Annotated in this window: 49 protein-coding genes and 1 tRNA gene (1 of these 50 running past the window's edge); 24 read left to right on the top strand and 26 right to left on the bottom strand. The window is 65.1% G+C overall.

Annotation, left to right across the window (positions count from 1 at the left end; translation table 11 throughout):
* The 3 genes from VGU65_RS01505 to pilB all read right to left on the bottom strand — a co-directional run.
* Positions 1–830: the 5' portion of a prepilin peptidase gene (locus VGU65_RS01505; protein WP_327472392.1), read on the bottom strand. The gene continues 28 nt to the left of window position 1, outside the view; only the first 830 of its 858 coding nucleotides appear in the window; the start codon lies at positions 828–830; its stop codon lies beyond the left edge, outside the window.
* A 166-nt stretch (positions 831–996) separates the two neighbouring features.
* Positions 997–2265 (bottom strand): type II secretion system F family protein, encoded by a 1269-nt coding sequence (locus tag VGU65_RS01500; protein WP_327472391.1) that lies wholly within the window; start codon positions 2263–2265, stop codon positions 997–999.
* A 178-nt stretch (positions 2266–2443) separates the two neighbouring features.
* Positions 2444–4168: a type IV-A pilus assembly ATPase PilB gene (gene pilB / locus VGU65_RS01495; RefSeq protein ID WP_327472390.1), complete on the bottom strand. Its 1725-nt coding sequence runs from the start codon at positions 4166–4168 to the stop codon at positions 2444–2446.
* Between the two features lie 276 nt (positions 4169–4444).
* On the opposite strand from pilB, the gene VGU65_RS01490 reads away from it, so the two are divergent.
* Genes VGU65_RS01490 through galE form a run of 4 tightly spaced genes read left to right on the top strand, consistent with a single transcriptional unit; the run spans position 4445 to position 8236 of the window.
* Positions 4445–5299, top strand: a complete 855-nt coding sequence (locus tag VGU65_RS01490) for a glycosyltransferase family 2 protein (protein ID WP_327472389.1) — start codon at positions 4445–4447, stop codon at positions 5297–5299.
* 3 nt (positions 5300–5302) lie between these two features.
* Complete coding sequence (locus VGU65_RS01485; RefSeq protein ID WP_327472388.1) at positions 5303–6040, top strand: methyltransferase domain-containing protein; 738 nt, start codon at positions 5303–5305, stop codon at positions 6038–6040.
* Positions 6030–7259 (top strand): glycosyltransferase, encoded by a 1230-nt coding sequence (locus VGU65_RS01480; protein ID WP_327472387.1) that lies wholly within the window; start codon positions 6030–6032, stop codon positions 7257–7259. The genes VGU65_RS01485 and VGU65_RS01480 overlap by 11 nt, the downstream gene beginning before the upstream one ends.
* Complete coding sequence (gene galE, locus VGU65_RS01475; RefSeq protein WP_327472386.1) at positions 7259–8236, top strand: UDP-glucose 4-epimerase GalE; 978 nt, start codon at positions 7259–7261, stop codon at positions 8234–8236. The genes VGU65_RS01480 and galE overlap by 1 nt, the downstream gene beginning before the upstream one ends.
* On the opposite strand, the gene VGU65_RS01470 is transcribed toward galE, so the two are convergent.
* From VGU65_RS01470 to VGU65_RS01425, 10 genes are all read right to left on the bottom strand, one after another.
* Positions 8230–9357: a glycosyltransferase family 4 protein gene (locus VGU65_RS01470; protein WP_327472385.1), complete on the bottom strand. Its 1128-nt coding sequence runs from the start codon at positions 9355–9357 to the stop codon at positions 8230–8232. The two genes, galE and VGU65_RS01470, sit on opposite strands and share 7 nt — an antisense overlap.
* 2 nt (positions 9358–9359) lie before the next feature.
* Entirely contained in the window at positions 9360–10454 is a 1095-nt protein-coding gene (gene glf, locus VGU65_RS01465) for a UDP-galactopyranose mutase (protein ID WP_327472384.1), read from the bottom strand.
* A 19-nt stretch (positions 10455–10473) separates the two neighbouring features.
* Positions 10474–11502: a glycosyltransferase family 2 protein gene (locus VGU65_RS01460; RefSeq protein ID WP_327472383.1), complete on the bottom strand. Its 1029-nt coding sequence runs from the start codon at positions 11500–11502 to the stop codon at positions 10474–10476.
* A complete protein-coding gene (locus VGU65_RS01455; protein WP_327472382.1) occupies positions 11499–12653 on the bottom strand; it encodes a glycosyltransferase in 1155 nt (384 codons plus the stop codon). The genes VGU65_RS01460 and VGU65_RS01455 overlap by 4 nt, the downstream gene beginning before the upstream one ends.
* 36 nt (positions 12654–12689) lie before the next feature.
* Positions 12690–13379: a class I SAM-dependent methyltransferase gene (locus tag VGU65_RS01450; RefSeq protein WP_327472381.1), complete on the bottom strand. Its 690-nt coding sequence runs from the start codon at positions 13377–13379 to the stop codon at positions 12690–12692.
* 69 nt (positions 13380–13448) lie between these two features.
* Complete coding sequence (locus VGU65_RS01445; RefSeq protein WP_327472380.1) at positions 13449–15182, bottom strand: ABC transporter ATP-binding protein; 1734 nt, start codon at positions 15180–15182, stop codon at positions 13449–13451.
* Between the two features lie 9 nt (positions 15183–15191).
* The gene (locus VGU65_RS01440; RefSeq protein ID WP_327472379.1) at positions 15192–17234 is read right to left on the bottom strand and encodes a hypothetical protein; all 2043 of its coding nucleotides are present in this window, start codon (positions 17232–17234) and stop codon (positions 15192–15194) included.
* Positions 17231–19327 (bottom strand): tetratricopeptide repeat protein, encoded by a 2097-nt coding sequence (locus tag VGU65_RS01435; RefSeq protein WP_327472378.1) that lies wholly within the window; start codon positions 19325–19327, stop codon positions 17231–17233. Before VGU65_RS01435 ends, VGU65_RS01440 begins: the two co-directional genes overlap by 4 nt.
* A 36-nt stretch (positions 19328–19363) precedes the next feature.
* Positions 19364–19816, bottom strand: a complete 453-nt coding sequence (locus VGU65_RS01430) for a pilin (RefSeq protein ID WP_327472377.1) — start codon at positions 19814–19816, stop codon at positions 19364–19366.
* A gap of 326 nt (positions 19817–20142) precedes the next feature.
* Positions 20143–20586, bottom strand: a complete 444-nt coding sequence (locus VGU65_RS01425) for a pilin (protein ID WP_327472376.1) — start codon at positions 20584–20586, stop codon at positions 20143–20145.
* A 178-nt stretch (positions 20587–20764) separates the two neighbouring features.
* Here VGU65_RS01425 and VGU65_RS01420 point away from each other — a divergent pair, with 178 nt between their 5' ends.
* Positions 20765–22876, top strand: a complete 2112-nt coding sequence (locus VGU65_RS01420) for a S9 family peptidase (protein WP_327472375.1) — start codon at positions 20765–20767, stop codon at positions 22874–22876.
* 68 nt (positions 22877–22944) lie between these two features.
* On the opposite strand, the gene VGU65_RS01415 is transcribed toward VGU65_RS01420, so the two are convergent.
* The 6 genes from VGU65_RS01415 to miaB all read right to left on the bottom strand — a co-directional run bounded on the left by VGU65_RS01415 (position 22945) and on the right by miaB (position 29415).
* Positions 22945–23958: a magnesium and cobalt transport protein CorA gene (locus VGU65_RS01415; protein ID WP_327472374.1), complete on the bottom strand. Its 1014-nt coding sequence runs from the start codon at positions 23956–23958 to the stop codon at positions 22945–22947.
* Between the two features lie 88 nt (positions 23959–24046).
* Complete coding sequence (locus tag VGU65_RS01410) at positions 24047–25264, bottom strand: lipoprotein N-acyltransferase Lnb domain-containing protein (RefSeq protein ID WP_327472373.1); 1218 nt, start codon at positions 25262–25264, stop codon at positions 24047–24049.
* 120 nt (positions 25265–25384) lie between these two features.
* Positions 25385–26239: a CorC family transporter gene (locus VGU65_RS01405; RefSeq protein ID WP_327472372.1), complete on the bottom strand. Its 855-nt coding sequence runs from the start codon at positions 26237–26239 to the stop codon at positions 25385–25387.
* A gap of 130 nt (positions 26240–26369) precedes the next feature.
* Positions 26370–26816, bottom strand: coding sequence for an rRNA maturation RNase YbeY (gene ybeY / locus VGU65_RS01400; protein ID WP_414655780.1), 447 nt, complete (start codon positions 26814–26816; stop codon positions 26370–26372).
* Positions 26817–26887: 71 nt separating this feature from the next.
* Positions 26888–27901: a PhoH family protein gene (locus tag VGU65_RS01395; protein WP_327472370.1), complete on the bottom strand. Its 1014-nt coding sequence runs from the start codon at positions 27899–27901 to the stop codon at positions 26888–26890.
* A gap of 152 nt (positions 27902–28053) precedes the next feature.
* Positions 28054–29415: a tRNA (N6-isopentenyl adenosine(37)-C2)-methylthiotransferase MiaB gene (gene miaB, locus VGU65_RS01390; RefSeq protein WP_327472369.1), complete on the bottom strand. Its 1362-nt coding sequence runs from the start codon at positions 29413–29415 to the stop codon at positions 28054–28056.
* Positions 29416–29655: 240 nt separating this feature from the next.
* Here miaB and VGU65_RS01385 point away from each other — a divergent pair, with 240 nt between their 5' ends.
* Positions 29656–30699, top strand: a complete 1044-nt coding sequence (locus VGU65_RS01385) for a lytic transglycosylase domain-containing protein (protein ID WP_327472368.1) — start codon at positions 29656–29658, stop codon at positions 30697–30699.
* A gap of 53 nt (positions 30700–30752) precedes the next feature.
* Here VGU65_RS01385 and VGU65_RS01380 read toward each other — a convergent pair whose 3' ends face one another.
* The gene (locus tag VGU65_RS01380) at positions 30753–31940 is read right to left on the bottom strand and encodes a S1C family serine protease (RefSeq protein WP_327472367.1); all 1188 of its coding nucleotides are present in this window, start codon (positions 31938–31940) and stop codon (positions 30753–30755) included.
* 168 nt (positions 31941–32108) lie between these two features.
* Here VGU65_RS01380 and petA point away from each other — a divergent pair, with 168 nt between their 5' ends.
* From petA to VGU65_RS01355, 5 genes are all read left to right on the top strand, one after another.
* Entirely contained in the window at positions 32109–32705 is a 597-nt protein-coding gene (petA, locus tag VGU65_RS01375; RefSeq protein ID WP_327472366.1) for a ubiquinol-cytochrome c reductase iron-sulfur subunit, read from the top strand.
* On the top strand, positions 32705–34006 hold the full coding sequence (locus VGU65_RS01370; RefSeq protein WP_327472365.1) for a cytochrome b: 1302 nt from the start codon (positions 32705–32707) through the stop codon (positions 34004–34006). The genes petA and VGU65_RS01370 overlap by 1 nt, the downstream gene beginning before the upstream one ends.
* Positions 33999–34751 carry a cytochrome c1 gene (locus VGU65_RS01365; protein WP_414655779.1) on the top strand — a complete coding sequence of 251 codons (753 nt, stop codon included), beginning with the start codon at positions 33999–34001 and terminating at the stop codon, positions 34749–34751. The genes VGU65_RS01370 and VGU65_RS01365 overlap by 8 nt, the downstream gene beginning before the upstream one ends.
* Before the next feature lie 74 nt (positions 34752–34825).
* Positions 34826–35449, top strand: a complete 624-nt coding sequence (locus VGU65_RS01360) for a glutathione S-transferase N-terminal domain-containing protein (RefSeq protein WP_327472364.1) — start codon at positions 34826–34828, stop codon at positions 35447–35449.
* Positions 35450–35483: 34 nt separating this feature from the next.
* Positions 35484–35906 (top strand): ClpXP protease specificity-enhancing factor, encoded by a 423-nt coding sequence (locus tag VGU65_RS01355; protein WP_327472424.1) that lies wholly within the window; start codon positions 35484–35486, stop codon positions 35904–35906.
* A gap of 105 nt (positions 35907–36011) precedes the next feature.
* Here VGU65_RS01355 and VGU65_RS01350 read toward each other — a convergent pair whose 3' ends face one another.
* The 4 genes from VGU65_RS01350 to VGU65_RS01335 all read right to left on the bottom strand — a co-directional run bounded on the left by VGU65_RS01350 (position 36012) and on the right by VGU65_RS01335 (position 40203).
* The gene (locus VGU65_RS01350; RefSeq protein ID WP_327472363.1) at positions 36012–36431 is read right to left on the bottom strand and encodes a DUF3301 domain-containing protein; all 420 of its coding nucleotides are present in this window, start codon (positions 36429–36431) and stop codon (positions 36012–36014) included.
* 104 nt (positions 36432–36535) lie between these two features.
* Positions 36536–37396 carry a carboxylating nicotinate-nucleotide diphosphorylase gene (gene nadC / locus VGU65_RS01345; protein ID WP_327472362.1) on the bottom strand — a complete coding sequence of 287 codons (861 nt, stop codon included), beginning with the start codon at positions 37394–37396 and terminating at the stop codon, positions 36536–36538.
* Between the two features lie 110 nt (positions 37397–37506).
* Positions 37507–39765, bottom strand: coding sequence for a DUF1631 domain-containing protein (locus VGU65_RS01340; protein ID WP_327472361.1), 2259 nt, complete (start codon positions 39763–39765; stop codon positions 37507–37509).
* A 165-nt stretch (positions 39766–39930) separates the two neighbouring features.
* Complete coding sequence (locus tag VGU65_RS01335) at positions 39931–40203, bottom strand: Trm112 family protein (RefSeq protein ID WP_327472360.1); 273 nt, start codon at positions 40201–40203, stop codon at positions 39931–39933.
* A gap of 58 nt (positions 40204–40261) precedes the next feature.
* Between VGU65_RS01335 and purE the strand changes: the two genes are divergently transcribed.
* Positions 40262–40765, top strand: coding sequence for a 5-(carboxyamino)imidazole ribonucleotide mutase (purE, locus tag VGU65_RS01330; RefSeq protein WP_327472359.1), 504 nt, complete (start codon positions 40262–40264; stop codon positions 40763–40765).
* Positions 40762–41916 carry a 5-(carboxyamino)imidazole ribonucleotide synthase gene (locus VGU65_RS01325; protein ID WP_327472358.1) on the top strand — a complete coding sequence of 385 codons (1155 nt, stop codon included), beginning with the start codon at positions 40762–40764 and terminating at the stop codon, positions 41914–41916. The genes purE and VGU65_RS01325 overlap by 4 nt, the downstream gene beginning before the upstream one ends.
* Positions 41917–41992: 76 nt before the next feature.
* Here the strand turns inward: VGU65_RS01325 and VGU65_RS01320 are convergent, their stop codons facing one another.
* Positions 41993–42571 carry a superoxide dismutase gene (locus VGU65_RS01320; protein ID WP_327472357.1) on the bottom strand — a complete coding sequence of 193 codons (579 nt, stop codon included), beginning with the start codon at positions 42569–42571 and terminating at the stop codon, positions 41993–41995.
* Positions 42572–42682: 111 nt separating this feature from the next.
* Here VGU65_RS01320 and grxD point away from each other — a divergent pair, with 111 nt between their 5' ends.
* The 10 genes from grxD to VGU65_RS01270 all read left to right on the top strand — a co-directional run bounded on the left by grxD (position 42683) and on the right by VGU65_RS01270 (position 54413).
* Positions 42683–43009 carry a Grx4 family monothiol glutaredoxin gene (gene grxD, locus VGU65_RS01315; protein WP_327472356.1) on the top strand — a complete coding sequence of 109 codons (327 nt, stop codon included), beginning with the start codon at positions 42683–42685 and terminating at the stop codon, positions 43007–43009.
* Positions 43006–43773, top strand: a complete 768-nt coding sequence (locus VGU65_RS01310; protein ID WP_327472355.1) for an SDR family NAD(P)-dependent oxidoreductase — start codon at positions 43006–43008, stop codon at positions 43771–43773. The genes grxD and VGU65_RS01310 overlap by 4 nt, the downstream gene beginning before the upstream one ends.
* 161 nt (positions 43774–43934) lie before the next feature.
* The gene (locus VGU65_RS01305) at positions 43935–44531 is read left to right on the top strand and encodes a YhgN family NAAT transporter (protein ID WP_327472423.1); all 597 of its coding nucleotides are present in this window, start codon (positions 43935–43937) and stop codon (positions 44529–44531) included.
* Positions 44532–44662: 131 nt separating this feature from the next.
* Positions 44663–46378 carry a bifunctional ornithine lipid synthase OlsF gene (gene olsF / locus VGU65_RS01300; protein WP_327472354.1) on the top strand — a complete coding sequence of 572 codons (1716 nt, stop codon included), beginning with the start codon at positions 44663–44665 and terminating at the stop codon, positions 46376–46378.
* A gap of 46 nt (positions 46379–46424) precedes the next feature.
* Entirely contained in the window at positions 46425–46601 is a 177-nt protein-coding gene (locus VGU65_RS01295; RefSeq protein WP_327472353.1) for a hypothetical protein, read from the top strand.
* Positions 46602–46751: 150 nt separating this feature from the next.
* Positions 46752–48176 carry a nucleotide 5'-monophosphate nucleosidase PpnN gene (gene ppnN / locus VGU65_RS01290; protein ID WP_327472352.1) on the top strand — a complete coding sequence of 475 codons (1425 nt, stop codon included), beginning with the start codon at positions 46752–46754 and terminating at the stop codon, positions 48174–48176.
* A 39-nt stretch (positions 48177–48215) separates the two neighbouring features.
* Positions 48216–48292 (top strand) — tRNA-Asn (locus tag VGU65_RS01285).
* 247 nt (positions 48293–48539) lie between these two features.
* The gene (locus VGU65_RS01280) at positions 48540–51212 is read left to right on the top strand and encodes a TonB-dependent receptor (protein WP_327472351.1); all 2673 of its coding nucleotides are present in this window, start codon (positions 48540–48542) and stop codon (positions 51210–51212) included.
* Positions 51213–51294: 82 nt separating this feature from the next.
* Positions 51295–51987: a winged helix-turn-helix domain-containing protein gene (locus VGU65_RS01275; RefSeq protein WP_327472350.1), complete on the top strand. Its 693-nt coding sequence runs from the start codon at positions 51295–51297 to the stop codon at positions 51985–51987.
* On the top strand, positions 51984–54413 hold the full coding sequence (locus VGU65_RS01270; RefSeq protein ID WP_327472349.1) for an ATP-binding protein: 2430 nt from the start codon (positions 51984–51986) through the stop codon (positions 54411–54413). Before VGU65_RS01275 ends, VGU65_RS01270 begins: the two co-directional genes overlap by 4 nt.
* Before the next feature lie 386 nt (positions 54414–54799).
* On the opposite strand, the gene VGU65_RS01265 is transcribed toward VGU65_RS01270, so the two are convergent.
* A complete protein-coding gene (locus VGU65_RS01265; RefSeq protein WP_327472348.1) occupies positions 54800–55351 on the bottom strand; it encodes a GspH/FimT family pseudopilin in 552 nt (183 codons plus the stop codon).
* Positions 55352–55502: 151 nt separating this feature from the next.
* Here VGU65_RS01265 and uvrB point away from each other — a divergent pair, with 151 nt between their 5' ends.
* A complete protein-coding gene (gene uvrB, locus VGU65_RS01260; RefSeq protein ID WP_327472347.1) occupies positions 55503–57533 on the top strand; it encodes an excinuclease ABC subunit UvrB in 2031 nt (676 codons plus the stop codon).
* Positions 57534–57671: the final 138 nt, after the last annotated feature.

The following is a 57671-nucleotide window of genomic DNA, read 5'->3' as shown; positions in this document are numbered from 1 at the left end:
CCGCGAAGCAGCGGCTCGCCGGCGACGAACCAGATCCACCCCGCCATCGCGATGAACGGGCCGAAAGGCATCGGCATCTCGCGCTCGTGCTTGCGCAGCAGGATCAAGGTACCGCCGAGCAGCGCTCCCACCAGCGAGGAGAGCAGGATCACCGGCAGCAACGCACCCGGTCCCATCCAGGCACCCAGTGCGGCGAGCAACTTGAAGTCGCCGTAGCCCATGCCTTCCTTGCCGGTGAGCAGCTTGAACAGCCAGTACACGCTCCACAGGCTGAGATAGCCCAGGACAGCGCCCAGGATCGCCGACGCCGGCAGCACGAACATCGGCAACAACGAGAGCAGCAGCCCGAGCCACAGCAGGGGCAGGGTAAGCTGATCCGGCAGCAGCTGCGTGCGCAGGTCGATGCCCGCCATGGCGATCAGCATCCAGGTGAAAACCAGGCCTGCCAGGGCGGTCCAGCCTGGCCCGAACTTCCACACCACCAACAGGCTGAGCACGCCCGAAAGCAATTCCACCAGCGGATACTGCGCCGAGATCGGTGCGCGGCAGTAGCGGCAGCGCCCGCGCAGCAGCAGCCAGCCGAACAGCGGAATGTTGTCGGCCACCGACAGCGGGTGCTTGCAATGCGGGCAGTGCGATGGCTCGCGCACGATGCCCGGTGGGAGCGGCTGATCGGGCGTTGCCAGCTCGAGTTCCTCTTGCGCCTCGCGTCGCCATTGCGCTTCCAGCCGCGCGGGCAGGCGCAGGATCACCACGTTGAGGAAACTGCCCACCAGCAGGCCCAGTACGCCGGCGAAGGCAAGCCACAGCCAGAGTGGAAGTTCGAGCATGTGCGTCGGATCCAAGCAGTTGTTGCAGCGACGGGGCGGCGGCAAACGGGCCGCGGGACGCGGCGCCAAGCCGGCCGGTCTCCCGCTCTCCGGAACGGAGAGCCTAGCCACCCCGAACACGAAAAAGGCCCCCCTCCCTGCGGAGAGGGGCCTGCATTGCCGAAGATTACACCGTGCCGGCCAGCTTGAAGATCGGCAGGTACAGCGATATCACCATGCCGCCCACCAGCACGCCCAGGATCACCATGATCAGTGGCTCGAGCAGGGTGGAGAGCGTGTCGACCGCGGTGTTGACCTCTTCCTCGTAGAACTCGGCGACCTTGAACAGCATGTTGTCCAGCGCGCCGGACTCCTCGCCGATGGCGGTCATCTGCACCACCATGTTGGGAAACAGGCCGGTCTGCCGCATCGACAGCTGCAACTGGTGGCCGACCGCGATGTCGTCACGCATCTGCCGCACCGCATCGCCGTAGACCACGCTGCCGGTGGCGCCGGCGACCGCGTCCAGCGCCTCCACCAGCGGCACGCCGGCGCGGAAGGTGACGCCTAGCGTGCGCGCGAAACGGGCGATCGCCGACTGGCGCAGGATGTTGCCCATGACCGGCAGCTTGAGCATCAGCCGGTCCAGGAAGTGGGCGAACTTCACCGAGCGCTTCTTGGCCATCACGACGGCCACGATGCTGCCGATGATCAGGCCGATCACCAGCCACCAGTAGCTCTGCATGAACTTCGAAGCGGAGATCACGATCTGCGTCGGCGCGGGCAGCTCGGCGCCCGCGTCCTTGAAGGTCTGCTGGAACACCGGCACCACGAACAGCAGCAGGATCATGCTCACCAGCAGCGCCACCGCCAGCACCATCACGGGGTAGAACAGCGCTTTCTTGATCTTGCTCTTGATGCCTTCCATCCGCTCCTTGTAGGTGGCCACGGTGTCCAGCACCGTGTCCAGCACGCCCGCCGATTCGCCGGCGCGCACCAGGTTGCGGTAAAGCTCGTCGAACTGCACCGGATACTTGCCCAGCGCCTCGTGCAGCGAGGCGCCGCCCTCGATGCCCTGCTTGACGTCCGTGATCATGTTCTTGAAGCGGATGTTCTTCTGGCCGCCGGCGATGATCTCGAAGGACTGCACCATGGGCACGCCCGAGGCCATCATGGTGGCGATCTGGCGGCTGAAGATGGCCACGTCGCGCGGTTTGACCGTGCTGCCGGTGGCACCGAACAGCGGCTTGCCGCGCTCGCGCACGGTCTGCGGATTCATGCCCTGGCGACGCAGCTCGGCCTTGACCAGCGAGGCGTTCTTCGCCGGCATCTCGCCCTTCATGCGCTTGCCGCGCTTGTCCAGCGCGACCCAGTCGTAGACGGTCAGCTTGCTGACTTCGGCGCGCTGGGCGCCCAGGTCGCGCGCGTTCTTGGCGAGTGCGTTAGCCGTAGCCATGCCCGATTCCCCCGGTGGTTCGTTCCGCGGCCGCCGCCTGCGCGGCGGACCGTTTGTGCAGCTTATGCCAAATCTGGCCAGTTATTTCGTGGCCCCCCGCGCAACTTCGCGCTTTCCGGCGTTGTTCCGAAGCGAGCGCCACGCGCGAATGATCTCTCGTGTACGCCGCTATCCGTGCTCAATCCTTGGTGACGCGATCGATCTCGGCCAGGCTGGTCACCCCGTTCTTGGCCTTCTTCAGCGCCGAGGCACGCAGGTCGTTGATGCCGGCCTGACGCGCCACTTCGGCGATCTGCAGCGCGTTGCCGCCCTGCAGGATGATCTTCTGGATGTCTTCCAGCATCGGCATCACCTGGTAGATGCCCACGCGGCCCTTGTAGCCCTCGTTGCAATGCTCGCAGCCGACCGGCTCGTACAGCGTCAGCCCCTCGTCGATCTCCTGCTGGCTGAAGCCGGCGGCCAGCAGCGCGTGCGGCGGAAGGTTCTGCGGCTTCTTGCAGTCGTGCAGGCGGCGGGCCAGGCGCTGGGCGATCACCAGGGTCACCGAGGAGGTGATGTTGTACGGCGCGATGCCCATGTTCATCAGGCGCGCGACGGTCTGCGGCGCGTCGTTGGTGTGCAGCGTGGAAAGCACCATGTGGCCGGTCTGCGCGGCCTTGATCGCGATCTCGGCCGTTTCCAGGTCGCGGATTTCGCCGACCATGATCACGTCCGGATCCTGGCGCAGGAACGAGCGCAGCGCCGCGGCGAAGGTCATGCCGCGCTTGACGTTCTGCTGCACCTGGTTGATGCCTTCGACGCGGATTTCGACCGGGTCCTCGACCGTGGAGATGTTGCGCTCGGGGGTGTTGAGAATGTTGAGCGCGGTATACAGCGACACGGTCTTGCCCGAGCCGGTCGGGCCGGTCACCAGCACCATGCCGTAGGGCTTGTGGATGGCGTCCAGGTAGAGCTTCTTCTGGTCTTCCTCGTAGCCGAGCTTGTCGATGCCGAGCTTGGCCGAGGAGCTGTCCAGGATACGCAGCACGATCTTTTCGCCGAACAGCGTGGGCAGCGTGCTCACGCGGAAGTCCATCGAGCGGCTCTTGGAGAGGTTGAGCTTGATGCGTCCGTCCTGTGGCACGCGGCGCTCGGCGATGTCCAGGCCGGCCATCACCTTCAGGCGCGAGGAGATGCGGCTGGCCATCTTCATCGGCGGGTTGGCCACCGGGCGCAGCATGCCGTCCATGCGCAGGCGCACGCGGTAGTTGGTTTCGAAGGGCTCGAAATGGATGTCCGAGGCGCCGCGGCGGATCGCATCGACCAGCACCTTGTTGACGAACTTCACCACGGGGGCGTCGTCGCCCCCGGTAGCGTCGATGCCGGTGGTGGCCTCGCCGTCCTCGTCGCCGGCTTCCAGCGAGAGTTCGTCGAACTCGTCGTGGCCCATGTCGGGCATGGTCGCGTTGGCGCTCGCAAGCGCTCCGTCGATGGCGCGCGCAAGTTGCCCGCGCTCGACCAGGATCGGTTCCACCATGCAATTGGAGTGGAACTTGATCTCGTCCAGCGCATGCGACTGCATCGGATCGGCGATGCCCACGAACAGGCGCTTGCCGCGCTTGAACAGCGGCAGCGCCTGGTGCTTGGTCATCAGCGCCTCGCTGATGAGGTTGAGCGGCATCGACGCGGGGGCGATGGCGCTCACATCCATCATCGGCATGCCGAACTCGGCCGAGGCGATCTGGGTGAGCTTGGCGCTTTCGACCAAGCCGTGGTCCAGCAGCCAGACGGCCAGCGAGACTTTCTGCTGGGCCGAATCGGTGACCGCCTTGCGGACGTCGGCCTCCGGCAGCATGCCCTCGGACACCAGGCGACGCGCCATGCCGGTAAGACCCGCGAGCGACGGTTGCAATTGGGATGACATGATAGATTTTGGCCTTAAGCCCCCTTATTGACAGGGAATTTACCCTAGAAAGGCAGCGCGGTCATCTGCTGTCGGGAGCCCGCGGCGGCCGACCTGGGAAGCCGCCAAGGCCATCACGAAAGAGCGATCCGCATAGGTTCCCGCAAGGGCGGATGACCTTGCAGTGGCGGGGTACCGGACACCGCTGCAGCCCGTGTCTTTGCCCGCAAGCATGAACCTCGACCGCCTTCGCCGTGATCGCCCGCGTTATGATCGCCCGATACCTGGGGGAACCTCTTGGCGCACCTGAGCATCATCCTGCCCGCGAAGAACGAAGCGGCCGCCCTGGCCGGCCTGCTGCCGCTGCTGCGCGCCGCGCAACCGGAGGCGGAAATCCTCGTCGTCGACGACGGCTCGACCGACGCCACCCGCGCCATCTGCGCCGAGCACGGCGTCAGCTGCCTGTCCTCGCCCTACTCGATGGGCAACGGCGCGGCGATCAAGCGCGGCTCGCGCGCCGCCAGGGGCGAGTGGCTGGTGTTCATGGACGGCGACGGGCAGCACGACCCGGCCGACATCGCGCGCCTGCTCGCCAAGCTGGAGGAGGGCTACGACATGGCCATCGGCGCCCGTGACTGGGGCAGCCAGGCCGGCGTGGGCCGCGGCCTGGCCAACACCTTCTACAACTGGCTCGCCACGCGCATGACCGGCCACCCGGTGCTCGACCTCACCTCCGGCTTCCGCGCCGTGCGCGCGGAGAAGTTCCGCGAGTTCCTGCACCTGCTGCCCAACGGCTTCTCCTACCCCACCACCAGCACGATGGCTTTCTTCCGCAGCGCCTACCCGGTCGCCTACGTACCGATCAAGGCAGCCCAGCGCGTGGGCAAAAGCCACATCCGCCCGCTGCGCGACGGGCTGAGGTTCCTGCTGATCATCTTCAAGATCGCGACGCTGTATTCGCCGCTCAAACTGTTTGCGCCGGCGAGTGTGGTGTTTTTTTTGCTTGGGTGCCTGAACTACCTGTGGACCTACCATCACTATGGCCGCCTGACCAACGGCAGCACGCTCTTGTGGAGCGCCGCGGTGATTGTGTTCCTGATCGGACTGGTATCCGAGCAGATCACCGCCCTGACCTATCGCCGCACGGAGTAGTGCATGCGCGCAAGGCAATTGCGTCGGCTTGCATCCCACATCCGCAAATGGCCATTGCATCCCCAATGGCTGCTCGCCATCAGCGATGAGCAAAGTGATCTGGACGAAGCGCTCAGGCCCTTGCGGGGAACGATCGCGGACGTCGGTTGCGCCGATCGCCATATCGCCCGCCGCCTTCACCCCGAAGCCCTCTACGTGGGTTTGGATTACCCATCCACGGCGGTGGGCATGTACCGCACGCGCCCGGACGTTTTCGGCGACGCAAGGCACCTGCCGATAGGTAGTGCGTCAGCAGATGCCGTCATTCTGAAGGATGTCCTGGAACATGTCGCGCAGCCCGAACTGGCGCTGGCGGAAGCCGCGCGCGTCTTGCGCGCAGGCGGAACCTTGGTCTTATGGATGCCGTTCCTTTATCCGATACACGACGCGCCGCACGACTTCCAGCGCTATACCGGCCACGCCATGGCAACCTATCTTGGCAGACAGGGGTTTGCGATAAGGTCGTGCAAACCCGTACTCAAACCCATCGAGACGGCGGCGCTCATGGTGGCGTTGGCGCTGGGTGATGCTGTGGAAAGCATCTTCCAGCGCCGACCTTGGTTGGTGCCCCTGACTCCGGTGCTCGCCGTGCTGGTCTTGTTTGCCAATCTCGCGGGCAAGGCGCTTTCATGGCTGCCATCGAGCAGCTTCATGCCGGCTTTTTACCGGGTGTCGGCCGAACGGGTAGAGCATGGTTCCTGAAATGCAGCAGGAAAGATCGGAGCGTCCCGGCCTCCTTGTATTGGCATCAACCTACCCGCGCTGGAAGGGAGACCCAGAGCCCGCTTTCGTACATGAACTCTGTCGTCGCCTGGCGAAGCGGTTCGAAGTTTACGCGGTAGTCCCCGATGCGCCAGGGGCGGATCCGAGCGGAATGTTCGAAGATGTGCATGTGATCCGTTACCGCTATGCCCCCCGGCGTCTCCAGACGCTAGTGAACAACGGTGGCATCGCGGCGAATCTGAAGCGCAACCGTTGGAAGTGGTTGTTGTTGCCTTTCTTCGTGCTGGCGCAGTTCCTCGAGGCTCGACGGCTACTCCGCCGAAGGCGGGTTGACATGGTGCACGCACACTGGCTGCTTCCACAGGGCATGGTCGCCCGCTGGCTGGGGCGGCCCTATCTCGTGACCTCGCACGGTGGTGACCTATTCGGCCTTCGCGGTCGTCTTTTGGCGGTATCGAAGCGCAAGGTGGCCGCCTCGTCGGCAGGCATGACCGTGGTCAGCCGCGCGATGCAGGATGAGGCATCGGCCCAACGCATATGCGCTCCATCAATGGCTGTCGTACCCATGGGAGTTGACCTGCTGGGACGCTTCGTTCCCACGGACGAACCGCGTTCGTCCGACGAACTGTTGTTCGTGGGCAGACTGGTGGCAAAAAAGGGGCTGCGCTTCCTGCTGCAGGCGATGCCGGGCATCATTGCGCGGCGCGCTAGCGTGCGGCTGCGTATCGCGGGCTTCGGGCCGGAGGAACAAGCGCTGCGCGAACAGGCGCAGGCGCTGGGATTGGCCAATCACGTGTCGTTCGAAGGCGCAGTCCCACAGGACAGGCTGCCCGCAATGTATCGTCGGGCCGCGCTGTTCGTCGCGCCGTTCGTGCGTGACAGTTCCGGCGATCAGGAAGGATTGCCCGTGGCTCTGATGGAGGCAGTGGGTTGCGGCTGTCCGGTAATCGCAGGCGACGTACCGGGACTGGCCGATCTGCTTGGCGAAATGGCGGCGCAGGTTTGCGTGGATCCGAAAGACACGGCGGCGCTGGCCGACGCCGTGTTGCAATCGCTCGAACATCCGGAACAGGCGCGAGCCCGTGCGGATCGCATCCGCACGAACGCGATGGCGTGGATCGACTGGGAAACCGTGGCCGAGCGCTATGGCGACCTGCTCATGAGCTGTATTTCGGCATCGGAAAAAGAGGGTCGCTGATGTCCCGCATCCTGGTCTGCGGTGGGGCCGGCTACATCGGCTCGCATATGGTCAAGTTGCTGCTCGAGCAAGGCAGCGAAGTGACCGTATTCGACAACCTGTCCACGGGTCACCGCGCCGCTGTCGGCGCGGCAGAGCTGGTAGTAGGAGATATCCGAGATCGTGCGGCGCTGTCCGGCCTGTTTCAACGACGATCGTTCGACGCAGTCATGCATTTCTGCGCCTCGTCGATCGTGGCCGAGTCCGTAAGCGATCCCTACGCGTACTACGACAACAACGTCAGCGGCGCGTTGAGCTTGCTGGATGCGGTGCGGACTGCCGGCGTGGGGCGCTTTATTTTTTCGTCGACAGCGGCCGTGTACGGGGTGCCCGAACAGGACCTCATCGAGGAACATCATCCCACCCGACCCATCAATCCTTATGGTGCCAGCAAGCTGATGGTCGAGCGGATGCTGGCAGACGCGGCCAGCGCCTACGGGCTGTGTTCCGTCGCATTGCGCTACTTCAACGCGGCAGGCGCCGATCCCGAAGGCGAGCTTGGCGAGTCGCACCGGCCCGAGACGCATCTGATACCAAACGTCCTGCAAAGCGCGTTGGGGCAAGCTACGCAACTGCAGGTATTTGGCACGGACTACGACACGGTCGACGGCAGCTGCGTGCGCGATTACATCCACGTCGCGGACTTGGCCGAAGCACACCTGAAGGCGCTTGCCTTTCTCGATAAGCATCCGGGCGCACACCACTTCAATCTGGGCAGCGGATCAGGCCACAGCGTGCTGCAGGTGATCGAAGCGGCGCGGCAGGTTACGGGCCGGCCGATTCCCGCAGCCATTCGGCCACGCCGCCCCGGCGACCCGCCCGTATTGGTGGCCAGCAATCGGCGTGCGCTGGCGTCGCTAGGCTGGCAGCCACGCCGATCGGAATTGCGGGAGATCGTTGCCAGCGCGTGGCGCTGGCATTGTGATCCGCGCTACTGATCTGCGGTGGCAGCAGACACCAGTGAGCGAAGCTGAGGCTCGATGTCGGCTAGTAGCTCACGCCAGTCCATGATCGGGATCTGAGCTACGACGGGGGATGCCAACTGGCCTTCGATCCGCCTCGCAAGTTCGGTGGCATCGCCTGGCCGGTAGAGACAGGCGGGCATGTTCGCCAGCAATTCGCCCATGGCACCCACATTGGCGGCAGCTACGGGCAGGCGGCAGGCCAGCATCTCGTAGGCCTTTTGCGGGAAGCAGTAGCGACCAAAGGCTGTGTCCAGCACGCAGATGGCACCCACGTCCAAGGCACCGAACAATTGGGCCACCTTGTCATGGGCAAGCGCGCCCAGGTAATGAACTCGGGGACCGGTGGGGGGAGGCAGTGCCTTCTCGTGCGGACCAGCCAACACCAGGTGGACGTCCGGGTGCGCATCTTGCAGCTGCGTCCATGCCGCGTACAGGGCCGCCACGCCTTTGTCCCGATACAGTCCACCCGCCGTGCCGACCAGCTTGGCGTCCAGCGGCAGCCCAAGCGCCTGGCGGCATGAGCGCTGATCTCGCGGATGGAATACGGTCTTGTCGACCGAGCTCGGCATCGCCAGCACCCTGCCACGGGGGCGGTACACTTCTTCCACGAAGCGCCTTAATGGATCGCTTGTGGTCAGTACCAGCGCCGCACTCCGCACTGCGCGGCGAAGCATGCCCACCATTCCCGGGATACGCGCCTGCCCGAAACCCTCGAAGTTGTCGTACAGGTCAGCCACGAAGGGCGCATGCAGGCGCCCTGCCAGCCAGGCGCCCAACGCCACCTGCGGGATGTCGGACGCACCAATCACCAAGTCAGGAGCAAACGCCCGTAACCTTCGCAGCGTTCGCGCGGGATGGCCGAACAGGCCGAACCCAAGGTGTCCCAACGAACGCGACTCCCAGTGCAGCGCCCCCGGTGCAGCTTCATGTTCCCAACGCCCGGAAGCAGCGCCCTGCCGGTAATCCAGACAAATAGCCTCGACGGTATGCCCGAGCTGGGCCAGCTGGCGAGGGATCTCGTACAGGCGCGCATAGCGGTCAAGGATCACGTCCTTGCCCATGTAGCGACGCTTGCACACGAACGCGATGCGCATCCTCAATCCAGCAGGCGCTTGGCGGCGGCCAGCGCCGCGCCTACGACCTGGTCCATGTTGTAGTAACGGTACTGCGCAAGCCGCCCGACGAAGGTGACGTTGCGCTCGGCCTTGGCCAGTTCTTCGTAGCGCTTGAAGAGTGCTTCGTTTTCGGCGCGCGGAATGGGGTAGTAGGGTTCGCCTTCGGCCTGCGGATATTCGCGCACGATGGAGGTTCCCGAGTGCGTCTGCCCGGTCAGATGCTTGAACTCGGTGATGCGGGTATAGGCGTGGTCGTTGGGGTAGTTGACCGTGCCGGTTTCCTGGTACTGGGTCACGCCGGCCAGATGCTCGTGTTCGAAGCGAAGCGAACGGTAGGGCAGGGGGCCGAAGCAGTACCGGAAGTAGGCGTCGATCGGCCCGGTATAGACCACGTGCGCGGCCTGCATGTTGTCACGGAGGTCTTCGAAGTCCACGCCCAGCGCCACCGTGATGTTCGGATGGTCAAGCATGGCCTCGAACATCTTTGTGTAGCCGAACTTGGGCATTGCCTGGAAGGTATCGGTGAAATACCGATCATCGGTATTGGTACGCACCGGAATCCGCGCGGCGACCCCGGCCTTCAACTGTGAAGGATCGAGGCCCCACTGCTTGCGCGTGTAGTTCAGGAAAAACTTTTCGTACAGGTCGCGGCCCACGCTGTTGAGCACCACGTCTTCGCTGGTGAGCACAGGATCCCTGGGCTCGCGCATCCGCTCGAGAAAGGCTTCCGCACCCGCGTCGTCGAGGTCCAAGCCATAGAGTTGGTTGAGCGTGTCCCTGTTGATCGGGAAAGGGTAGGTCCGACCCTCTACCACGCCGCGCACCCGATGTTCGTAGGGGCGCCACTCTGTGAAGCGGGAAAGGTACTCGAAGATCCGCTCGCCGTTGGTATGGAAGATGTGTGGCCCGTAGCGGTGTACCAGCACGCCATCGGCGTCCAGTTCGTCATATGCGTTGCCTGCGACGTGCGGGCGCTTGTCGATGACATGGGCGCGACGATCGGCGTCAGCTAACTCGCGAGCTACCACGCTGCCAGCGAAACCGGCGCCGACGACGAGAATGGTTTGCTGGCTCATGAGCGACGAGCGGAGACGATCATGCGCTTAGGCCGAGGCGACGCAGCACGGCAAATGGCTTAGAGCTGTAGTCGAGTTTCATGGCGGCCAGGGCAGAGAGGTCAATTAGCGTGCGTGCGCCCCCGCGCAAGGCGGAGGCGCGGTAGGCGTTTAGCATGCCCATCCCAAGCGGAGCCGCGCGAATGCAGGCACGAATCCACTGTGAAGCAATGACGCGTCGCGCTTCTGGAGACTCGTACAGAGCGGCCAGTTTGGTCAACCAGGCTTCAATGCCACGAAGATCTTCGACGTGGAGAATCGAGTGTGGTGCGCGGATCAGGTTATGAAGCCGTTGTTCGTCTTCCGTCGCATGTATGCCCATGGCTCGCAGCGTCTCCATGCGGATCACACGCGTCACCGCCTCCATGGGGGTGCGCTGTGCTTGAGTTGCCTGATGCGGATGCCGCCTGTAGCGGAACAGCACTTCGGGCACATTCGCGAGCCGGAAATCAACCATCGCGCGCGCGAATAGATCGTAGTCCTCCGCGAGCCGGTAAGCTTCACGATAGCGGTAACGATCGAACACTTCGCGCCTAGCCATGACCGCTGGATGGCAAATCGAGTTCTGGAAAAGCATTGACGCACGCAGGCCGATTTCTGTGTGGGGCCAGCGTACGGCCCGAGGGATGCCTTTGCCGAACTCCACGAACCAACTGCCGCAAAGGTCGATACCGGTTTCGCGAAGGAAGCTTAATTGTCGGGAAAAACGTGTCGGCATGCAGATGTCGTCAGCGTCCATGCGCGCGACGAAACTGCCTCGTGCGGTGTCGAGAGCGCGGTTCAAGCTCGCGACGATGCCGAGATTCCGCTCGTTGCGTAGCAGTATCAGCGCCGAGTGATGTTTCTGCGCCTGTTCGATGATGGTGGCGCTTTGATCAGTCGATCCATCGTCTACTATGAGAATTTCGAACGGTTCGTCGAGCTGTTGCCGGACGATGCTGTCGAGTGCTGATCGTAGCCAACGGGCGCCGTTGTAGACGGGGACGACTACCGACAAGGTGATGGTCATGGCGACGTGACCACCTCGTGCGCACTGGTGTTTCGGATCAAATTGCCGAGCAGCGATTCCCATTGCGGAACAATTGTTTCAGGCGAATAGGCATCGGCCTTGCGCTTTCCTCGCTCTGCGTAAGTGGCTCGCAGAGCTGGATTGGTAAGCAAGCGGGTTATCGCACTCTCCAAGGCGGTTTCGTCGTCCGCCGGCACGAGAATGCCGGTTTCGCCATCGTCCAAGATCTCGCGGGGGCCCGCTGGACATGCCATTGCGGCAACCGGTAGGCCGGCCTGCAGCGCTTCAATTAGTACCAGCGGCAATCCTTCGTACAGCGAGCAGAGAGCGAAAACGGTCGCCGCACTCAACCAAGGCTGGGGATTGGACACATGGCCAGGCAAGAAGATCGAATCCGACACGCGCAGTGCCGCCGCGAGTGCCTGGAGGCGTACGCGTTCCGGTCCTTCGCCCAGAATGACCAGATGATGTGGGGCACCTTTGTTGCGCAGAGATGCGTGGATTCGGATGAGCCGGTCATACGCCTTCTGCGCCGAGAGCCGGCCGATGGAGAGCACGACCGGCTGGGAGAAAACATGGGCGGGCGGGGTAGCGGTGACAGCAGCTGATCGGCCGACCTCATGGAAGTTGTCGATGATATGCCACTGCGCGGACGGGGGCTGGCCGTCTAAGGCGCGCTCCAACGAATCTCGTGCACCCCGCGAGGGAAACACGATGTGGGTCAGGCGCCTGTAGATCCAGAGACTGAGCTTCCTGCTGAACTGCGGGACGAATTGCGAGTGTTCGTCGAAAGCGATGTGCATCCAAGAAACGAAGGGTCTCTTTGCTATGCGGGCGGCCAGGTAACCGTAGTTGGTAGCTGCCAAGTCTAGCCCGGCGAGTACCAGATGATATTCGCGCGCTAGGCGCGCCAGGCGTAGAGGCAGTAGCACCCGCTTCAGACGGCGATCGGCGTGCAGGGAAATAAACCGAAGCCGCGAAAAATTTTCGCGATAGTCGGAGTGCTCGTTGCGGTCGAATAGCAGCGCTATGTCGACGACCCACCCTCGCCGAGTGAGTTGATCAGCCAGACGCATGTTCATCAAGTGACCGCCGCCCGCCGCGGCATCCGGTAGGACGAGCAAGACGCGATAGGGAAGGGAATGGGGCATTGGAATCGGGTAAGCGTCGGGGCGGGAACAGGCTCGTTAGTCTTGCTTCGTGGCTTCTAAGGTCATTGTCTCGAGCGCGAGAAAACCCGATGGCATCCGGCCCTCATTTTCCAGGTGGCGCAACTCCGGAGTGCTGCTCTCGGTAATCCGGCATGGTGTGATGTCCGCAAAACCACATTGATTTAGTGAGGCGGCAAGGGTTTTTCGAGCATAGATGAACTGGTGGCCCCAGTCGCGGAAGAAATTGTTTATGACGAAGGTTGGGTCCCCGTCCGGTGCGAAGCTCGCGAACTGGTCAACCGACCAGGCGATATAGGCATTTTGCAGCTCGGTTCGATCGTGTCTGCCAAGAGCCATTACGCGCTCCAGATCCGGTGTCGAGATGCGTATTTTTCCGCCTTTTTTCAGCACACGATAGCATTCGCTCAACATGTTCAGCCCATCCAGGTAATGGATGTGTTCGATCATGTGCTCGCTGAATATGTAATCGAACGAACCGTCGTCAAATGGAAACGGCTTTGTGGCATCCAAGCGCAAGACGTGATCGGACGTGGATGATAGGTCGGCATTGAGGAAGCCTGCGATAAGATGTGTGCCACATCCGACGTGTAACCTGCGTAGCTTGTGCGTGGCGAAATAAGTTGCCACGATCTTCGCGTCCGTTCGGAGCAAGGAACGCTTCAGGTCGACCGCGGCCGCACGTACGCTTCGGTAGAGAGCTGTCAATGCTCTATGCAGACGTGACTTATGAATCGTATACGTCATGAGGTTGTGCGATGTCCGGTAGCGGTGTGTCTAATGGGGCACGCGGGGATTGCCGTCTTTATGAATTGAGAGGACGCGATCGCAATCGTTCAATGAAGTTTCTTTGTGCGCAATGATGATGATGGTCTTGCTGGCTGACAACTGGCGTATGGCCGAATTCAATTCGACCTCGGTTTGCGGATCGAGTGCACTGGTAGCCTCGTCGAAAAGCAGAACCGTCGGATCCCGGTAAAGCGCACGAGCGATGCCGATGCGTTGGCGCTGGCCGCCGGAAAGCCGGATGCCGCGGTCGCCGACCTGAGTGTCGTAGCCCTGCGGCAACTCGCCGACCACGAATTCGTGGATCTGTGCGGCACGGGCAGCGCGTTTGACGGCGGCCATGTCGATGGCCTTCCGGGGAACGCCAAAAGCGATGTTTTCGGTGACGGTGGCGTCCGAGAGATAGATATGCTGCGGCACGTAGCCGATGGTGCGTTGCCAGTCAGCCGCGTTGTCGGCAGTAATGGGCACGCCGTCCACGCTCATCACGCCCTCCTGCGGGTTCAGTAGGCCGAGCAAGATGTCCATCAACGTACTTTTGCCGGCACCGCTCTTGCCTATGATCCCGACGCTGCTGTTGGCTGGAATAACCAGATCGAAACCGTCAAAAATCCACTTCTCCGGGGCCGAGGGATAGGCATAACGAATACGACCTAACCGGATTTCCCGATGCAGGGACAGGGCGTTGCCCGGCTTGGCGGTTGGCTCCTTAGGTAGGTCCAGATCCCGGGCGATGGAATCCAGATGGGGCGAGGCGAAGCGCAATTTGGCCAAGCCCCGGTACATGATCTGGGCGGAGGGCAGCATCCGGTAGGCCGCGAAGCCGTACAGGCCAAGTGCTGGCAGCACGTGAGCGATGTCGTTGCTCCTCAACAGCAGCACCAGGGCGATGACTATCAGCCCGGTATAGCCCGTGGCCTCAACGAGATATAGAGGCGACTGAGCCAGAGTTTCGTTGGTGGCGACGTGCCGCGAGAACAAATGAGAGGCGCGCTCGAAGTGACCGAGATAGGCTTTGGTCGCGTGCGTGATTTTTACGTCCTTGATACCGCCTAACGCTTCGTTGCAGGCCTGGTACCGCTGCCCGTCCGCCGCCTGGCGCTCCTTGCCAATATGCGCCAGGCGTTTACGCACCAGCACGTAGATGGTGCCGTACAGCACTGCCAGCGTGGCCATAATGCAGATCGCCGTCAGAGCGTCGTAGCAGAAGATTAGCAGCGTCATCGCCAGCAGCACGGCTCCCTGGGCTAGCAGCTGTGATAGAGGCTGAACTAGCTCGAACAGCAATTGGTCGACTTCGGAAAGTACGTTTTTGGCGAGGATCGACGGGTTATGGACGAGGAAGAACTCGTAGGGTTGCTCGAGGTAGCGAGATAGCAAGCGCGTGCTGATGGAATGTCGTTCCATGTGCACGAAGCGATTCAGCACATGCAGCGTGACTGTCTTGAACAGCGATGAGGCAATGACGAGTGCGATGGAAGCGAAGCCAAGCAGAAAGATGAACTGGCGCGTATCGGTCAGCCCCAATCTGCGATAGAGGTCTAGTAGCAACGGCGTCTCATGGATGATCGCCGGTCTTCCCAGGACCGAAAGAAACGGCATGATGGACAGCACACTGGCGGTTTCCGCCATGGCCATCAGCACGACGAGCACGAGCATCCGTATCGCCTTGCGCCGCTCGGCAGGTGTGAAGATGGTCCAGATCTTTTTGAGAGTGCTGAGCATTGCCAGGCGTTAACCGTTGGAACCGTCACGCCTGGACTGGATATCCAGCGTGTCTATGGCTTGGCGCAGATTCTCCAGTTCCGTATCCAGCTCGCCGCCGATATTCATTTGCTCCAACTTGTGATATGCGTGCAGGGCGTCCCTGGCGCGTCCAAGCGCTACCAGCATTCGGATGTAGGTGATCCGGTACGCCGATTCGGCAGGTTGCGCAGTCATCGCCTCCGCGCTGAGGTTCAAGCCAAGTTGGCGGTCCCCGAGGACGTTCCAGGCATAGTCCCCATAAGTGGCGAGCAGGCGGGCGCTAGGGTTCGGATGGGAGAGCGCAGCGAGGAATGCATCGACCATCCGCTGCGGAGGCAGGTGGCAAAGACCCTCTCGGGAACACTGGGCTAGCGCACTGAGCGAGCTCTCGTCCTGCACGCCTGGCCGCCTTGCGCCGAGCTTGGCGATCATGCTGTCCCACCACGAATCCTTGAGCGGCAGGTCCATACGGGAGTTCATGAAGATCAGCGCCTGCTGCGGCAAGATCGATGAAGAGGGCATCGCGGCAGCCCGCTCCAGTGGTGCGTAGGCCAATTGAGTGAACGGCGAGTTGCGCTCGTAGTGAGAGTAAATGATGTACATGCGCCCGAGTTCGTATTGGGCTCGCGGCGAGTCCGGCGCTCGATCTGCCAGTTCTATCGCCAGGCGAAGCGGATCGCCCCAGGCATGGGCGGTCAGGCCCGTGCTTACCGCCCAAAACAGCAGGAGCCCACCAAGCGCCACGTGGCGAGGCAAGGACATAGGTAGAGGGCGGTCGATTTCACTCGACAAGGCGGGCACCACCGCCCCAGCGGTTTCTGCGCGTGGTGCAGCCAAGAACGGTATTACCGCGAGCAGAAGACCAAAGCTCGCGAAATAGTTGCGATGTTCGTATATCAATTCCAACGGAAGAATGGTGCCGGTAAGCAAGTGGCAGCCAAGGTAGAACGCCAGCCCTAGCGCGAACAGGGGATGGCTGTGCCGGCTGCGCACGACGGCGCATGCCGTTGCCGTCAGAGCGAACAGGCTGGCGAGTGTGGTCCAGGGGGAAAGCAGCCCGGTCGAGGCGTGGAAGTCGTCGTGGTAGAACGAGAGCGCATTTGGGGTGGGTAGCAAGGTCCAGCCGATGTAGTCCGTCACGATGCGCGTTTCACTCAGCAGACGTTGCCCGAGCGTGTAGTCCCGCGTCGAAAAGGCTGCCGGCGAAAACACGTGCGGCACGATCCAAGCCAGACCGGCGAGCATCGGCAAGATGAGCACGATGGAGAAAAGCAACAGCACGCGCCAGTCATTGGCGGATGGGCTTGCAGAGCGGCGAAAGCCGAATACGATCCATTCGGTGAGGAATGCATACAAGGGCAACATCACCGCGGTTTCTTTAGCCAGCAGGCCGAATGTGGTGGGCAGAGTGATGCTCAAGGCGCAGGCGACAACCCCGCGATGGCCGGCAAGCATGCGTTGCCGGCCGGTGACGTAGCCAATCAGGCCAAGCAGGACGAATACGTTGGCTAGGCTTTCCATCCGCTGGACGACATAGAGCACGCCGGTCAGGTTGATCGGCAGCACCAACCACGCGGCAGCGACAAGCACTGCCAGTATGCAGCTGCGATTTTCGTAGAGGTCTGGCGCGGGAGTCGCCGATGCCAGGGCCGTGCGCTTACGCACGGCAAGAAGCAAACGGCGAGTCAGCAGAAAGAGCAGCCCTCCATTAACTAAGTGGATTACGAGATTGGTCAGCTTCATCCAGTAGGGATCGAGCCCGGTTACCAGATAATTTGCAGCGAAGCTGAGTGATGCCAGTGGCCGCTTGAATTCGCTGGAGGGTGAGGACAACGCCGCGCGTACGAGGCTGGAGAGGTGGGCGTCGGGCGGTTGCACACCCCGGTTGTCGACGATGTTGGGGTAGTCGTCGAACAGCCATCCACCGGAAAGCCCGGGCCAGTAGACGATGGCGGCCAGCAGCAAGGCGAACCCAAGCAGGCCCCACGAGCGCATGCGCGCGCGGGCGGAGTCCTGATGCAATGACCTCATTCGCTCTTCACCTCTTTGCTGCGCGCATCTTCACGCAGTGTAGCGCGCAGCCGGCTCAGCTCCCCATCCCAATAGCCTTGTCGACGCAGAACCCAGGCATGGATGCGTGGCATGCCGAATGGAGGGCGATAGGCGTCACCCGCCTTAGTGGCCGACGCTTGCAGGGCGTCGTAATGCGACAGGTGCGCCAGCCCGAGCTCCGGATAGCCGGCCGATCCAAGTATCGCAGCCTGCCGCATGGCAGCTTCTACGCGAACCTGCCGATCGAGCGCTTTGTCGAAGTACGTCAATGCCTGCTTTGCCTGGCCCCGGCTGAGCGCAAGACGCCCCTGAAGATAAGCCACGTCCTGGCGCCTCCCGGGACTCGCCATCAGCCGTTGGTTTTCATCCGCCGCTTCCAATAGAAGCTCGATGTGAGAGAAATCGGCCTGCGGGCAGGTGGGGTGGGCTGCGCCGTCGATCGCGCGGTCAAACCAGTGGGAAAGCAGCGTACCGGGATCGGTGGTCGACCGCAGCGCCTGTTCCGTGGCGGCAAAGGTCGTCGCGGTTACGCTGCCGAGCTGGCACTCGGCGCCAAAGAGGTTCATCGCCAACTGGATTTCGCCAGGGGAGCGGGAAAGCCCGCGGCGCAGTGGAGGTATGGCCAGATCCGGATGACCGCTCGCGATGAGCGCCTGCGCCGCATTGGCTTGCGCGCGCGGGGAACTCGGGTTGATCCTCACCCAAAGCAGCGCTTGCTCACGCGTATTGCCCCATAGATCCGAACGGGCGTGGGTCATCATGGCTAGGACTGCTATCAGCGTTGCCGCCAAGGCTGTTCGTGGTAGGACCCGCATCGGCCGTACAAGCAACTGCTCTGTGGATGCTTGTGGCACCGCGCAGATCCAAAGGCTCAAAGGCCAGAACAGCAGCATCGCAGGCATGTAGTTCCGGTGCTCGAAATAGAGCTCGAGCGGCAGAACCGTGGATTCGACCAGATGTCCACCGAAGAAGAACAGCAGCGCCAGGGATACCGCCGGCCACCGGCGCCGCAGGCCAAAGCCCAGCGCCAGCAATGCGAGCACGAACGCAGCCGCGTACAGGGTTGATGGCGGATCGAAAAGCGAGTGTGAGGCAAGCAACTGGTCGTTGAACAGGCCGCTGGTGTAAGGGTGTGGTATCCACAACAAACGCAGGTAATCGGTGATTACCCGTGGCTCTGTGAGCATTCGCTGGCCCATGGTCCACGGTCGCCCGTGGGTCTGTCCGGCGAGGATGTCCGGCAGACCCTGAAGCAGGAGCCAGCATACGATTGCCGCAGAGGGCAACCAAAGGAAAAACAACTGGATCAGGCCGTAGCGGTTCGCGGAGCGCCGTGCATCCTTGCCAAGGGTGTCTGGTTGCGTATGCAAGGGCCCGAGCAGCACCCATTCGATAAGCCATGCAAGCAGAGGCAGCAGCGCTCCATTGGCCTTGCTGAGCGTCGCGAGTAACGTGCTGCCACCGAGGCCGGCGATGCACCACAGGGCTCCGGCAATGGAGCGACCCTCCGCATACTTGGTGCGGCCATGCAGCCACGCCAGGAGGCCAATGAGGACAAAAGTCGCGGGCAGCATTGCCTCGCGCTGGACGACGTAAAGGGTTGTCGACACGAACAGCGGATGCAACAGCCAAAGGGCGGTACCAAGCGCTGCCGCCATGTCGGCTCGTGCACACGCGCTAGATTGCCTATTGACTGTCAGTGCACGCCCTAGTCGCCGCAGCAACAAAAACAACAGCAGGCTGTTGACCAGATGCAGCACGAGGTTGGTGCGCTTGAAAAAGAAAGGATCTGCAGGCCAGTCCCGCGCGTCGAGTAGGAAACTCAGCAGGGCCAGCGGCCGGCCCGTGGGATCCGCTGTGCCGGAAGTGATATATCGCCAGAAACTTGCGGCGTTATCTACGGGCCCGGTAGCGCCCAGTGTGGGCAAATTAGCAAAATCATCAAACAGGAAAGAGCCATGAAGGCCGGGCGCGTAGGCCGCTATGGCAATTACGGCGATGACGGCATAGAGCACCGTCGAGACGATAGTTTGCCTGCGCATCAATGATTCCAAAAAAAAGAAGGGCCGCATGAGCGGCCCTTCAGAACATACACGAGCTTACGCTGATTAGCGGCAGGACGACGGCAGGTACTTTGCAGCCATCTGGGTATTACCAGATTTGCAGACCCACGCAATGCTACCAACGCTGGGCGAAGGCGAAAGCAGGAGTTGCGCTCCGTTGATATGATTGTTTGCCTTGCTGCCAAAAGTTCCGGAGCCACCGTACGCAACCGTGATCAAACCGTTAGCGACCGTAACGGAGCTCACATAGCTACCACCGATGCTTGCAGCGGTAGCAAGGCCCGCCGAGGCGTTGGTCTGCGGCATATGACCGGCATTGGAGTAGAACTCCGCCACCGCGGTCTTGGACCCGTCGGCCAAGCTCATGCCCTCGGACACCTGCGAACGGATGGTGTAGTCCTGGTAGGCCGGGATGGCGATGGCGGCCAGGATGGCGATGATCGCGACCACGATCATCAGCTCGATCAGGGTGAAGCCTTTCTGCAGATTCTTCTTCATGGTGGTTCCTCTGTACTGGTTAGCTAACCGTTTGATGCCCCCTGAGCCCCGGTCCCGGATCCCCCTAGGCGGAATCGGACCCCACATGCGCGGTCAGGAACGACCAGGAAGCTCGCGGTGTTCGAAGCAGCTTGCGTGCCACGCTCACTGCTTACTTATTGCCGCATAGCTGTAGGCTGGTCGATTGTGCACGTCGTCACGTATGTCTACAACCTGTGTGCTTGTTGAGCTTGCCGCTTGCCGAAGCGTGATCCGGACAACATCTCGGCATGTGTCCCGTAGCGACGACTACTGACGAAATTTGTCAACAAGGTGCGTAGGAGGGGTCACGTCCGGCAGGACGATGGCAGGTACTTTGCCTTCAGCGTCGTTCCCCCGCCCCCACACGTCCAGGTGATGCTCCCCACATGCGTCACGGGCGAGAGAACCAACTCAGACGCGCGAATGGAGTCGTTTGCCTTTGGGCCTGCGAATGCCACGCGAATCTTGCCTCCCGTAACGTCGACCCCGGAAACATAAGTGCCATTGATCGAAGAGATATTGGCGAGCCCGGCAGATTGGTTGTTGGGCGGGAACCGGCCGGTGTTCGACACGAAGTCCCACACCGCCGCCTTGGCCCCGGTAGAGAGGCTCATGCCCTCCGTCACCTGCGCCCGAATGGTGTAGTCCTGGTACGCCGGGATGGCGATGGCGGCCAGGATGGCGATGATCGCAACGACGATCATCAGTTCGATCAAGGTGAAGCCTCGTACGGCTTGCGTGCGGTGCATGGTGGATTCCCCTGGTAGACGCCAGTAAGAGGCAGATTTCGTACCAAACTGCCCTGGCCGCTTGTGACCCACCGCACGCAGCAGTGAGCTGTTGCCGGTCGCGGCGATAGATGCTTCCTTGCGTAGCCAAGCGCCTGCCCGTACCGTGACCCGCTGATCAACCATAGGGGATCGCCTCATGAAGCCGCTGTTCGCCGTGCTCGCACTCGGCCTGCTCGCCGCGCCCGCATTCGCCGCAGACCTGGAAACCCACGCGCCGCACCCGTTCAACGTGCGCGACCTGGTGATGATGGACCGGGTGAGCGATCCGCAGCTTTCGCCCGACGGTCGCTACGCGGCTTTTGGCGTGCGCAGCACGGATTACGCGGCGAACAAGGGCGTCAACGCGATCTACGTGCTCGACCTCAAGAAGGGTGGTGCGCCGGTCAAGGTGATCGAGAAGGGCGGGTCGGGGCGCTGGGCGCCCGATGGGCATATTCTTTATTATGTGGCGGCCGCCGATGGCGTATCCCAGTTGTGGCGACTGGACCTGGCGGCGGGCGATGGGAGCCCGAACCTGGCCGGGCATGCGGCGGCGGTGCAGGTCAGCCATGGGGCGCTGGATCTGGGCGGCTACAAGCTGTCGCCGGACGGCAAGAGCGTCCTGCTTTCCTATGAGGTGTACACCGACTGCGCCGACCTGGCCTGCACCAAGGAGCGCATCGATGGCCGCGAGAAGAACAAGGCCACCGGCACCGTCTACGACAAGCTGTTCGTGCGTCACTGGGATGCCTGGGCGAACGGCCGGCGCAACCAGCTTTTCATTGGCCGCTTCGACGATGCGGGCATGCTGCCGGCCGAGCCCACGCTGCTCAGCCGGGGCATCGATGGCGACGTTCCCAGCAAGCCCTTCGGCGACGAGAGCGAGTTTGCCTTCTCACCCGATGGGCAAACCGTCTATTTCGATGCGCGCATCGCCGGCACCAGCGAGCCGTGGTCGACCAACTTCGACGTCTACCGCGTGCCGGCCGACGGCTCGGCCGCGCCGCAGAACCTCACCGAGGCAAACAAGGCATGGGATGCCAACCCGGTGCCGTCGCCCGACGGCAAGACGCTTTACTACCTGGCGATGAAGGAGCCCGGTTTCGAAGCCGACCGTTTCGCCATCATGGCGATGGACCTGCAGAGCGGCACCACCCGCGAGCTCGATCCGCAGTGGGACCGTTCGGCCGGTGCGCTCACCCTCAGCGCCGACGGCAAGACGCTCTACGCCACGGCCGACGACGAGGGCCAGCATCCTCTGTTCGCCATCGATGCGACCAGCGGCAAGGTCACCAAGCTGGTCAGCGATGGGGCGGTCGGAGGCTACTCGTTGCAGAACGACCACCTCCTGCTGGCACGCGATGATCTCCAGCGCCCGGTCGACCTCTATGTGGCCGATGCCCGTGGTCGCGGCCTCAAGCAGGTCACCCACTTCAACGCCGAGCGGCTGAAGAACGCCAGGATGGGCGACTTCGAGTTCTTCACCTTCAAGGGCTGGAACGACGAAACGGTGCAGGGCTACGTGGTCAAGCCGGTCGGTTACAAGCACGGCAGGAAGTACCCGGTCGCCTTCATCATCCATGGCGGTCCGCAGGGCGCGATGAGCAACGACTGGAGCTACCGCTGGAACCCGCAGACCTACGCGGGGCAGGGCTTCGCCGTGGTCACGGTGAACTTCCACGGCTCGACCGGTTACGGCCAGGCCTTCACCGATTCGATCTCGGGTGACTGGGGCGGCAAGCCGCTGGAAGACCTCAAGGCCGGCTGGAAGGCCGCGCTGGACAAGTACAACTTTCTCGATGGCGACCGTGCCTGCGCGCTGGGCGCCAGCTACGGCGGCTACATGACTTATTGGATCGCCGGCGTGTGGAACCAGCCGTGGAAGTGCCTGGTCGACCACGACGGCGTATTCGATGCGCGCATGATGTACTACGCCACCGATGAGCTGTGGTTCGAGGAGAAGGAGAACGGGGGCATGCAGTTCGAGCATCCCGAGAACTACGAGCGCTTCAACCCGATCAACCACGTCAAGGACTGGCGCGTGCCGATGCTGGTGGTCCACAGCGGTCAGGACTTCCGCATCCCGATCACCCAAGGCCTGGGCGCCTTCACTGCCCTGCAGCGGCGAGGCATTCCCAGCGAGTTCCTTACCTTCCCGGACGAGAACCACTGGGTGCTCAAGCCGCAGAACAGCGTGATGTGGCACGAGACGGTCAATGCCTGGCTCAAGCGCTGGACCTCCGGGGACGGGGCCAGGCAAGCGCAGTGAACGCGCCCTGCCATGCATGACAAAACGGCGGCCCAGGCCGCCGTTTCCTTGTCACCGTCGATCGCGGCTCATAGCCACTTCGCTCGCTTGAGCCAGACGTAGATGCTGCCGACCACGCCGATCACCAGTGCGATCACCAGCGGATAGGCCCATGGCTTGTTGAGCTCGGGCATGTGCGTGAAGTTCATGCCGTACCAACTGGTAAGCAGGGTCGGCGCGGCCAGCATCGCGGCGTATCCGGCCAACCGCTTCATCACTTCGTTCTGGCCGAAGGTGACCAGCGAAAGGTTGACGTTGATCGCTGCGGCAAGCATCTCGCGCATCGCGCTGATCGATTCGTTCACGCGGAAAACGTGGTCATACACGTCGCGGAAGTAGACGCGCAGCTCGTCGGGAATCAGCTGAGGATGCAGCCGCACCAACTGGCTGGTGATGTCCTGCAGCGGCGCCACCGCCAGGCGCAGGGTCATTAGGTCGCGTTGCATGTCGTAGAGCCGCCGCACGGTGCTGCGCTTGAAGGTCTCGGCGAAGATGTCCGCTTCCAGCTGATGAAGCTCCTCGCGGAAGTCGCGCACGATAGGCAGCAGGTTGTCGACGATGAAGTCGAGCACACCGTACAGCCCATAGCTTGGGCCGTTGCGCATCAGTCCGCGCGCCTGCTCGCAGGCACGCCGTGCCGGGGCATACGAGAGCGAGGCGCCATGGCGCACCGTTACCAGGTAGCGGGCGCCGAGGAAGATCTGGGTTTCGCCGAAGGCGAGGTTGCCGTCGACCAGCTGGGCGGTCTGCACCACCAGGAACAGCGAATCCCCATAGGCCTCCAGCTTGGTGCGCTGGTGCGCCTTGTGTGCGTCCTCCACCGCCAGGTCGTGCAGGTCGAACTCTTCCTGAAGCTTCAGCAACAGCGCCTCGTCCGGTTCGTGCAAGCCCACCCAGACGAAGGTGCCCGGCTCCTGCAACACGTCGCTGATGGCATCGAGGGTGGTCTCGCCGATACGGCTGCCGTCGCCGCGATAGGCGATGCAGTTGACGACCATGCTGTCGGCGGCGGGACGCGGTGACGAGGGTTGAGTGGCGGTCATCGCGGCATAATGCTCGGCGGCTTCACGCTAGGCAACGCGTGCCGGAAGCAACGGTACGCGCGGGACGCATTGGCAGGCGCGTGGCGAGTTATGGCTCGCTAGCACGCGTTAATCGGCGCAGCGACCACGCCATGGCGACCCATATCGGCATGGCGAACAGCAGCCATGGCTGGTTCTGTTGCACGGTGCCAGGGAGCATGTGCAGCAGGGCGGCTGCCAGCAGGGCCAGCAGCTGTATCGCCATGATGGCGTTGGCCAGTTGCGAAGTGGGCGGGCCGCGGCGTGCACGCCATGCGGATGGCAGCAGGGCGAGCGCGAGCGGGTTGAACAGCAGCAGGTTGGCGTTCGCCCAGGCGGCGTGGTGGGTGGTCAGCAGCCAGAGCACGAGCAGGCCGATGCCGACCACCATCGCCAAGACCAGATAGAGGGTGCCGAGCAGAGCGAAGCCGATGGGCCAGAAGCGGCGTGCCAGGAGTAACGCGACGGCGAGCGCCAGACCTGCCCATGCCATGGGTAGGCGCAAATCCGGCGCCGTGGCGGGCGGCGTGTCGAGGCGGTTGGGGGCGAGCAGCTCGGTGGCGGTCACCAGTGGGCGCGTACTCCCGGCATTGCCGACGCGCACTGCCGCCAGTTCGCGCTCGAGCACGTCCGGCAGGAAGCTTTCCTGCCAGGCGTTGAGCGGCCGGTCGGCATACGGACCGAGCCCGAGGTCGAGTAGCAGCATCAGCCATGGCTGGGCGCTCATCAGGCGGACGGTTTGCTGGCGGTAGGTCATGCCGCCGGGACGTGCGGTGAGCCGGGCTTCGAGCAAACCGCCGAGCGCGCGGTCGAGCGCGTCGCGCACGCGGGTGGTGCAGTTGTCGACGTAGTAGTCGTAGTCGTAGCGAGCGTTTTCCGGGCGCAGGTTCCACAGCAGGAAGTCGCGCAGCGCGGCGGCCTGTGCAGGCGTGAGCGCCAAACGCTGGCGGGTGACGGACCGGCCCGCCTGCACGTACCAGCTCTCGTCCAACCCGGTCGGCTCGGCATCCATCAGGTAATGCATGCGGCCGCGTGCGAAATTGAGCAGGAAGCCGCGCTCGTCGAAGTCGAACACGCCGTAATTGAAGTTGACCGCCTGGCCGCTGACCGTGTCGCGCAGTTCGATGGCGTCGTGGCCGAAGCGCTCCCAGTAGGTGTCGCCCGGGCCGTAGGTGATCAGCGAGACCTCGAGGTTCGCGCCGGGCGCATTGGCAACGCCCGCGCGGGCGGGGCACAGCACCGCCGCCAGCAGCAACGCCAGGCAGACTTGCCAGAGCCTTGTAGTCACGCGGTTCGCTCTCCGCGGGTCCCGAGCAAGCCGACGAGGGAGCGGGTCATCGCTTGTTCCGGATGCTTCCAGCCGCCAGAAAGCTGCTGGACGGGAGCAGTCGGGGCTGCCGGGAATGCCTCAGGCATCGGTAGCCTGCCGGTTCACGCGAAACTGCTGCACGCGCCTGTCGTCGGCCGCGGTGACGATGAACAGGAACCCGCCGAACACCACCTCCTCGCCGACCTCCGGCAGGTGGCCGAATTCCGCCGTGGCCATGCCGCCAACGGTATCGAATTCCTCGTCGGAGAAGCTGGCACCGGCCTGCTCGTTGAAGTCGGCGATGGGGGTAAGGGCGCTGACCAACCAGTCGCCGCCGGGCAGCGCGTGCATCAGGCTGGGCTCGTCCTCGTCGTCGTGCTCGTCGTCGATCTCGCCGACGATCTGTTCGAGCACATCCTCGATGGTGACGAGGCCGGCGACGCCGCCGTACTCGTCCACCACCAACGCCATATGGTTGCGCGAGCGACGGAACTCGGCCAGCAGCACGTTCAGCCGCATGGATTCGGGGATCAGCACCGCCGGCCGCAGCAGCAGCCCGAGGTCGAATCCCTCGCCATCGCCGAAGTACTTGAGCAGGTCCTTGGCGAGCAGGATGCCGACGATCTCGTCCTTGTCTTCGCCATGCACGGGAAAACGCGAATGGCCGGATTCGACCACCTTGGCCAGGATTTCGTGCAGCGAAGCGTCGGCGGGGATCATCACGATCTGCGCGCGCGGCACCATTACATCGTCGACGCTGAGCTCGGTGACCTTGAGCGCGCCCTCCACCATGGTGAGGGTGTCGTTGGACAGCAGGCCATTGACCTGGGCGGCGCGCAATTCCTCGATCAGCTCGTCGCGATTGCGCGGCTCGCCGGAAAACAGATGGCCCAGGCGGTCCCACCAGGAGCGGTGGGGGGCCGGGCCGTTCGTACTGCCGGGGTCGTCGTTCATCAACTCGGGTGGGGGCGCCCGCAGACGGGCGGAAAGCCGGATTCTAGCGGAAAAAGCGTGGTGATTCAGGGCACAGGGCAGTAGTGCCGGCTTCGGAGCTCTCTTCACGCAGGAGAGAGGGCCTCGGCGCTCAGGCGTAGGGGTCGGCGATGCCCAGGCTGGCCAGGATCCGGGTTTCCAGGGTTTCCATGGCTTCGGCCTCGGCGTCTTCGATGTGGTCGTAGCCGAGCAGGTGCAAAGTGCCGTGGACGGTCAGATGAGCCCAATGGGCGCGCGGCGCCTTGTGCTGTTCGATCGCTTCGCGGGCGACTACCGGCGCGCAGATGGCCAGGTCGCCGATCAGCGGGATGTTTACACCGGGCGGCAGTTCGGCAGGGAAGGAGAGCACATTGGTGGCGTAGTCTTTGCCGCGGTAGTCGCGGTTGAGCGCCTGGCCCTCCTGGGCGCCAACGACGCGGATCCCGATCTCGGCTGGCTTGCGCCGCCGGGCACCCCACAGCGCCGCCGCCACCCACTGGCGGAAGCTGGCCGGTGCAGGAATGCCCGCGCGGGGGACCGCATAGCTCACCGAAAGCAGGGGGGCTGGCGCGGTCGCGCCAGCGGGTGGATTGGCAGCCGGACGGGAATTCCGTGGGGCAGCCTTGGCGCTCACGCCGCGCCGCCCTTGACGTTTCCAACGCCCTGTTCGCCGCTCCCCGCCTGCTCGAAAGCCTCGTAGGCGCGCACGATCTTGGCCACCAGCGGATGGCGCACCACGTCGCGCGAGGTGAAGAAGGTGAAGCTGATGCCGCTGACGCCGCGCAGCACCTCCACCGCATGGCGCAGGCCCGAGCGCACGTGCCGCGGCAGGTCGACCTGGCTCACGTCGCCGGTGATCACCGCGACCGATCCGAAGCCGATGCGGGTGAGGAACATCTTCATCTGCTCGACGGTGGTGTTCTGCGCCTCGTCCAGGATCACGTACGAGTCGTTGAGCGTGCGACCGCGCATATAGGCCAAGGGGGCGATCTCGATCACGTTGCGCTCGATCAGCTTGGCCACCTTCTCGAAGCCGAGCATTTCGTAGAGCGCGTCGTACAGCGGGCGCAGGTACGGGTCCACCTTCTGCGAAAGGTCGCCGGGCAGGAAGCCGAGCTTCTCGCCGGCCTCCACCGCCGGGCGCACCAGCAGCAGGCGCTGTACGCGGTTGGCTTCCAGCGCCTCGACCGCGCTGGCGACGGCGAGGTAGGTCTTGCCAGTGCCGGCCGGGCCGACGCCGAAGTTGATGTCGTGGGTGGTGATGGCGTGCAGGTAGCGCGCCTGGTTGGGGCCGCGGCCCTTGATCACGCCACGCTTGACCTTGATCACCACTTCCTGCATGCCCTCGGCCGCTTCCTCGGTGATCGCGTCGATGCCCGATTCGGCCAGGTGCAGGTTGATCTGCGCGCCGGTCAGCGTTTCTTTTTCGGTAGCGGCATAGAGCGCACGCAGCACCCTCTCGCCCGCGCGCGCCGGCGCATCTTCGCCGATCACCTTGAACAGGTTGCCGCGGTGGTCGATCTCCACTCCCAGCCGCAGTTCCACCTGCCGCAGGTGCTCGTCGAACGGGCCGCACAGATTGGCGAGCCGGGCGTTGTCTTCCGGGTCGAGGGCGAAGTCGCGTTCGTTGAGGCCGTTGGTCATGGGATGGGCGCAATGCTTGAGAGTGAATCCTTCTCCCTCTGGGAGAAGGTGCCGAGAGGCGGATGAGGGTTCGGGCGGAGCGCTTCGCCTGGAGCCTGCCGCGGATGCCGGACCGTCTCCAGCCCCTTCTCCCGGGGGAGAGGGCTTCGGGATCAGGCGAGAGCTGCTTCTTCGGCCAGATGCACCCGCCCGCGCAGCGAGTTGCTCATGGCCGCGGTGATCTCAACGTCGACGAACTGGCCGATCAGCCGCGCGTTCCCGGGGAAGTTCACGAACCGCATGTTCTCGGTCCGGCCGGTGAGCTCGTCGGGATTCTTGCGGCTGGGCTTTTCCACCAAGACGCGCTGCACGGTGCCCACCATCGACTCGTTGATCGCCCGCGCGTTGTCGTTGAGCCTGGCCTGCAGCCGCGACAGGCGGGCGTGCTTGACCTCGGTGGGCGTGTCGTCGGCCAGGTTGGCCGCCGGCGTGCCGGGGCGGGCGGAGAAGATGAAGGAAAAGCTCTGGTCGAAGCCGACGTCCTCGATCAACTTCATGGTCTTCTCGAAATCCTCTTCGGTTTCGCCAGGGAAGCCGACGATGAAGTCGGAGCTCAGGCAGATGTCCGGCCGCACCGCGCGCAGCTTGCGGATCTTCTGCTTGAACTCCAGCGTGGTGTAGCCGCGCTTCATGGCCGCGAGGATGCGGTCGGAGCCGGCCTGCACCGGCAGATGCAGGAAATTGGCGAGCTTGCCGCAGCTGGCGTAGGCCTCGATCAGCGAGTCGGAGAACTCCAGCGGATGCGAGGTGGTGAAGCGGATGCGGCCGATCGATTCGATCTGGGCGATGGCATGGATCAGCACGGCCAGGTCCGCGGTGCCGCCGTCGTGCATCGGGCCCTGGTAGGCGTTGACGTTCTGGCCCAGCAGGGTGACCTCGCGCACACCCTGTTCGGCCAGCTGCGCCACTTCGACCAGCACGTCGTCGAACGGACGGCTGATCTCGGTGCCGCGGGTGTAGGGCACCACGCAATAGCTGCAGTATTTGGAGCAGCCTTCCATGATCGAGACGAAGGCGGTCGGGCCCTCGGCGCGTGGCTCGGGAAGCTTGTCGAACTTCTCGATCTCGGGGAAGGAGATGTCCACCTGCGGCTTGCCGGTTTCGCGCTTGGCTTCGATCAGCTCGGGCAGGCGATGCAGGGTCTGCGGGCCGAACACCAGGTCCACGTAGGGGGCGCGTTTGATGATCGCCTCGCCCTCCTGGCTGGCCACGCAGCCGCCGACGCCGATCAGCACCGGCTTGTCGCCCTGCTTGAACTCCTTCCAGCGGCCGAGTTGGCTGAACACCTTCTCCTGCGCTTTCTCGCGGATCGAGCAGGTGTTGATCAGGATGACGTCCGCCTCGGACTCGTCCTGGGTCAGTTCCATGCCATGGGACGCCTTGAGCACGTCGGCCATCTTGGCCGAGTCGTACTCGTTCATCTGGCAACCGTGGGTCTTGATGAAGAGTTTGGTGAGAGCTGGCTTGCCGCTCATGGGCCTGTATACCGTGTGCGTGGTGCGCCGGAGCGAAGCGCGTCGAACCGCGCAGTTTACGCCCGTGGTCGCGCAGCTGCCAGTTGGGTGGCGAGACGGATCAAGTACTTGCGGGTGCATGGCCGGGCGGCTGAATGCGGCCGCTTGCGCCGCCCGGTTGCGCCGGCCGCAAGGTGCCCCTGTGCACGAAACGACGTGGCGGCGCTTGGCTTGGTTTCGCCGCGGGGGCAAACTTGCGGCATGCCTGCCGCCGAACGCCAAGGGGAGAGCGCCGGCGCGGCCTGCGCCGCTTTCCCGGTCCGCACGATCCTGTCCAGGATCGCGCTGGCCTGCGTGCTGTTGGCGGGGCTGGCCTGGTTGCCGACGGCACACGCCCGATCGCTGTATCGATGCACGGGTGCCGGCGGCGAAGCGGTATTCAGCAGCACGACCGACGGCTACAGCGGTTGCCGCAAGGTGGCTTCCTACAGTGCGCCTGCGGCCAGGCCAATGCGTCGCGCGACGGCGCGCGTCGCTTCGCTCGCGGGCGTGCACGGCTGGGTGCAGACCACGGCCCGGACGGTGTCGCTGGCGCAGGTCGAGGGCACCGTCGATACCACGGCACGGATGATTCGCACCGGCCAGTGGAACTACCGCGACGGCGTGACAGCGGACGCGACGGCCACTGCGGCGGACCGCGTGCTCCGCGGCGCGGTTTACCGCGTCAACAAGCCGGACGGCTCGGTCGAGTACACCAATGTGAACCCGGGCGGCGGCCGCGGTAACGCGGTCACCATGTTGTTCACCTATATCGCCACGTGCGTGGCCTGCAACCTGCACTCGACGATCGACTGGAGCCGGGTGCGGTTGAACATCACCGCCTATGCCGATGCGATTCGCCTGGCCAGCGCGGAATCGGGCGTGGACGAAGCCTTCCTGCGTGCGGTGATCCATGCCGAGAGCGCCTTCAATCCCAACGCGCTCTCGCTAAAGGGAGCGCAAGGGCTGATGCAGCTGATGCCTGGCACCGCCAGCGACATGGGTGTGCTCGACGCCTTCGATGCGGGCCAGAACATCCGGGGTGGCGCGCGTTACCTGGCTCAGCTGTTGCGAACCTTCGGGGGCAACGAACAACTGGCCGCGGCGGCCTACAACGCCGGGCCGGGCGCGGTCCAGCGATACAACGGCGTGCCGCCGTTTGCCGAGACGCAGGTCTACGTCAAGCGCGTGGGCGAGCTGCGGCGCCGCTACGGGGCCGCGGTGCATGGCGCTATGACCGCCATGCGGGGTGCCGGCGGGCTCTGACCGGCGAGGGCGTTCCCCGGGCCGACGGGCCCAGCCGCGCCGGGGGGCGCGTTTCAGCCGTCCAGCGTGGCGCGGGTCTGCAGCGGCGGCCTGCGGGCGAGAGTGACTTCGGTATGAAACGGCACGCCGTTGCGCAGGCCGGAAACGTCCACTTTGCTGCCCGGCTTGAGCGCGGCCTCGCGGCGGCGCAGGTCGGCCGGGTCGAGGATGTCGTCGGTGCCGATGCGAAGCAGGATGTCGTGCGGCTGGATGCCGGCCAGCGCGGCCGGTCCGCCCGGATAGACGTCGGTCACCTGCGCTCCGCGCGCCGCCGCGGGCAGGCCGCTGTCGGCCGCCACCGGCACGAAGGCGTAGTCGGCCCCGAGCCAGCCGCGCACCACGTGCCCGGTGGCGATGATCTGATCCAGCACGTTCTTCGCGCTTCCGATCGGAATTGCGAAACCGATGCCCTCGGCGTTGGCCTGCCGCCCGATCAACAACGTATTGATGCCCACCAGATCGCCCCGCGCGTTGACCAGCGCGCCGCCGGAGTTGCCCAGGTTGATGGCGGCGTCGGTCTGGATGAAGTCCTCCGCGCTGGAACTGGAAAGTTGCCGCCCTACGGCGCTGACGATGCCCATCGTCACCGTCTGGTTTAGCCCGAGCGGGTTGCCGATCGCCAGCACCACGTCGCCCGCACGCAATGCATGGCTGTCGGCGATCCTGGCGACCGGCAGGTTGCTGCCTTCGATCTTCAGCACGGCCAGGTCGGTTTCTTCATCGGCCCCGACCAGCGTGGCCTTGGCGATGCGACCGTCGTAGAGCAGCACCTGGATATCGTCGGCGTTGGCGATGACGTGATTGTTGGTCAGCACATAGCCCTGCGCGCTGACGATCACGCCCGAGCCGAGCACCTGCTGCGGGCGCTTGTAGGCCGGCCCGGTGGGCAGGCCGCCGAACAGCCGCTGCAGCACCGGGTCGTCGTACATCTGCACGGCGCGTGCGGTGACCATCTTGTTGGCGTAGATGTTGACCACTGCGGGGGCCGCCTGGGCCACGGCATCGGCGTAGGAAACCGGCCCGCCGCCGGGCGCAGGCGCTCCAGCCTGCGTCGCCTGGGATTCGGGCGCATGGGCAAGGCCGAAGCGCTGGCGCAGGCGGTCGCCGCTGCCCGGCCAGAACAGCCCGACCACGAAGGCGAGCGCCAGTCCCAGGATGACAAAGCGGGCGATAAAGGCGAGCGCGCCGGCGGCGTTCTTCATGGCTTCAATGGTTTGGGTGGGCCGGACGTGGGGATGCGCGCGGGGTAGGCTTTCGTCCCCTGTGCGATTGATTGTACGGGCCAGGCCCTGACGCTACACTAACGCGATTTTTGCAGGCTCCCAAACGGAGCTCGCATCTCAATGGCATTGCATGTACCGGAGAGCCTGATGGCGAACGAAGTCGTCGATCACGGCCGCCGCCGCTTCCTCACAGCGACCACCTCGGTGGTCGGTGGCGTGGGAGTGGTCGCGGCAGCCGTGCCCTTCATCAAGTCCTGGGAGCCCAGCGCCCGCGCCAAGGCCGCCGGTGCGCCGGTCACGGCCGACATCGGCAAGATCGAAATGGGCCAGAAGGTCGACTATGCGTGGCGCGGCCTGCCCGTGTTCGTGGTCCGCCGCAGCAAGGACCAGCTGGCTGTGTTGCCGAGCCTGGCGCCGCGCCTGGTCGATCCCAACTCGACGGTCGACCAGCAGCCGGACTACATCAAGGGCCCGACCCGCTCGATCAAGCCCGAGTGGTTGGTCCTGATCGGCATCTGCACCCACTTGGGCTGCGTGCCGGAGTTCTTCCCCCAGATCAAGCCCGAGCCCTTCGACCCGAACTGGAAGGGGGGCTTCTTCTGCCCCTGCCACAAGTCGCGCTACGACCTCTCCGGCCGCGTATTCTCCGGCGTACCTGCGCCGAAGAACCTGCAGGTGCCGCCGTACCATTTCGTGGACGACACGCATATCCAGATCGGCGTCGATCCCAAGGAGGCCGGCTGATGGCTAACGTATTCACCCGCATGGGCGACTGGGTCAACGAGCGCGCGCCGGGCTTGATGCCCGTCTACCGCAAGCACATGACCGAGTACTACACGCCGAAGAACTTCAACCTCTGGTACTACTTCGGTTCGCTGGCGCTACTGGTACTGGTCAACCAGATCGTCACCGGCATCTTCCTCACCATGAACTACAAGACCAGCGCGGCGGAAGCCTTCGCCTCGGTCGAGTACATCATGCGCGACGTGGAGTGGGGCTGGCTGATCCGCTACATGCACTCAACCGGCGCCTCGCTGTTCTTCGTGGTCGTGTTCCTGCACATGTTCCGCGGCCTGCTGTACGGCTCGTACAAGAAGCCGCGCGAGTTGGTGTGGCTGCTGGGCATGCTGATCTTCCTGGTGTTGATGGCCGAGGCCTTCATGGGTTACGTGTTGCCGTGGGGCAACATGTCCTTCTGGGGCGCCAAGGTGATCATCTCGCTGTTCGGAACCATTCCGGTCATCGGCGGAACCCTGGTCGAGTGGATCATGGGCGACTACCTGCCCGCCGACGCCACCCTCAACCGCTTCTTCGCGCTGCACGTGATCGCGCTGCCGATCGTGCTGCTGTTGCTGGTGGTGCTGCACCTGGCCGCACTGCATGAGGTGGGCTCGAACAACCCCGACGGCGTGGAGATCAAGAAGGGCCCGAAGGGCAATCGCTGGGATGCGCTCAAGCCGGCCGACGGCATTCCCTTCCATCCGTATTACACGGTGAAGGATCTGGTCGGTGTGGGCTTCTTCCTGCTGATCGGCGCGTTCATCATTTTCTTTGCGCCGACCTTTGGTGGCTGGTTCCTGGAAAACGATAACTTCATCGCCGCCAACAACCTGGTGACGCCGCCACTGATCAAGCCGGTTTGGTACTTCACCCCGTTCTACGCAATCGTCCGCATGGTGCCCTCGGCGTTCGGCACCGCCGTGTGGGGCGTGCTGGCGATGTTCGGCGCTATCGCCGTGCTGTTCGCCCTGCCGTGGATCGACGTGGGCAAGGTCAAGTCGATCCGCTATCGCGGCACCGGCTACAAGGTGGCGCTGGGCCTGTTCGTGTTCGCCTTCTTCGGGCTGGGCGCGATCGGTACCGACATCACTGCGGAGCTGATTCCCGAGCTGTTCGGCAATGTGAACGTGACCTTCTGGGAAAATCTGTTCGGCCGCCTGATGACGTTGATCTACTTCGGCTTCTTCGTATTCCTGGGGTTCTACACGCGCCTTGGCTGGGAAAAGACCAAGCCGGTTCCGGAGCGGGTGACCACGCATGACTAAGCGACAGTTCTCGATGAAACAGTTCCTTTTTTCGTCCGCACTGGCGCTGGGCCTGCTGCTTGGAAGCGTGTCGGCGATGGCCGCCGAGGGCGGCGCCGAGCTGCCTTCGGCCGGCGTCAACCTGCGTGACCAGGCGTCCCTGCAGCGCGGCGCGCGGTTGTTCTTCAATTACTGCGTCGGTTGCCATTCGCTGAAGTTCCAGCGTTACCAGCGCATGGCGGAAGACCTTGGCCTGACCGAAGACGAGGTGATGAAGAACCTCAACTTCACCGGCGCCAAGTTCGGTGACACCGTGGTTTCGCACATGCCGGAGGACTCGGCCAAGCAGTGGTTCGGCAAGGCGCCGCCGGATCTGTCGCTCGAGGTGCGTGCGCGCACGGCGGACTGGGTTTACGGCTACCTCAACAGCTTCTACCTGGATCCGAACCGCCCGGTTGGCTGGAACAACACAGTGTTCCCCAATGCCTCCATGCCGTTCCCGCTGTGGGAGCTGCAGGGCGTGCAGACCGCGGTGAAGAAGCCCGGCAGCGAGGACGTGGAGAAGCTGGAGTTGACCCAGCCCGGCCGCATGACGCCTGCGCAGTACCAGCAGGCAGCGCGCGACCTGACCAACTTCCTGGCCTACGTCTCCGAGCCGGCCGCGCTGCAGCGCCACGCCTACGGCATCTGGGTGATCCTGTTCCTGGCCCTGTTCACCCTGCTGGCCTACGCACTGAAGAAGGAATACTGGAAGGACGTCCACTAAGCCGGATAGTCCGCCAGCCTCGGATGCGGCGACGTGCGCGTCGCCGCATCGTTTATTGAAGGGGAGAAAAGCGCATGGTGCAAAGCGCTCGTTCGCGTACCGTACTGACCCTGTACACCACCGCCGACGACATCCAGTGCCATCGTGCGCGGCTGGTGCTCGCGGCCAAGGGCGTCAGCTACGAGCGTGTGCTGGTCGATCCGGCCAAGCCGCCGGAAGACCTGATCGACCTCAATCCCTACGGCACCACGCCGACCCTGGTCGATCGCGACCTGACGCTTTACGACACCGCTGTCGTCTGCGAATACCTGGACGAGCGTTATCCGCATCCACCGCTGATGCCGATCGACCCGCTTTCGCGTGCACGCCTGCGGCTGGCGACCGTGCGTATCGAGCGCGACTGGTTGCCGGAAGTGGACACCATCCGCGCCGGTGGCCGCCCGGCCGATGCCGCGCGCAAGCGCCTGCGCGAGCAGCTGCTCGCTTCGCTGCCGCTGTTCAAGGCGGCCAAGTTCTTCCTCAATCCAGAGATGAGCCTGGTCGACTGCCTGGTCGCGCCGGTGGTGTGGCGCCTGCCATGGCTGGGCGTGGATCTGGGACGCGAAGGCAAGCCGATCGTCGACTACGGCGAGCGCCTGTTCCACAGCCAGGGCTATGCGCGCAGCCTGACCAACGAAGAACGGGCGATGCGCCCATGAACGGCGCGAGTCGATGACCGATCGTCAACCGCCGATGAGTTCCAACCGCCCGTATCTGCTGCGGGCGATCTATGACTGGATCACCGACAACCAGCTCACGCCGTACGTACTGGTGGATGCCGCCGTCGAGGGCGTGCGCGTGCCGCCGCAGGTGATCAAGAACGGCCAGGTCGTGCTCAATCTCGCCATGCGTGCAGTGGCCAACCTGGACCTGGGCAATGACGCCATCAATTTCCAGGCGCGCTTTTCCGGGGTAAGCCAGGCCATCCGCATTCCGATGCAGGCCGTACTCGCTCTTTACGCGCAGGAAAACGGGCAGGGCATGATGTTTCCCGCCGAGGATGGCGATACCCCGCCACCTGCACCGGCCCCGGGGCCCGAAGCGCCGGGACCTGGCCCTTCCGGGGATGGCGCCGACAAGCCACGGCGCTCGCCGCATCTGCGGGTGGTGAAGTAGCGATCATCCGCTGACGGCCTGGTTCGTTGGCGGCAACGGATTGCATCGCGGGCCGATCCAAGGAGTTTTGGCCGCATTCGGAAGTTCGCGGTCGCCGGCGGCCGTTCAATGCCCGGTGGGCGGCCGCCTCGGTCGAAGCGTTACCACGTTGCCGTGGCGCTCCGGCAGCTGCGGATCAGCAGCTGGCGTCGTGGGCTCGGTGATGCCTCGCAGTGGTCCGCCGATCCCGGGCAGGCTTACGCGCGCGAGTCTATCGCCGCGCATCCACAAACGGCCCTCCTGCCGGTCGTCGCCTTGCACGCTGACCTCGAAGCCGTAACCCACTTCCAGCTGGCGCCTGCCGTCGACGCGCCGCAGGCGCAGGCTGCGCAGGCCCACCGTCTCGTCGAGCAATTGCAGGTCATGTTGCAGGCATTGCCTGCGCGCCTCGTCCACTGCGCGCTCCCGTGCGCGGGTCGACTTGAACCACACGCCGGCCACGGCGGCGAACGCCAGCAAGGCGATGAGGTCGGAAAGCTGGTTCATGAAGGCAGTGTGTGGGCGCGGTGGGTCGGGTGCAAGCCGGCGTCGGTTTGCCGTACCCGTTGGGCCGGGTGGATGGGCGTCCACCCCGAGAACATGTGTTGCCGTCAGGCCGAAAACTGCAGCCGTAGTGAAAGGTCCACCGCCTGCACGTGCTTGGTCAGCGCGCCGACCGAGATGAAGTCCACGCCGGTGCGGGCATAGACCCCGATGGTCTTCAGGTCCACGTTGCCGGAGATTTCCAGCGGCACGCGGCCGACTGCGCAGGCCACAGCGTCCGCCATCATCGCGGGGGTGAAGTTATCCAGCATGATGCGGTCGACGCCGGCATCGATCGCACGGCGCAGTTCGTCCAGGGTTTCCACTTCGATCTCCAGCAGCAACCCCGGATGCAGCCGCCGCGCCGCGGCCACGGCCGGTTCGATGCCGCCTGCAGCGGCAATATGGTTTTCCTTGACCAGGATCGCGTCGAACAGCCCGATGCGGTGGTTGTGGCCGCCACCGCAGCGCACGGCGTACTTCTGCGCAAGCCGCAGGCCGGGCACGGTCTTGCGCGTATCCAGCACGCGCACGCCGGTGCCTGCGACGGCAGCCACATAGGCTGCCGTCGCCGTGGCCGTGCCGGAAAGCAGTTGCAGGAAGTTGAGCGCGGAACGTTCGGCACTGACAAGCGCGCGGGCGCGTCCGCGAAGGCGGCAGATCACGCTGCCGGCCGTCACGCGATCACCGTCGCGCACATGCCAGTCGATCGCCACGTCGGCATCGAGCTTGCGGAAGCAGGCATCGAACCAGGGAATGCCGGCGATCACCGCGTCCTCGCGGCAGGTCAGCGCCGCCGTGGCGATCGCGTCGAGCGGCAACAGGTCGGCGGTGGCGTCGCCATGGCCGATATCCTCGGCGAAGGCGCGTTCGACATCGGCGTCGATCACCCGTGTTTCGGGCGGATCGAGGGAAAGCGCGTCAGGCATGCGACATCCGTTCGGTGTTCGATGGAATGGGGCGGCGCATATCCGGAACGGCCATCCGCTCTACGCCCGCCAGTGGCAAGCATAGCGCGGTAGCGACAACGGGCTGGAACTCAGGCCGCCGGATCGGTACCGGCAGCCGCGGCTTGGCTGAGGCGGTCCACGATGGCCCCCATCGCGCGATCGAACAGCGGCTGAGACGACAGGATGCGCGCGCTGCCGGCTGCCAGCGCGGCAGCCAGTTCTTGCGGCGCGTAGTCGCCTACCTTGAGGCCGCGTCGGTTGACGAACAGGTAGCGACCGCTCATCGGGCTGATCCACGACAGCTTGGCGCGGGTGACCGCATCGCCGGTCGGGCAGAACTCCAGCCAGGTACCAGGCTTGAGTTGTTCGACTTGCTCGAGCTCGCTGCTGTCCATGGCTGCCGTGGCCTGACCGGGCTCCGGTTCGGGCTCCACCAAGTCGGTGTCCAGGATCGGCTGGATGCTCTCGGGAATGGGCAGCACCGTGTCCTCGGCGCTCGTATCGGGAGCCAGCTCGCCCAACTGCTGCCGGTAGTAGGTATGCAGCTGGCCGAGCAGGCGCTCGATGTCGTTTTCCTGGAAAGCCACGTTGGCGAGACCACGGCGCAGGGCGCGCTCGATGGCCGGCAGCATGCGCAACAGCGTGCGGCGGTCATCGGTCGTGTGCACCGGACGGGCGCTGGCGATGAATTCGTTGACGAAGCGCAACGCTTCGGCGAAGGCCGGCGAATCCTCGCCCTGGCGCAGGATGGTCAGCACCAGGTGGTTGGCCCAGGCACGCGCCAGCACGCCATGGATCAGTGGAGGCAGGCTCTGGCTGCCGATGCGGTCGAGAATCTCGCGGGCTGCGCGGCGGCGCGCCAGCTCCAGCTTCTCGCGGCCGCGCGCCGACTCGGCCACGCGCTGTTCGGCCAGCTCCGCGCGCTTGCGGCTCTGTTCCTGGAAGGCCTGCAGTTCGGCGCCGAGGCGTTCGAACAGGCTCATGTCGTCATCGAATTCGTGCAGCAGGCGCTCGACGACGGACTTGATCTTGTCGTGCACGCGGTGGTCGCGGTCGGACTCCTCCGACCATCCCTTGGCCAGTTCGGCCAGGCCGTCCAGCAGGCGCCGCGCCGGATGCTGGCGATGGGCGAACAGCCGGCGGTCGAGGATCGCGGCTTTGAGGTACGGGATCTGCAGGCGCGAGAGCATGACCTGCATGATGGCCGGCAGCGTGTTGTCCTCGAGGATGAACTCGAACAGCATGCCGACCAGGTCGATGGTGTCCTCGTCGATCGCCGACACCTGGCTGGGGCGCTCGCCGCGCAGGGCGCCGAGCTGGCCCAGCAGGTGTTCCTTCAGCTGCACGACTTCGCGGCCCAGTGCCGCCGGATCGGCCGACTGCTCGCTGGGCATGGGGCCGGATGCGAGCTGGCTCTGCAGCACGCTGAGAGCGCCTAGCAGTTCGTTGGCCGTCGGTACCGCAGCAGGCGGGCCTTGCATCCCGGCGCCGCCGACGGCGCCGGCGACGGCCTGGCGGCGGGTGCTGAACAACGCGCGCACGGTATGCAGCAGTTCGCTGGCGAGCGCAGCTTCCGGATCGAGCTCCGGCGCCGCGTCCTCGGCACCCGCGGCGGTACCGCTGGTCGTATCCGCGGACGACGCCTCTCCCCGCACCACCTCGTGCCGCAGCTGCGGCAGCACCCCGGCGCGGACCAGCTCGGTGTTGATCTCTTGGTAGAGCTCTTCCAGCGCGGACAGCACGTAACGGTCGAACAACTTGTAGATGATCAGCTTGACGCGCATCTCGGCGGTCAGCTCGCGCATGGCCTGGCGGAACGCCTGGGACAATGCGGCCGGCGCCACCGGGTTGTTGGCCTCGTCGATCTTGATGCCGCCGCAGATCACCGACAGCCGCTGGTTCACGGCGAACAGGTCGCGCGCCAGGCGCGACTCGTTCTTGGCGGTCATGCTGGTGATGGCCAACGACTCCTCCAGCTCGTTTTCCGCCACCAGCGAGAGTTCCACCGGACCGGGGGAGGGCGGGGCGGCCGAAGCCGATGCGGCGCGGCCGGAGAGCCCGGTCAGTTCGCGGCTGACCTGGGCGAGGAAACTGCGTTCGACCAGCGGTCGGCGCTTGCGCACCTCGCGCATGCCGTCGAAGTAGTGCATCTGGGCGGCGTTGTTCTCGGCCTTCTCGGCCAAGTCGAACAAGGCGTCGTCCACGTGCTCGAACATGTTGCCCAACAGGAGCTGCAGGCGGCGGCCGGCGATCGCCCGCACGGCGCCGAGCAGGTCGCCGACGCGCTCGGCAGACTCCTGGCGCTGGCTCAGGCTGACCACCTTGCCAGTTTCATTGGCTTCTTTCATCGCCACACCCCTGAAGCATCCCTTGCCGACGATCACGACCGCCCAGGCCGCGCGAAATCCGACGATAAGGGAGAAAATGTGAACGAGTCATGCACTGCCGTACACATTAGTCCACGCTTTGTGTAAAAGCATGGCGCGGGTCACTTTTTTCGAGCAACTGCTGCCTCAGGCAGCCGCCGGGAAGTCCTTGAACTGGACCGTGCCGATCCCTTCTTCGGGCAGCATGACCGGGATACCGTCGTCCACCCGGTAGATCACCTTGCGGTCGATGGTGATGAGGCCCTCGCCTAGCCGGTCGCGCACCGGGCTGCCGGCGACCGTGTCCACCTCGCCACGCTCGATCGCGGCATTGACCGCGTCCAGTTCGCCGCGGGCGAGCGGGCGAACGGGCGTCTTGCTGACAGGGCAGCACAGGATGTCTAGCAGGCGCTTGTCCATGGGGCGTTCGTGACGGTTGCAGAAGCCCGTACAATAGTCTTTTTGGGATGGCAGAACCATGATTTCGACCGCCAAGCCGGCCCGAGTGGGCGTGGTGATGGGTTCCCGGTCCGACTGGGAAACCATGGAACATGCGGCCAGCGTGCTGGACGAACTGGGCGTACCGCACGAGGTGCGCGTCGTCTCCGCGCATCGCACACCGGACCTGTTGTTCCGCTATGCGGACGAAGCCGCCGCGCGCGGCATCGAGGTGATCATCGCCGGCGCCGGCGGCGCCGCGCACTTGCCGGGTATGTTGGCGGCCAAGACACGCTTGCCGGTGTTCGGTGTACCGGTGCAGTCCAAGGCGCTCAACGGCATGGATTCGCTGCTTTCCATCGCGCAGATGCCGGCCGGCATCCCGGTGGGCACGCTGGCGATCGGCCGCGCCGGCGCGGTGAACGCAGGGCTGCTTGCCGCCGCGGTGCTGGCCTTGCACGACCCGGCGATTGCCGGGGCGCTCGATGCCTTTCGATCCAGGCAGACCCAGGCCGTGCTCGACCAGCCGGACCCGCGCGCATGAGCGAGCGCCGCCAACCCGTGCTGGGCATCCTCGGTGGCGGCCAGCTGGCGCGCATGCTGGCGCTGGCCGCCGCGCCGCTGGGCATCAAGACGCTGGTGGTCGACAGCGCCGGTGACGCCTGCGCGGGTCAGGTCGCACCGCTGGTGGTGGCCGACTGGAACGACTACGCCGCGCTGGAGCGTTTCGCATCCATGGTCGACGTGGTCACCTTCGACTTCGAGAACGTGCCGGCGCAGACTGCGCACTGGCTGGCCGAACGTGTCGCGGTGTCGCCCGCGCCGCGCGCGCTGGCCGTAGCGCAGGACCGGCTCGCGGAGAAGACCTTGTTCCGTGAATGCGGGCTGGACACGCCTGCCTTCGTGCCGGTCGACACGCGGGCGGACCTGGAGCAGGCGATTGCCCGGGTCGGTGCGCCAGCCATCCTCAAGACACGGCGGCTGGGCTACGACGGCAAGGGCCAGTTTCGCCTGAAAACGCCCGGTGACGCCGATGCCGCCTGGGCCGCGCTGGGAGCGCAGGGGGACGCCCATGGCCTGATCCTGGAAGCCTTCGTGCCGTTCGAGCGCGAGCTGTCGGTGATCGCCGTGCGCAGCCGCGACGGCGATTTCCGTACATGGCCGCTGACCCGCAACTGGCACACCGACGGCGTGCTTAGCCTGAGCTTGGCGCCCGCCCCGGACATCGAGGCGCTGCAGCAGCGCGCCACCGATCTGGCCCGCACGCTGGCCGAGCGGCTCGACTACGTGGGCGTGTTCGCGCTGGAGCTGTTCGTCAAGGACGGCCAACTGCTCGGCAACGAAATGGCGCCGCGCGTGCACAACTCCGGCCACTGGACCATAGAGGGCGCGCACACCAGCCAGTTCGAGAACCACGTGCGCGCGGTGCTCGGTCTGCCGTTGGGCGACACCGGCGCACGCGGGCTCTCGTGCATGTTCAACTGGATCGGCGATCTGCCTGATCCGTCGCCCGTGCTGCGGACGATCGACGGGCACTGGCACGACTACGGGAAGCAGGCGCGTCCGGGGCGCAAGGTGGGCCATGCCACCGTGTGCGCGCCGGATGCAGCGTGCCTGCAGGCGCGAGTGGAGGGCATCGCGCAGGCGCTGGGGCGTACAGACCAGGCCGGACCGATCATTCGGCCGCCCGGCTGAGCCGGCCGCCGAAGCGGCTTCCGCCGGCAGGTAAGAAAAACGGAGCCGGGCGGCTCCGTTTTTTTATGACCGCGCGTCAGGCGAGGTTGCCGGCCGCGAAGTCCCAGTTCACCACGTTCCAGAACGCATCCAGGTACTTCGGACGGGCGTTGCGGTAGTCGATGTAGTAGGCGTGTTCCCACACGTCACAGGTGAACAGCGGCTTGTCGCTGCCGGTGATCGGCGTGCCGGCGTTGGAGGTGTTGACGATGCCCAGCGAGCCGTCCGGTCGCTGCACCAGCCAGGTCCAGCCGGAGCCGAAGTTGCTCGCGCCCATCTTGGCGAACTCTTCCTTGAACTTGGCCACCGAGCCGAACGCCTTGGTGATGGCGTCGGCCAGCTTGCCGCTCGGCTCGCCGCCGCCGTTGGGCTTCATCGAATGCCAATAGAAGGTGTGGTTCCAGGTCTGCGCGGCGTTGTTGAAGATGCCGCCGGACGACTTGCGGATGATCTCCTCCAGCGCCATCCCCTCGAATTCGGTGCCTTCGATCAGCTTGTTGAGGTTGGTCACGTACGCCTGGTGGTGCTTGTCGTGATGGAACTCCAGCGTCTCGGCCGAGATGTGCGGCTCCAGCGCGTTCTTTTCGTAAGGCAAGGGGGGAAGTTCGATCGCCATGAGGGACTCCTTGGGCTGCGGCTTGAAGGGAGGCCGGCACGCTGCCGGGCGGCAGTCGTGGTGCGGCTGATACACTTGCGGTCCTAAAGTGCATTGTAGAACCCGTGAGCTATGGACGTTAACGAGCGAATCAAGGCGGTGCTCGCCGAGCACCCGATGGTTCTTTTCATGAAGGGCACGCCGCAGTTCCCGATGTGCGGCTTTTCCAGCCGCGCCGCACGGGCGCTGGAGGAGGCGGGCGCCGCGTTCCACGCCGTCAACGTGCAGGCTGATCCGGAGGTGCGCGCCGCGCTGCCGCACTTCGCCAACTGGCCGACCTTCCCGCAACTGTTCATCCAGGGCGAGCTGATCGGCGGGTGCGACATCGTGGAGGACCTCAAGGCCTCCGGCGAACTGGCGCGCATGGCCGCGGACGTCAGCGGCGCGGTGCGCGCATGACTCTGCCGACCGCACGCCTGCCGCAGGACTTCGCGCCTGCGGCCGACAGCCTGGCCGGCCGCGTGGTGCTGGTGACCGGCGCCTATGGCGGCCTCGGCCGCGCCGTCTCGCTGGAGGCGGCGCGCGCGGGCGCGACCCTGGTGATCACCGGCAAGCGCAAGCGCCAACTGGAGCAGCTCTACGACCTGATCGTCGCCGAGGGCCTGCCCGAGCCGCTGATCCACCCGCTGGATATGGAAGCGGCCACGCCGCGCGACTACGAGGCGCTCGCCGAAGGGCTGGAGCGCGATCTCGGCCGGCTCGACGGCATCGCGCACTGCGCTGCGAGTTTCGGCGGCCTTACGCCCATCACCATGCACAAGCCTGACGAGTGGCTGCGCACGCTGCACGTCAACGTGTCGGCGCCGTTCGCGCTGACTCAGGCCTGCCTGCCCTTGCTCGTCAAGGCGCCGGATGCCTCGGTGGTGTTCGTGCTCGACAATCCCGACCTGCTCAATCGCGCGCACTGGGGCGCCTACGGCGTGTCCAAGGCGGCGCTGGAGCGTTTCGTCGAGATCCTGCACCAGGAAACCGACAGCACGGCCGTGCGCACGCATGCGCTGCTGCCGGCGCCCATGCGCACGGCGCTGCGGCACCAGGCGTATTTCGGTGAGGACCCGAACACCCAGCCGCTGCCCGATGCGGCAGCGCAGGCGGCGGTGTGGCTGCTCGGCCCGCAAGGCGCTGCCGCGCGTGGCGCGATGCTGGACCTGCGCGGCGCCTGACCCCGCTTTTTTCCGTCCTGCGAAAGCGGGCATCTGTCTGGCGTGCGCCATGCCGCCCACGGGCGCGACGCATATATAGCCGTGCGCAGCGGTACGCCGACCCGGCCGCGCATGGCATGCTGATCCACGATCACCCGAAGGAGCCTTCCATGGAAACGCAGATGACCACCCTTTCGGCGGGCATCCTGCTGTTCCTGATCATGGATCCGCTGGGCAACATCCCGTTCTTCCTCAGCCTGCTCAAGCACGTGCCGCCCAAGCGCCGGCGCTGGGTAATGATCCGCGAGCTGCTGATCGCGCTGGGCGTGTTGCTGGGCTTCCTGGTCGGCGGCCAGCACATCCTCAAGCTGCTGCAGCTCAAGCAGGAGTCGATCAGCATCGCCGGCGGCATCGTGCTGTTCCTGATCGGCATCCGCATGGTGTTCCCGCCGCCGGAAGGCGGCATCTTCGGCAAGGCGGGCGAAGGCGAGCCGTTCATCGTGCCGATGGCGATTCCCGGCGTGGCCGGCCCTTCGGCGATGGCTGCGTTGCTGCTGCTCACCAACACTTCGCCGGGCCGGACGGCCGACTGGGCCATCGCGCTATTGCTGGCGTGGCTGGCGACCTCGCTGATCCTGCTCTCTTCCACTTACCTTTTCCGCTGGCTGGGCGAGAGCGTGCTGACCGCGCTGGAACGGGTGATGGGCATGCTGCTGATCGCCTTGTCGGTGCAAATGTTCATGGGTGGCGTGGCGGCATTCCTGCACATGCAGGTCTGAGCGCGCGGCTTCCCACGCAAGGCACGCACCGGGCGCCAGCCGTATATCTCACAGCGGACGAGGCCGTCTTTCACGCGTCGCCCTCCTGTCATACTCAGGCCCCAGCATGGGCGAAACATGAGGAGGCGGTCATGCTCAGTGTCGAACGGACCCTCACCGAGCGCTTGCCGTGGCTGGCGCAGCATCCACGGATCCGCCGCCCGATGGCGGACCTGCTCGGTCGCTTGGCCGACGAGGCGGGTTTCAACCGCGTGCTCGATGCCGTCGGCAAGGTCGAGGGTTTCGACTTCGTCGACCGCGCGCTGGACGTGCTGGGCGCGAGCTACCACGTCAGTCCGAGGGAGCGCGAGCACATCCCCGTGGAAGGCGCGCTGCTGGTGGTGGCCAACCATCCGCTGGGCATGGTCGATGCGCTGGCGTTGCTGCACCTGGTCGGTTCGGTGCGTCGGGACGTGCGCATCCTGGGTAACGACTGGCTGGCGTCGATCGAGCCGCTGCGCCGGCTGCTGCTGCCGGTGGACGTGTTCGGCAAGGGTGCGGCGTCCAAGATGCGAGACATCTATCGCGCGCTTGATCAGGGCGAGGCGCTGATCGTGTTTCCCGCCGGGGAGGTTTCCCGCATGGGGCCCGGCGGCGTGCGTGACGGGCACTGGTCCGACGGCTTTGCGCGTCTCGCCAAACGCAGTGGCGCGCCGGTACTGCCGGTGCACGTGGCCGCGCGCAACTCGGCGATGTTCTACGGCTTGTCGATGCTGGCCAAGCCGCTCAGCACGGCGATGCTGCCGCGCGAGGCGGTGGCGCCCGGGCATCGGCGGATAGGCTTCAGCGTCGGCGCCCTGGTCAGCGCCGACGAGCTCCTCCAGCGCAGCGGCGGTTCAACCACGCAGGCCACGAAGCTCATGCGCCGGCACGTCTACCGCGTGGGCCGGCGCAACGGACTGGTCTTTGGCGGACAGGCTCCGCTGGCCCACCCGGAACCGGCCGAGCGGGTGGCCGCCGAACTCACGGCACAGGGCGAGAAGCTCGCCGAGCTCAACGACGGCAAGCAGGCCTGGCTGTTCAAGGGCGCGGCCGACAGCGCCGTGCTGCGCGAGATCGGCCGCCTGCGCGAGCTGACCTTCCGCAAGGTCGGCGAGGGGACCAACGCCCGGCGTGACCTGGACGCCTTCGACCCGCACTATGAGCACCTGCTGCTGTGGGACCCGGCTGCGCTGCGCATCGTCGGCTCCTACCGCTTCGGCCATGGCGGCCGCCTGATCGCCGAGCGCGGCCTGGCCGGGCTTTACACCGCCAGCCTGTTCAACTACTCGCCGGCCCTTGAGTCGCGCCTGGCGCAAGGCCTGGAACTGGGGCGCAGCTTCATCGCTCCGGCGTACTGGCGATCGCGCGCGCTGGACCAGCTGTGGCAGGGCATCGGCCTGTATCTGCAGCGGCATCCGGAACTGCGTTACCTGTTCGGCCCGGTCAGCATGTCGGTCAACCTGCCGCGCGAGGCACGCGAGTGGATCGCTGCCGCGCACCAGCACTATTTCGGCGCTCCCGGGCTGGCCAGCGCGCGGCAGCCGTTCGTGGTCTCACCCGCAGTGATCGGCCTGGTGCGCGACGCGCTCGAAGGGCTCGATGCGCAGGCCGGGCTAGGCAAACTCAAGCACCATCTGGATGCGCTGGGCGTAAGCATGCCGGTGCTCTATCGCCAATACGTGGACCTGGTCGAACCCGAAGGCGTGCAATTCCTGGACTTCGGCGAGGATCCCGGCTTTTCCGGTTGCGTCGACGGTCTGGTGATGCTCGACCTGGCCACGCTCAAGCCCGCCAAACGCGCGCGCTATCTCGGCAAGACGGCGTAGAACCTGCGCACGACCGGGTGGCCGCGCGCTGGCCGATTTCTACGGTGTGGACGCCAACGGGCACTACATCTACGACATCACCTGCGCCGGCAAGATCGCCACCTGCAGCAACTACATCCAGAACGGCGTGTACAGCCCGAATGACATGCCGACCTACATCAACAACAACGACCACCTCGCCCAGCGCTGGTCGGTGCTGCTGACGGTCAAGTACACGTTCTAAGCGGGACAAGTAAGGGAAACTTCAGCCGGCGTCCGCGAGGGCGCCGGCTTTCTTTGGCTTGACCCTGGCCCTTCGCGCGCGGGAAGCTAGGCGGTCCGCCACGGCGCCGGCAACGAAGCAGGCACACGTCAGCGGCAGGAGAAGGCAAGCATGAACGACACCCACGCCGGCCGCGCCGGCAAGCCCGTCACCGTCAGCGCACGCATCTCGCCCGCGGGCGGACTGGACATCCTCTCGCGCAACGAAGTGGCGCGCCTGCGCGACGCCAGTGGCTCGGGTTTGCATGCGCTGCTGCGCCGCTGCGCGCTGGCGGTGCTCACCTCGGGCAACATCAGCGACGACCCGCGCTCGATGTTCGAGCAGTACCCCGATTTCGACATCCAGGTACTGCAGCAGGACCGCGGCATCAAGATCGAGCTTTCGCACGCTCCCGCGCAGGCGTTCGTCGACGGCCAGATCATCCGCGGCATCAACGAGCTGCTGGTGGCGGTGGTACGCGACATCGTCTACGTGTCCACGCAGCTGGAGCAGGGCGGCTTCGACCTGGATGACACGGTCGGCATCACCCACGCCGTGTTCGAGATCCTGCGCAACGCGCGCATCCTGAAGCCGCACATCGATCCCAACCTGGTCGTGTGCTGGGGCGGCCACTCGATCTCGCGCGAGGAATACGAGTACACCAAGGCGGTTGGCTACCAGCTCGGCCTGCGCGGCATGGACATCTGCACCGGCTGCGGCCCGGGCGCCATGAAGGGCCCGATGAAGGGCGCCACCATCGCCCACGCCAAGCAGCGCCGGCGCAACAACCGCTACATCGGCATCACCGAGCCGGGCATCATCGCGGCCGAGTCTCCCAATCCGATCGTCAACCAGCTGGTGATCATGCCGGACATCGAGAAGCGCCTGGAGGCCTTCGTCCGCATGGCGCACGGCATCGCGGTTTTCCCCGGCGGCGTGGGCACGGCCGAAGAGATCCTCTACCTGCTCGGCATCCTGCTGCACCCGTCCAACGCCGGCACCCCGTTCCCGCTCATCTTCACCGGCCCGAAGCAGTCGGCGGCGTACTTCGAGCAGATCGACCGCTTCCTCAAGCTCAGCCTCGGCGACGAAGTGTCGCAGCACTACCAGATCATCGTGGACGACCCGGCCGCGGCGGCGCGGGCGATGGTCAAGGGCGTGGACAAGGTGCGCAACCATCGCCTGGACACCAAGGACGCCTTCTTCTTCAACTGGGCGCTGGACATCCCGTTCGCCTTCCAGCTGCCGTTCCGGCCGACCCACGAGGCGATGCGCGACCTCGCCCTGCACCGCGGCAGGCCGCGCCACGAGCTGGCCGCCGACCTGCGTCGCGCGTTCTCGGGCATCGTCGCCGGCAACGTCAAGGAAGAGGGTGTGCGCGCGATCGAACAGCACGGCCCGTTCGACATCGACGGCGAGGCGGACATCATGCGGGCGCTGGATGCGCTGTTGCAGGCCTTCGTCAGCCAGCACCGCATGAAGCTTCCCGGCGGGTCGGCCTACGTGCCCTGCTACCGCGTGCGCGCGGAGGGCGCCGCAGCTGCCCCGGCTGCTTGACAGCCCGCACGACGCTAAGCAAACTACGCAGCTCGCCCCGCCCGAATAGCTCAGCTGGTTAGAGCACTTGACTGTTAATCAGGGGGTCGTTGGTTCGAGTCCAACTTCGGGCGCCAGTTGATAGTTCCGCAGCGTCCCGCGGAACCGCGAAAACCCGCAGAAATGCGGGTTTTTTTGTGCCCGAACATCCGAGGACGCCCGGGCAAGGCCGGCTGGCTTCCGGGCTAAAAGCCGGGTCTTACAGTTTGGTATGTGATCGGCAATCTTGGTGTCATTGCGCGCGTCTAGCTTTTAGGAGACCCGTCGTGTTGTCCATTCCGTATGGACAACCCGCACGACCTTTCCTCAATCAGGGCACCGTCGATGCACAGCGCGAAGCTACGCAAGGCCATACTCAACGCCACCGCACTCGCCGGCCTCGGCGCGCTCAGTGCACCAAGTCATGCTTTCGCGTTTGCACTGGACGCAACCGGCACAGCAGCCACCGCCAAAGATGCCAAGCCGAATGCGGCTGACGGCAATGGCGCCGCGACCGGCGCTGCGGCCGGAGCGGAGATCGTCAAGAACCTGCAAGGCGTGCACGTGGTGGCTCCGCGCACATCGGCCGAGGTCGCGCGTGCGACGCAGAAGGACGCCCCCAATCTGATCAATATCCGCACGGAAGAACAGATCCGGGCGCTGCCGGACACGAACACGGCCGAAGCCGTTCGCCGCATTCCCGGCATCTCGATGGAGACAGACGAAGGTGAAGGTCGCTACGTCAACATCCGCGGTTTCGATGCGGATCTGAACAGCACCACCTACGCCGGCGTTCGCTTGCTGCCGACCAACAACGCCTCGCCGTTCGGCGGCTACCGCGGTGTCGCGCTGGACTCCATCCCGACCGGCTTCATCGGGGCGGTCGAGGTCACCAAGTCGAACCTGCCCAACCAGGACGCCGAGGCGCTGGGCGGCACGATCGAAGTGTTGCCCAAGACCGCTCCCGAAGAACAGGGCACGTTCTTCGAAGGAAATGCCGGCGTGGGCTACGAGACGCTGCGCGGCACGCCGATCACCGATTTCTCGCTGACTGGCGGCGGTCACTACGGCCCGTTCTCGATCATGCTGACCGCATCCAGCCACATCGATTCGCGTGGCATCGACGACGTCGAGCCCGCCTATTTCAACGATGCGGCACATCCCTACCAGGCGGTGAACGACATCGAACAGCGCGACTACGAATTGCACCGCAAGCGCCATGGCTACGCACTCGATGTCGGCTACCAGCCCGACGACGACGATCAGTGGTATCTGCGCGCTTTCGATGCAGGCTATACGGAACGCTACAAACGCCAGTTCATGGACGTGCTGCCGGACGGCAACACCACGGCGCAGGCCGATGGCACGCTGCAGGACACCCTGACCGTCCCCGGCGCGATCACGCGGTCGCTGCGCGACGAGCAGGAGAGCTCGCGCGAGCGGTTCTACATGGTCGGTGGACAGAATGTGCTGGCCGGCACCACGATCGACTACCACGCCGCCTACGTCGAAGGCACCTACAAGAAGCCCTTCGACTACAACTCCACGTTTACCTACAGCCCGCCTTCGGCTGCCGCTCCGACGATCTCCTATGGGCCCATCGGGCCGGGGCACGTCCCGCTCTACACGATATCGGGCGCGCCGGGCTACCTCGATCCGGCCAACTACACGCTGAGCAGCCTCGGCAACAGCACGGCCCGCAATTTCGACCGCGAAATGTCCTACGCCGTCAATTCGAAGACGCCTGTCGAGTGGGGCAGCCTGACTGACCAGGATCTGCAGTTCGGGTTGAGCGCACGGCAGCGGCACAAGCAGACGACGGCGCAGCCGTACACGCTCACGCCTACCGCGCTCCCGCTCACCGCGGTCTCCAGCGGCGTCTACGAGACCTATTACGACGGCCATTACCAGAACGGCGTGGACATCATCCCGGGTGCGCTGCAGCGCATCTTCGGCCAGGGCGTGATCGCGCCCGGCGACGTGATCAGCAGCAAGCAGCAATACCTGGACGCGCACGAGGACATCTACGCCGCTCACGGCCAGTACAGCGGCAACTATGGGAACCTGGGGATACTCGGCGGCGTCCGCTTCGAAGAGACGCGCGATCGCGGCAATGCCTACTCCGCCGGCGCGGATGCGGCGGGCAATCCGTTCTCCTACCCGGTCAGCACCAAGCACAACTACCACAACTTCTTTCCCAGCCTGCAGTTCCGCTATGAACTGTCACCCGATCTGGTCCTGCGCGCCGCCTATTCCTCGACCATCGGTCGGCCGGGCTACAACCAGGCGAATCCTGCGCTGGCGATCGACGTGGGCTCGGGCATCGTCACCACCGGCAATCCGTCCCTGAAGCCGGCCACGGCGCACAGCTTCGATTTCAGCATCGAGAAATACCTGCCGGAAGGCGGCATCCTGTCGGCCGGGGTCTTCGACAAGGAAATCTCCAACTACATCGTCCCCATCGAGACCACGCAACAGCTTCCCAACAACAATCTGTACCCGGGCAATCCCCAGCCGTTCCATATCTTTACCTTCAAGAACATCGGCTCCTCCTACGCACGCGGCCTGGAACTGAACTGGCAGCAGACCTTCCAGGGCCTGCCGGGCTGGCTCGACGGACTGGGTGCTGGCGCGAACTACACCTGGGTCGATTCGCGCATCGAGATCCGGCCGGGCGAGTATTCGCTGCTGCCGTCGACCTCGCGCAACACATGGAACGCCACGTTGTTCTACAAGCGCGCCGGACTCTCGCTGAATCTCGCGGCCTACTCGGTGTCGGCCGACCTGTTCGGCATCGGCACCGATCGTTCCAGCGACATCTACAACGCCAGCCGCACTTCGATGGATTTCAGCGCGAGTTACCAGTTCCCGGAAAATTGGTCGATCTACTTTCAGGCCAAGAACCTGCTGGACACGCCACATGCGTTCTATCAGGGCACCTCGGACCGGCCGATCCAGCGCGAGTTCTACGGGCGGACCTATCTCGCCGGAGTCCGTTTCGAGTTTGACAGCGACTGACACGGCGGCCCGGCGTCATCGGTTTGTCACGTGGCCTCGCAGTAATGCTGGCAGTCGGAACAACGGCCCCAGGTCCCCGCGCATGGACATTTTGCTGATCGAGGACGATGCCGAAACCCGCGACTATGTGGCCCGGGGCTTGCGCGCCCTCGGTCACGCAGTCGACCAGGCCAATGACGGTCCAAGCGGCCTGCGTTGCGCAAGCGAAGGGCGATACCAGGTGCTGGTAGTCGATCGCATGCTGCCTGGCCTCGGAGGACTCGATCTGTTGCGCGCACTGCGCGAAGCCCACGTCAGCACGCCGGTATTGATGCTGACCGCGCTGGGCGAAGTGGACGCTCGGGTCGAGGGCTTCGAGGCGGGCGCGGACGACTACCTCGCCAAGCCGTTTGCGTTCGCCGAGCTCGTCGCGCGTATCGGAGCGCTGGCGCGTCGTCCGCCCCTGGCCACTCCCGCCGTAGTCCAGCTGCGCGTAGCGGATCTGGAGATGGATCTGCTCAGGCGCGAGATACGCCGCGACGGCCGAATGATCGAACTGCAGCCGCGCGAATTCCATCTGCTGGAATACCTGATGCGCCATGCCGGCGAACTGGTCACCCGGACGATGCTGCTGGAGCACGTATGGGAGTACGACTTCGATCCGCAGACCAGTGTGGTGGAAACCCACATCAGCCGCTTGCGCGGCAAAGTCGACCGCGGTTTCGCCAGTGGCGAGCTGATCGGCACGCTTCGCGGCGCCGGGTACATGCTGCGCACGGCGCCTGAGCGTTCATGACCGACGCCCCCTTGGCGATTCGCGCCCGCCTCCTGCGCAGTTCGGCCTTCCGGCTCGCCGCGCTACAGGCAGGCCTGTTCGCGGGGATCGCCCTGTTCCTGTTCGTGATCACCGGGTGGGCGGTACGCAACTATGTCCAATCGCAGCTGCGGCGATCGGTCGGCGACGAAATCAGCGAGATCGTCGCGATACCTGCCAGCGGCCGTGCGCATGCGATTGCCGACATGGTCGCGCAGGCTCCGCAGGGACCGCTCTATTACGGGCTGTTCGATGCGGACGGGCATCGCATGGCGGGCGACCTGCTGAACGCCCAGCCCGGCCTCGGCTGGGCCACGCAGGTGCAGAGCGCGCCCTCCGGATACGTGGTGCGGATGCTCGTACGCACGGATCGGCTCGACGACGGCCGGCTGCTGGCGGTCGGACGCAACCGGCGCGATGCCGACGAGCTGATCGTATTCCTGCAGGAAGCTTTCCTGTGGGCCGGCGCCGGATCGGTGGCCCTGGCGTTGCTGGGCGGCGTGCTCACGGCGCGCGGCTATCTTCGGCGGGTCGAAGCCGTTGCCGCGGCCGCAGCGCGCATCGCCGGCGGCGATCTTGGAGCACGTGTCTCGTGCAGCGGTCGCGGAGATGAGTTAGACCGTTTGGCGCACTCGCTCAACGGCATGCTGGAGCGTATCCAGACCTTGATGGAGGGCATGCGGCAAGTTTCCAACGACATCGCCCATGATCTACGCACGCCACTGACCCGTCTGCGTCAACGGCTGGAACTGGCTACCTGCACGGCAACCGACACCGCCGCCTTCCGCACAGCGGCCGAGCGCGCCCTGGCCGATGTCGATGGCGTGCTGGCGACGTTCTCCGGTCTGCTGCGGATCGCCCAGATCGAAACTCGCCAGCGCCGCGCCGGCTTCAGCCTGGTGGACCTGTCCGGCCTGCTCGACAGTCTGGTCGGCGACTACGCGCCGTTGATGGAAGACCAGAACAGGGGGCTGCGCATCAACCTCGCTCGCGGCATCCGTGTACTCGGCGACCGCGCGCTGCTCACACAGATGCTCGTGAACCTGATCGAGAATGCCCTGCGCCATACGCCGCCTGGCACCCCGGTCGCGCTCACGCTGGAGCGGCAATCGAACGGCTGTCGCATCACGCTCGACGACGCCGGCCCCGGCATCCCCGCGGAAGCGCGCAGCCGCGTGACCGGTCGTTTCGTGCGGCTCGATGCCGCGCGCAGCACGCCCGGTAGTGGGTTGGGGCTTGCATTGGTCGCCGCCGTGGCCGACCTGCATGGCGCGACGCTGACGTTCGGTGACGCCGCTCCCGGCCTGCGCGTACAGTTGGATTTTCCACCGTCGGGCAAACCCTGTCCTGATGTTTCCGCGTCAGGACCGCTTTCCGCTTCAGACCCACCACCCAAGGACAATGTGATGAAGAAGATCAGCTGGCCCCTCGTGATGACGGCTGTCCTGAGCTTGCCTTCCCTGGCAGCCACCGGTGCGACCGGAACGAACTACGCCGTCAAACACCGCTACGCGCTTGGCGGCGATGGCGGCTGGGATTACGTGAGCTTCGCCGCGCAGACGCGGCAGCTGTTCATCGCGCGCAACGACCGCGTGATGGTCGTGAATGCCGACACCGGCAAGCTGGTCACGGAGATCGGCGGCATGCAGCACGCGCATGGCGTCGCCATCGTGCCGTCGCTGCACCGCGCCTACGTCAGCAACGGGCACGGCAACGATGTCAGCGTGGTCGATCTGGCAACGCTGAAGGTAGTCGGCACCATCCCGGTCAGTGGCAAGGATCCCGATGCGATCATCTACGACGCCGACAGCGGCAGCGTTCTGGCGATGGACGGCGACAGCAACCAGATCAGCGTGATCGACCCCAAACTGGGCAAGGAGATCGCCACCATCCCGCTGAGCAGCAACCCCGAATTCCCAGTGAGCGCCGGCAACGGCAAGCTCTTCGTCAACCTCGAGGATGCAAGCCAGCTGGCCGAAGTCGACTTGCGCCAGCGCAAGGTGCTGCACGTCTGGCCGCTGGCCCCGTGCAAGGGGCCGACCGGCCTGGCCATGGATGCGACCGGTCATCGCCTGTTCTCGGTCTGCGCCAACGGCTGGATGATCGTGACCAATGCGGACAATGGCCGTCAGGTCGCCAAGCTGCCGATCGACAAGGGCCCGGATGCCGTCGTCTATGACACGGCGTTGCACAACGTATTGACCACGAGCGGCGCAGGGACGCTGGCCGTGATCCACCAGACCGACGCCGACCATTATGCGCAGGCGGTGAAGGTGGCCACGATGCCGAGCGCACGCACGCTGGCCCTGGATCCGTCGACCCACGAAGTGTTCACCGTGGGCGCCGCTACGTCTGGTCGCAGCAAGCCGGTCACCGGTTTCAGCCTGTTGGTGGCGGCCCCGAACTGAACGGGTGCTGCTCCGGCAAGCGCTTCCGGCAAGCTTCATGTCCGGGGAGCAATCGCTTTGCCGGAAGTGAGTGCCAGGCCGGATGCATTTGAGAGCTAGGATCAGTAAAGGAGTGGCTTTCGCTCCCGGACCTGGCTGCGGATAAGCGCCGCTATCCACCCGCGGGCACCTTCTCCGCAGGCGGGGGAATCAGGTGCGTATCGTCTCCTGTCGCCTTCCCTCGCTTGCCGAGGGAAGGCGACGAGGGTGGATAGGGGTGATCAAGCGCACAGCTGTACCGGGGAAGCCGACACGCCCGCCTTGATGCGATCTCGCTGGCACGGCACGGGCCGTTGTGGCACCGAGATCGTGAACGACCGGTATGGCGCCGGCAGAGCCTCCAGGTGTCAGCCATCCAAGCAATCGGCCGCCTGCGTGGCATCGGGGCGCGATCCGCGTATGCGCCCGGAGTTGGACACCACCACCCCCAGCGGCCCCTGTCCCTGGTCCGGGCTGCAGAACAGCAGGGTGAGGTTGCTGCCGGACGCGCTGCCGTCGGGCAGAAAGGCCACCCGCCGTCGTGCCTGGCTGCTCTTGATGCGCAGCGGCGCATGGCCTTGGCCGACGCGCAGCGGCGCCCCGTCCGGCTGGTTGTTGCGGTCGCGGTCCACGCCCACCAGCCAGCCGCTTTCCCAGCGGCTTTCCTCGCTGCAGCGCAGGCCGTCGCGGGTCGGGCAGAACACCATCCGCGTGTGCCGCAGCACCGCCTCGTTGCGGGCGTAGCCGAGGGCCTGCATGAAATCCGTCTGCGCCGACTGCATGCGCCCGCGGCGTACCAGGCCGGCCAGCGAGGGGCTGGCGACACTGACCAGGATCGCCACGATGGCCACCACCATCACCTGCTCGACGAGCGTCAGGCCGCGCGTGCGGCCGCGTCCGCTTCCTTGCGTCCTGTCCATGCCGTCGCTCCCTGCGAGGAACCGGCATCATCGGCCGCCCGCGGGGCCGCGGTAAGCGGTGGAAGAGCCGCGGCGCCGTGCGTCCGTGCTGACACAGGCTGTCAGCAGGGCGCCTTTAAGATCGCCCCATCCGCCCGCATATCCGTCAGCCATGACCGATCGCTTCGAACTCGTCTCCCCGTACCAGCCCTCCGGCGACCAGCCGCAGGCCATCGCCAAGCTGAGCGAGGGCTTCGCGGCCGGCCTGGCCGCGCAGACGCTGCTGGGCGTCACCGGCTCGGGCAAGACCTACACCATCGCCAACGTGATCCAGCAGGTGCAGCGTCCGACCGTGGTGCTGGCGCCGAACAAGACGCTGGCCGCGCAGCTCTATGGCGAGTTCAAGGAGTTCTTCCCGCACAACGCGGTGGAGTACTTCGTCAGCTACTACGACTACTACCAGCCCGAGGCCTACGTGGTCGCCTCGGACACCTTCATCGAGAAGGACGCCTCGATCAACGACCACATCGAGCAGATGCGCCTGGCCGCCACCAAGGCGCTGCTCTCGCGGCGCGACTCGATCATCGTGGCCACGGTCTCGGCCATCTACGGCCTGGGCGATCCGGAGGATTACCTCTCGCTGCGCCTGATCCTCTCGGTCGGCGAGCACATCGACCAGCGCAAGCTGATCCACCAGCTCACCGAGCTACAGTACACGCGCAACGAGATGGAGCTGCGCCGCGGCACCTACCGCGTGCGCGGCGAGATCATCGACGTGTTCCCCGCCGAATCGGAAACCGAGGCGCTGCGCATCGAGCTGTTCGACGGCGACATCGAGAACCTCTCGCTGTTCGACCCGCTCACCGGCGAGACCCTCCGCAAGATCCCGCGCTACACCGTCTACCCGCGCACCCACTACGCCAGCACGCGCGAGAGCGTGCTCAACGCCATCGAGACGATCAAGGTCGAGCTCAAGGAGCGGCTGGAGCAGCTCTACAAGGACAACAAGCTGGTCGAGGCGCAGCGGCTGGACCAGCGCACCCGCTTCGACATCGAGATGATGGCCGAGGTCGGCTTCTGCCAGGGCATCGAGAACTACTCGCGTCACCTCACGCGCCGCGGCCCCGGCGAGCCGCCGCCGACGCTCTTTGACTATCTGCCTCCGGATGCGCTGTTGGTGGTGGACGAATCGCACGTCACCGTCCCGCAGCTCGGTGCCATGTACAAGGGCGACCGCTCGCGCAAGGAGACGTTGGTCGAATTCGGCTTCCGCCTGCCCTCGGCGATGGACAACCGCCCGCTGCGCTTCGAGGAATGGGAGCAGCGCGCGCCGCGCACCATCTACGTCTCGGCGACCCCGCGCGACTACGAGCTGGAAAAGTCCGGCGACGCCGTGACCGAGCTGGTGGTTCGCCCCACCGGGCTGGTGGATCCCGAGGTCGAGGTTCGCCCGGTGCGAACCCAGGTCGACGACCTGCTCGGCGAGGCCAAGAAGCGCATCGCCATGGGCGACCGCATCCTGGTCACCACGCTGACCAAGCGCATGGCCGAGAACCTCACCGAATATCTTTCCGAGCACGACGTGAAGGTGCGCTACCTGCACTCGGACATCGAGACGGTCGAGCGCACCGAGATCATCCGCGACCTGCGCCTGGGCGAGTTCGACGTGCTGGTCGGCATCAACCTGCTGCGCGAGGGCCTGGACATGCCCGAGGTCTCGCTGGTGGCGATCCTGGACGCCGACAAGGAAGGCTTCCTGCGCTCCACCGGCTCGCTGATCCAGACCATCGGCCGCGCGGCCCGCAACGTGCGCGGCAAGGCCATCCTCTATGCCGACCAGGTCACCCGCTCCATGCAGGCGGCCATGGACGAGACCAGCCGCCGCCGCGAAAAGCAGATCGCCTACAACGAAGCCAACGGCATCACCCCGCAGACCGTCGTGCGCCGCATCGCCGACATCATGGAAGGCGCCCGCGCCGAGCCGGCCACCCGTGGAAGAGGCAAGGCCGCCAAGGGCGTGCGCGGCAAGGCCGTGGCCGAAGGGGCAGGGGAGTACGCCAACCTCACCGCCACCCAGGCCGCCGCCGCGATCCGCAAGCTCGAAGGGCAGATGTATAAGCACGCCCAGAACCTGGAGTTCGAGGAAGCGGCGCGGTTGCGCGACCAGATCCACAAGCTGCGCGAACAGGTCATGCAGAGCTGACGCCGCAGCTCCCAAGCTCCCTCTCCTCCGGCCTCGCCGGGGGAGAGGGTTGGGGAGAGGGTTGGGGAGAGGGTTGGGGAGAGGGTTGGGGAGAGGGTTGGGGAGAGGGTTGGGGAGAGGGTTGGGGAGAGGGTTGGG

Source organism: Frateuria sp. (assembly GCF_035943815.1).
GTDB lineage: Bacteria > Pseudomonadota > Gammaproteobacteria > Xanthomonadales > Rhodanobacteraceae > Frateuria_A.
The sequence above is the reverse complement of the archived record's forward strand: the minus strand, read 5'-3'. Positions and strand labels throughout refer to the sequence as shown.

Excerpts from the sequence above, each read along its gene's own strand:
- glf (WP_327472384.1), bottom strand. The coding sequence starts at position 10,454 with ATGAGCCAGCAAACCATTCTCGTCGTCGGCGCCGGTTTCGCTGGCAGC.
- ppnN (WP_327472352.1), top strand. The coding sequence starts at position 46,752 with ATGAACGACACCCACGCCGGCCGCGCCGGCAAGCCCGTCACCGTCAGC.
- purE (WP_327472359.1), top strand. The coding sequence starts at position 40,262 with ATGATTTCGACCGCCAAGCCGGCCCGAGTGGGCGTGGTGATGGGTTCC.
- grxD (WP_327472356.1), top strand. The coding sequence starts at position 42,683 with ATGGACGTTAACGAGCGAATCAAGGCGGTGCTCGCCGAGCACCCGATG.
- VGU65_RS01370 (WP_327472365.1), top strand. The coding sequence starts at position 32,705 with ATGGCTAACGTATTCACCCGCATGGGCGACTGGGTCAACGAGCGCGCG.
- VGU65_RS01405 (WP_327472372.1), bottom strand. The coding sequence starts at position 26,239 with ATGAACGACGACCCCGGCAGTACGAACGGCCCGGCCCCCCACCGCTCC.
- VGU65_RS01440 (WP_327472379.1), bottom strand. The coding sequence starts at position 17,234 with ATGAGGTCATTGCATCAGGACTCCGCCCGCGCGCGCATGCGCTCGTGG.
- VGU65_RS01385 (WP_327472368.1), top strand. The coding sequence starts at position 29,656 with ATGCCTGCCGCCGAACGCCAAGGGGAGAGCGCCGGCGCGGCCTGCGCC.
- uvrB (WP_327472347.1), top strand. The coding sequence starts at position 55,503 with ATGACCGATCGCTTCGAACTCGTCTCCCCGTACCAGCCCTCCGGCGAC.
- miaB (WP_327472369.1), bottom strand. The coding sequence starts at position 29,415 with ATGAGCGGCAAGCCAGCTCTCACCAAACTCTTCATCAAGACCCACGGT.
- VGU65_RS01325 (WP_327472358.1), top strand. The coding sequence starts at position 40,762 with ATGAGCGAGCGCCGCCAACCCGTGCTGGGCATCCTCGGTGGCGGCCAG.
- VGU65_RS01415 (WP_327472374.1), bottom strand. The coding sequence starts at position 23,958 with ATGACCGCCACTCAACCCTCGTCACCGCGTCCCGCCGCCGACAGCATG.
- VGU65_RS01435 (WP_327472378.1), bottom strand. The coding sequence starts at position 19,327 with ATGCGGCCCTTCTTTTTTTTGGAATCATTGATGCGCAGGCAAACTATC.
- VGU65_RS01310 (WP_327472355.1), top strand. The coding sequence starts at position 43,006 with ATGACTCTGCCGACCGCACGCCTGCCGCAGGACTTCGCGCCTGCGGCC.
- galE (WP_327472386.1), top strand. The coding sequence starts at position 7,259 with ATGTCCCGCATCCTGGTCTGCGGTGGGGCCGGCTACATCGGCTCGCAT.
- VGU65_RS01280 (WP_327472351.1), top strand. The coding sequence starts at position 48,540 with ATGCACAGCGCGAAGCTACGCAAGGCCATACTCAACGCCACCGCACTC.
- VGU65_RS01320 (WP_327472357.1), bottom strand. The coding sequence starts at position 42,571 with ATGGCGATCGAACTTCCCCCCTTGCCTTACGAAAAGAACGCGCTGGAG.
- pilB (WP_327472390.1), bottom strand. The coding sequence starts at position 4,168 with ATGTCATCCCAATTGCAACCGTCGCTCGCGGGTCTTACCGGCATGGCG.
- VGU65_RS01380 (WP_327472367.1), bottom strand. The coding sequence starts at position 31,940 with ATGAAGAACGCCGCCGGCGCGCTCGCCTTTATCGCCCGCTTTGTCATC.
- VGU65_RS01430 (WP_327472377.1), bottom strand. The coding sequence starts at position 19,816 with ATGAAGAAGAATCTGCAGAAAGGCTTCACCCTGATCGAGCTGATGATC.
- VGU65_RS01445 (WP_327472380.1), bottom strand. The coding sequence starts at position 15,182 with ATGCTCAGCACTCTCAAAAAGATCTGGACCATCTTCACACCTGCCGAG.
- VGU65_RS01340 (WP_327472361.1), bottom strand. The coding sequence starts at position 39,765 with ATGAAAGAAGCCAATGAAACTGGCAAGGTGGTCAGCCTGAGCCAGCGC.
- VGU65_RS01270 (WP_327472349.1), top strand. The coding sequence starts at position 51,984 with ATGACCGACGCCCCCTTGGCGATTCGCGCCCGCCTCCTGCGCAGTTCG.
- VGU65_RS01395 (WP_327472370.1), bottom strand. The coding sequence starts at position 27,901 with ATGACCAACGGCCTCAACGAACGCGACTTCGCCCTCGACCCGGAAGAC.
- VGU65_RS01470 (WP_327472385.1), bottom strand. The coding sequence starts at position 9,357 with ATGCGCATCGCGTTCGTGTGCAAGCGTCGCTACATGGGCAAGGACGTG.
- VGU65_RS01425 (WP_327472376.1), bottom strand. The coding sequence starts at position 20,586 with ATGCACCGCACGCAAGCCGTACGAGGCTTCACCTTGATCGAACTGATG.
- VGU65_RS01480 (WP_327472387.1), top strand. The coding sequence starts at position 6,030 with ATGGTTCCTGAAATGCAGCAGGAAAGATCGGAGCGTCCCGGCCTCCTT.
- VGU65_RS01360 (WP_327472364.1), top strand. The coding sequence starts at position 34,826 with ATGGTGCAAAGCGCTCGTTCGCGTACCGTACTGACCCTGTACACCACC.
- VGU65_RS01305 (WP_327472423.1), top strand. The coding sequence starts at position 43,935 with ATGACCACCCTTTCGGCGGGCATCCTGCTGTTCCTGATCATGGATCCG.
- petA (WP_327472366.1), top strand. The coding sequence starts at position 32,109 with ATGGCGAACGAAGTCGTCGATCACGGCCGCCGCCGCTTCCTCACAGCG.
- VGU65_RS01365 (WP_414655779.1), top strand. The coding sequence starts at position 33,999 with ATGACTAAGCGACAGTTCTCGATGAAACAGTTCCTTTTTTCGTCCGCA.
- VGU65_RS01500 (WP_327472391.1), bottom strand. The coding sequence starts at position 2,265 with ATGGCTACGGCTAACGCACTCGCCAAGAACGCGCGCGACCTGGGCGCC.
- VGU65_RS01355 (WP_327472424.1), top strand. The coding sequence starts at position 35,484 with ATGAGTTCCAACCGCCCGTATCTGCTGCGGGCGATCTATGACTGGATC.
- VGU65_RS01455 (WP_327472382.1), bottom strand. The coding sequence starts at position 12,653 with ATGCCCCATTCCCTTCCCTATCGCGTCTTGCTCGTCCTACCGGATGCC.
- VGU65_RS01335 (WP_327472360.1), bottom strand. The coding sequence starts at position 40,203 with ATGGACAAGCGCCTGCTAGACATCCTGTGCTGCCCTGTCAGCAAGACG.
- nadC (WP_327472362.1), bottom strand. The coding sequence starts at position 37,396 with ATGCCTGACGCGCTTTCCCTCGATCCGCCCGAAACACGGGTGATCGAC.
- olsF (WP_327472354.1), top strand. The coding sequence starts at position 44,663 with ATGCTCAGTGTCGAACGGACCCTCACCGAGCGCTTGCCGTGGCTGGCG.
- VGU65_RS01275 (WP_327472350.1), top strand. The coding sequence starts at position 51,295 with ATGGACATTTTGCTGATCGAGGACGATGCCGAAACCCGCGACTATGTG.
- VGU65_RS01350 (WP_327472363.1), bottom strand. The coding sequence starts at position 36,431 with ATGAACCAGCTTTCCGACCTCATCGCCTTGCTGGCGTTCGCCGCCGTG.
- VGU65_RS01485 (WP_327472388.1), top strand. The coding sequence starts at position 5,303 with ATGCGCGCAAGGCAATTGCGTCGGCTTGCATCCCACATCCGCAAATGG.
- VGU65_RS01265 (WP_327472348.1), bottom strand. The coding sequence starts at position 55,351 with ATGGACAGGACGCAAGGAAGCGGACGCGGCCGCACGCGCGGCCTGACG.
- VGU65_RS01460 (WP_327472383.1), bottom strand. The coding sequence starts at position 11,502 with ATGACCATCACCTTGTCGGTAGTCGTCCCCGTCTACAACGGCGCCCGT.
- VGU65_RS01420 (WP_327472375.1), top strand. The coding sequence starts at position 20,765 with ATGAAGCCGCTGTTCGCCGTGCTCGCACTCGGCCTGCTCGCCGCGCCC.